A 55,257-nucleotide genomic window follows, 5' to 3' on the forward strand; every position below is an offset into this window, starting at 1 on the left:
GTGTTTCCGGCGCTGGGCAAGGTTGCCATGGCCGAGACCTTCGGCGGTGCGCTCGGTCAGACCGTGCATGGCATGCCGCAGATCGGGCAACTCCGTCAGGGACTGTGGGTCGCCAGCGGGTTCAGCCATCGTGGCCTCAATACCACCGCCATGGCAGGCCGGCTGATTGCAGGGGGCATGCTGGCTTACGATGATCGCTTCAAGCTGTTTGCGCCGTTCGAACTGGTTTGGGCCGGCGGCAGGACCGGGCGGGCCGTTGGCCACGCGGTCGGGCTATGGGAGCGGCAGAGTTCGGCGCTGGCCGGCACGCTGGCCCGGTATCGCGAACGGGCGCGGGAGCGAGAGCGGATCCGCGAGGCGCGGCTGGCCGAGGCCAATCTGCGCGCGGGAACACGTGGCCCGCGGCCAGGCTAGGCCGGCCCGCCGGGCTTCCGGCGCGCAACAAAACGTGAGTAATATTTCTGAACCGGCGTGTAACTTCCGCCCCGTCCGCCCGTATTTCAGGCGAACGAGATGATCGTCTCGATTGTCAGGGAGACCAACCATGATCGACCGCCGCTTTCTTTTGACGACCGCTGCTGGCCTGGGCGGATTGCTGTCGCTGAAATGGCTGACGGCTTCGCCGGCGCGGGCTGCCTCGGACGAGAAGTTCGAGGTCATGAAGACCGATGAGGAATGGCGCAAGCAGCTGACGCCACAGCAATACGAGATCCTGCGCAAGGAAGGCACCGAGCGGCCGTATTCGAGCCCGCTGAACAAGGAAAAGCGCAAGGGCACCTTTGCCTGCGCCGGCTGCGACAATCCACTGTTCTCGTCGGAGACCAAGTTCGAGAGCGGCACCGGCTGGCCGAGCTTCTGGAAGCCGCTCGACAACGCGGTCGGCGAGCGCAAGGACACGACGTTCGGCATGGTCCGCACCGAGATCCATTGCCGTCGCTGCGGCGGCCATCTTGGTCACGTCTTCGATGACGGCCCGAAGCCGACTGGCTTGCGCTACTGCATGGATGGCTTCGCGATGATCTTCAAACCGGCCGCGCCGTCGGCGACCTGAGCAACTGCGCAGACCCCGGCGAAATCAGGCGCCGATCCGGCAATTATTACCCTGCTAGGCAAATGTGCCCCGGTCCATGGACCGGGGTTCTTTGTTTAGTACGTTGAATTCGTTGAATTTATCCCCTTGGCACGGCGCTTGCGACATCTCCTCCGACAGCGGCTGCGAATTTGGCACCATCCGGCGGGCCGCCCGGATCGAAGTTGGAGACGATGTAATGGGTATCTTCGGCGCTCTCACCACGTCCGTTGCGGGCCTGCGGGCGAACTCCTATGCGCTGGAAAACATTTCCGGCAACATCGCGAACTCGCAGACCACCGCCTTCAAGCGGATCGATACCAGCTTCCTCGACCTCATTCCCGATGCCGGCACATCCGCACAGGTGGCGGGCAGCGTGACGGCGCAATCGCGCAGTACCAACACCATCGCGGGTTCGGTGCAGTCGTCTTCGGTCGCGACTTACATGGCGATCAACGGCGACGGCTTCTTTGCGGTGCAGAAGCCCGGCAACGTCTCCGATTCCACGCCGATCTTTGACGGCGTCAACAAATACACCCGTCGCGGCGACTTCTCGCTCGACAAGAACGGCTATCTCGTCAACGGCGCCGGTTACTATTTGCAGGGCGTCAAGATCGATCCCTCGACCGGCAACCCGGCCGGCAGTACGCCGGAAGTGCTGCGCTTCCAGAATGACTTCCTGCCCTCGCAGGCCACCACCAAGATCGACTACCGCGCCAACCTCGCCAGCTATCCGCTGACCACCAAGCATCAGACGTCGGTGCCCGGTTCCGAATTGCTGCGATCGGCCGACTTCGTATCGAACCCGCGCGTGCTGGGCACCGCGGCAACGCCTTTCGGCAATACAGGGGTTCCCGGAAACGCGCGCAACAATTTCGCGACGACGCCGGCGCCGATCTCGGCGGCTACCAAACTCGCGCCCGTATCTGGCAGCGATACGCTGCCGGTCGGCTTCGCGAACGGCGATACGCTCGTCCTGAAGACCACAAGTGCCGGCGTCACCACGACCAAGACGCTGTCGTTCTACACGGGCGGCGTTGCTCCCGCGCCCGTGCCAGGCACGACCTTCATCCCGATCGATACGGCCACTGTCGGCGACGTGCTCACCGCCATCGACACCGCGACCGGCAACACGTCGCCGCTATCGAGCGTGTCTCCCACCGGTGTGATCACGTTGAACTCCGGTACGGCGAACGACTTCACGCTGGCGGCAGGGTCGACGACCACGGCGGTCGCTGCATTCCAGGCCCTGGGTTTCACCGGCACCGTCACTGGCCTTCGTTCAGGCGGCGGTACGGCGGGCACCGGCATCGTGATCGGCAGTGACGCTCAGACCTTCCTCGATGAATCGATCAGCGGTGGGGCCAAGACCGTCTATGACGGCAACGGTGCGCCGGTCAGCCTGCAATTCAGGTGGGCGAAGGTCGAGTCCGCCACGCAGGGCGGAACGGATACCTGGAACCTGTTCTACCAGACCGACCCCGCGGCCACGGGCGCGACCGCTGCCTGGCAGAATGTCGGCACCGACTTCAAGTTCGGGCCGAACGGCCAGATGCAGCCGGTTGTTGGTCAGATCACGCTGACCGGCCTGACCGTCAGCGGCAAGAGCCTTGGCAATGTCACCATGGCATTCGGCACGGGCGGTCTCACGCAATTCGCCGACACCAACGGCAACGTCCAGGTCAATCAGCTCGAGCAGGACGGCTACGCTGCGGGTCAGCTCCAGAGCGTGTCGGTCAGCAATGAAGGACGTGTGGTCGGCAGCTACTCCAACGGCCGCAACATCGATCTTGCCGAAGTCAGTATTGCCACCTTCAACGGCGCCAACTTCCTCAAGCGCATCGACGGCGGCGCGTTCGAGACGACCAACGAATCCGGCGAAGCGCTGTACGGCAAGGGTGGCAGCATTTCCGGCTCGTCGCTGGAGTCGTCCAACACCGATATCGCCGACGAATTCACCAAGCTCATCGTCACCCAGCAGGCTTATTCGGCCAATACCAAGGTGATCACGACCACCAACACCATGGTTCAGGATCTGCTGAACGTGATGCGTTAACCGGAAGGCCGCGGCTGCGGCCTTCTTCCCGCGTCAACCTTGAGAGCGACAGTTAGTTATGAGTCTGAACGACGCACTCTCCATCGCCATGTCCGGCCTGCGCGCCAATCAGGCCGCGATGTCGCTGGTCTCCTCGAATGTGGCCAATGCGGAAACGCCCGGCTACATTCGCAAGTCGACAGATCAGGTCGCGGTCAATTCCGGCAATGGCAGCAGCGTCCGCACCGTCGGCGTCAATCGCGAACTCGATCAGTACATCCAGGCGCAGCTCCGCACCGAAACGTCGGGCGCGGGCTACGCCTCGCTCCGTTCGACCTTCCTGCAGCAGATGCAGAGCCTCTATGGCGATCCTGGTTCAGTCGGCTCGCTCGAATATTCCTTCAACGCCCTGACGACGGCAGTGCAGGCGCTGTCTACGAGTGCGGACAGTCAGTCGGCACGGATCGGCGTGCTCAATGCCGCGCAAACACTTGCGCAACAATTGAATTCGATGACGCAGGGCATTCAGAACCTGCGCGGCGCGGCGGAAAACGGCATCAAGGATTCCGTGACGACCGCCAATACACTGATGAAGCAGATTGCCACGATCAACAATCAGTTGACGGCCAATCCGCAAGGCGGGACATCGACGGATTCCAACACCGCTGCGCTGCTCGATCAGCGCGATCAATATGTCACGCAGCTCTCGCAGCTGATGGATATCCGCGTCACCACCAATGGCGCCAATCAGGTTACCATCTTCACCGGCTCCGGCGTGCAGCTGGTGGGCAACGAAGCGGCGACACTGGCGTTCAATGCCCAGGGCACAGTATCGGCCGGCACGATGTGGAGCGCGGATCCCAGCAAGAGCAATCTCGGCTCGGTGGTGATCGAATTTCCGAATGGTGGATCGATCGACCTGACTGCCACAGGCGCGATCAAGTCAGGCACGATCGCCGCATATACCGAACTTCGCGACAAGACGCTTGTCGAGGCGCAGAACCAGCTCGATCAGTTCGCGGCGTCGATCTCGAGCGCGCTCTCGGACAAGACGACAGCTGGAAGCGTCTTTCCCGTGCCGACGGTGCCGCCGACGGCGCTGCCTCCGGGGACGCCGACCGGCTTTACGCTCGATGTCTCGCAGATGAAGCCGGGCAATGTCATTCACTTCACGTATACGGATACGGCGACCAATACGCAGCGCGAAATTTCGTTCATGCGGGTCGATGATCCCAGCGTGCTGCCGCTGCCGAACACGGCAACAACCAATCCGAATGATACCGTCATCGGCCTCGATTTTTCTTCGGGCTTCGGCTCGGTTCTGAATCAGTTGAACGCGGCGCTTGGCGGGCAGGCTACGTTCTCCGGCACGGCCGGCGCGCTCACCGTCGTCAACAATCCCGCATTCGCCAACATCAACGCGGCGTCGGTGACGGTCACGCAAGGTCCCAACGATCTGAGCAACGGCAGCCCGGAGCTGGCGTTGTTCACCGATAACGGCGCCGCATATAGCGGTGGCATCAGCAAGAACGGTTCGCAGATGACCGGCCTCGCGGGCCGGCTGACGATCAACAATGGGATCGTCGCCGATCCGTCCAAGCTGGTGGTTTACAGCGGATCGACGGCAGCAGGCGACACGACGCGGTCGGCCCTCCTGCTCAACCAGTTGAACAATGCCAGTTTCACTTATTCGCCGGCGACGGGAACGGGCAGCGCTACGACGCCGTTCAAGGGGACACTGCTGAGCTATATGCGCCAGTTCGTCGGGCAACAGGGCGCTGCTGCAGATTCCGCCAAGCAACTGGCGGATGGCCAGAACGTTGTTCTCAACACACTCGACAAGAAAATGGCAGACGCGTCCGGCGTGAATATGGATGACGAGATGGCGCATCTGCTGTTGCTGCAGAACGCCTATTCGGCCAATGCGCGCGTGATGTCGACGGTCAACGAATTGTACAAAACCCTGATGCAGGCATTCTGAGGTAATCATGACAATCAGCGGTGTCAGCGGACGTACATCCTATATCGGATCCGGAATTACCAGTCTGCGCGATCAGCTCGATACGCTGACGCAGCAGCTGTCGAGCGGCAAGGTCTCGAACACCTATGCAGGGCAGGGCAGCGGTCGCAGTCTCGCGATCGCGTTGCGCGCGCAGATCAGCAATGTGGCCGCCTATGCCGATACCGCGGTCAATCTGAACACGCGCATCGGCGTGGCAAATCTGTCGCTGCAGCGGCTCGTTGCGATCGGATCGGACGTCAAAGGCGCCGCCGTCAGCGCCGGCAGCAATTTCGACAATACCGGTCAGACGCCGGGGCAGAAGACGGCTTCGCTCGGCTTCTTCGATTCCGTCGATATGCTGAATGCACGGTCGGGCGATCGCTATCTGTTTTCCGGCCGCGCAACCGATACGGCGCCTGTCGCTCCCGCCGATCAGATCATGAATGGCAATGGCGCGCTCGTCGCTGGCCTCAAGCAGGTGATCGCCGAGCGCAAGACGGCCGACCTGGGCGTCAACGCAAACGGGCGCGTGGGCAGTGCGGTCGGAACCCCGGTGACCTCGGTGGTGATTTCCGAAGAGGACGCGACCCCGGCGCCGCCGGCTGCGGCGCAGCCGTTCGGCATGAAGGTCACAGGTGTGTCCACCACGATTGTCGGTGCTACCGTCACCCAGCCGGTTGACCTGCCAGCGACCATCCCGCCTGCGCTGCCGGCGACGCCCGCGCAGAAATCGATGTCGGTCGATCTCGGGGCGACCAACCCAAATGTCGGCGATCAGGTGAAGTTCACTTTCAAGATGCCCGACGGGACCACGGAAGACATCGTGCTGACGGCGTCGGACCAGACGCCGCTGCCAGCGGGTAGTTTTGCGATTGGCGCCGACAGCACCGCGACGGCGGCCAATCTCAACACCGCGCTGGGCAGCGCGATGAAGGATCTCGCCAATGGGCCGATGGTAGCGGCATCTGCGATCGAGGCTGGCGACAATTTCTTCGACCAGCCGCCGCTGCGCGTCGGCTCGACGCCGCTCGGTTCGGCGACCACGCTCGTTGCCGGCACGGCCGACAATACCGTGATCTGGTATCAGGGCGAGCAGAACACGGCCGCCAACGGTTCGGCCCGCGGATCGGCAGTCTCCCAGATCGATACATCGATCCAGGTGCAATATGGCGCGCGCGCCGACGAGCAGGCCCTGCGCGCGCAACTGCAGACCGTCGCGGTGTTCGCGGCCGTGGCCGTCGATCCGGCACAACTCAGCAATGCGAGCTATGCAAAGAACGCCAATGCACAGATCGCGGCGCTGAACCAGCGCGTGGCGCAGAACCTGGCGGCTGTCCCTGGCCAGCAGACGATCCAGGACGTCCAGGCCGACTTTGCCGGCGCGCAGGCATCGATCAAGTCGACCACGGATCGCCAGGTGCAGACCAAGGCGATGGCCCAGACGATGCTCGACTCCATCGAGGGCATCAATAATGACGAAGTCGCGACCAAAATTCTGGCGCTGCAGACCGCGTTACAGGCCTCGTATCAGACAACGTCAAATCTTTATCAGATGAGCTTGGTTAAGTTTCTTTAACGGGTTGCCTCGTGTTTACAACTTCGCCGGGTTTTGGCTTCTTCGCCAAAGTCCGGGAAGCCAACCTCCCAGTTTCACAAAAGCACTGATAACAAACGACAAAGCCCGACTCTCACGAGTCGGGCTTTGTCGTTTCCGGGGCGAGTGCAGGTAGCTAAATACACGCGCAGGGAGCGTTAAATCTGCACAGTTCCCTTTACGCAATTTTAGAACCTGCGGTTCATCTTCCCTCTGTCGACCAAGAAGGTCGCTCGTTGTGTCTACCAGGAAGGTAACCAAACATGTCCGGCATTACACTCTCGGCTTCCGTCCGTCAGAACCTGCTCTCGCTGCAGTCGACCGCGGACCTCCTCTCCACCACCCAGAACCGCCTCGCGACCGGCAACAAGGTCAACTCGGCGCTCGACAATCCCACCAACTTCTTCACCGCGCAGGGCCTCAACAACCGCGCTGGCGACATCAACAACCTGCTCGATGGTATCGGCAACGGCGTGCAGATCCTGCAGGCTGCCAACACCGGCATCACCTCGCTGCAGAAGCTCGTTGACTCCGCCAAGTCGATCGCCAACCAGGCGCTGCAGGCAACTTCGGGCTATTCGACGAAGTCGCAGTTCTCCACGACGATCACTGGCGCTACCGCTTCCAACCTGCTCGCCCCCGATACCGCTGCCACGCTCACCGGCGCCGCCACCGGTACGATCGCTGCATCAGCAGCTCTGACCGGCGCAACCGGCGGCAGCTTCGCTGCTGGCGACACGATCATCGTCAATGGTACGACGATCAAGGTCACGGCTGCAGGTGCTGGTACCGCTACGACCACGACCGACCCAGACGGCACCATCAACCTGAACACCACCGCGACCACTGCAGCGACCACGGACGATTTGACCACTGCGATCAAGACGGCTCTTGGTGGCGGCTCCGCTGCCGCGGCGATCGCCGGCAACAAGCTCACGCTCACGAACAGCAACACCTCCGGCAGCATCGTCCTGGGTGGTACTGCGCTTGCCAAGGTGGGCCTCACGGCTGGCACCACGGCAGCGACGAGCTCGTTCGCTGGCCAGGCGCTGACGATCGGTGCGATCGACGGTAGCGCTGCCCAGACGATCACCTTCGGCAAGGGCGCCAATCAGGTCAACACGCTCGACGACCTGAACAAGAAGCTGGCCACCAGCAATCTGCAGGCGACGCTCGATACGACCGGCAAGCTGACCATCCAGACCACGAACGATGAAGCCTCGTTCGATCTGACGGCCAGCGGCATCATCAGTGGCACGGCGACCGGTGCGGGTAAGCTGTTCGGCGCGCTGAACACCTCCGCTCCGGTGGCTGACGTCAACGCGCAGAACACCCGCGCTGGCCTGGTCGCGCAGTACAACACGGTGATCGACCAGATCAAGACGACCGCGGCTGATGCCTCCTTCAACGGCGTCAACCTGCTCAACGGCGACACGCTGGCTCTGACCTTTAACGAGACCGGCAAGTCCAAGCTGAGCATCACGGGCGTCACCTTCGATCCGGCTGGCCTCGGTCTGAAATCGCTGACCAAGGGCACCGACTTCCTCGACAACGCCGGTACCAACAAGCTGCTGGCCGGTTTGAACACCGCCAGTTCGACGCTGCGTTCGCAGGCTTCAGCCTTCGGTTCGAACCTGTCGGTCGTACAGATGCGTCAGGACTTCTCGAAGCAGATGATCAACGTCCTGCAGACCGGCGCGTCGAGCCTCACGCTCGCCGACACCAACGAGGAAGCTGCCAACAGCCAGGCGCTGTCGACCCGCCAGTCGATCGCCGTCTCGGCGCTGTCGCTGGCCAACCAGTCGCAGCAGGGCGTTCTCCAGCTGCTCCGCTAAACGTCAGCGGACTAGTCGAAACAGAAGGCGGCGGGGCAGAAAGCCCCGCCGTTTTTCGTTGTCCGATCGTCGCATAAGGCCCGGAAAGCTCAAGCTTTCCGGGCCTTTGCCGTTTTGGGACAGTTTTACGAAAGCCTTAATCCGCTGTTAACCATATCTTAAATGGTCGTCGGTCATATTCGGCCTGAGTAGGAAGAAGGTAGGCCGAGAATCGGCCGCGTTAATCCGGACATCGCCGCAAGGCGGACCGAGATTCCTCTTCCAGAAGGGCGTCAAATTTAACCGGCAGCGTCGCGGCGAGATGGGTCTCGTCAGATGCACCATGCGCTTGTGCGACCTGAAGGTCGACCGCGCTGGGAACAGGAAGGTTTCCATATGTCAGGCATCGTTCTTTCGGCTTCGGTTCGCCAGAACCTGCTGTCGTTGCAGTCGACGGCGGACCTCTTGTCCACGACGCAGAATCGTCTTGCGACCGGCAAGAAGGTCAACACCGCGCTCGACAACCCCACCAACTTCTTCACGGCAGCAGGGCTCGATAGCCGCGCCGGCGACATCAACAGCCTGCTCGACGGCATCGGTAACGGCGTGCAGGTGCTGCAGGCAGCCAATACCGGCATCACCTCCTTACAGAAGCTGGTCGATACCGCGAAATCGATCGCCAATCAGGCGCTGCAGATACCTGTCGGCTATAACGCCAAGTCGTCGATCACGACGCCGATCAATCCGGGCGCGACCGCGGACAATCTGTTGGGTACATCCGCGAAGACCGACAACACCTTCGTTGGTACCATCGCGAATAACAAGAATGCGGCTGCCATTACGGGCGCCACGTTGCTGTCGGGCGGTGCCGCGACCGATTCGATCGCCACCAGTTTCGCGGTGAACGACACCATCACCGTCAATGGTCAGAGCCTGACCTTCAGGGCGTCGGGCGCTTCGGGCGCCAACGAGATCAACATCACGGACAGCGTCACCACGCTACTGAGCAAGATCGATGCGCTGTCGGGTGGTGCCGGCTCGGCAGTCAACACGGCAGCGCCCATCGGAGCGATTACGCTGCACACGGGTACTGCTTCCGATCTGTCGATCACGAGCTCGAACACCGCCGCGCTCGCCGGGCTCGGACTGGGTACGTCGGTGACCCAGGCGCGAACTTCAGGTCCGACGGCGCTGGGTGGTCCGCCTGCGCTGACGCTGACGATCGCAGCAACCAATCCATCGAGCACCGCGACGAACATCACCTTCGGCACTGCGAGCGGTCAGGTCTCGACACTGGCGCAGCTTAACGCGGCGCTGGCACCGAACAATCTGCAGGCGGTGATCGATCCCGCCGGCTTCATGACCATCACGACCTCTAACGATGCTGCGTCGTCGACGATCGGCGCCATTGGCGGCACAGCCGCGGGTGTCGGCAAGCTGTTCAACGGTCTGGTGCCGAGCACTCCGGTTCAAGACTTCGCGTCGCAGACCTCGCGCGCCAATCTCGTCGCGCAGTACAACAACATCATCGACCAGATCACGACCACGTCGCAGGATGCCTCCTTCAACGGCATTAACCTGCTGGGTGGCGACCAGCTCAAGCTGGTGTTCAACGAGACCGGCAAGTCCACGCTCAACATCGCCGGCACGACGCTGACGCCGGCAGGTCTGGGCCTCAGCAAGCTCGCCAAGGGCGCGGACTTCCTCGACAACACATCGGCGAACAACACGCTGGCTGCGCTTAATATCTCCAGCTCGGTTCTCCGCGCGCAGGCCTCGGCGCTCGGCTCCAACCTGTCGATCGTGCAGATCCGTCAGGAATTTGCCAAGAACCTGATCAATGTGCTGCAGACCGGTTCGTCCAACCTGACGCTGGCAGACACGAACGAGGAGGCTGCCAACAGTCAGGCGCTGTCGACCCGGCAGTCGATCGCGGTGTCCGCGCTCGCGCTGGCTAACCAGTCGCAGCAGAGCGTGCTCAAGCTGCTCCAGTAAGTCTGACAGCCGCACTGGGATTATCGGACGGCGGGGAAACCCGCCGTTTTTCGTTAGTAGCGCATCATAAGCGGCGCTTTGTCGGGGCTGGAGCTTTCCCGGGCCTGAAGATGTACGCCGCTGAACGCTGGTATTATTCATATCGCAAGCGTATTTTCCGGGTTCCTGGATAGTGCATGCCCGCCCGAAGCGCGGCACCAGATACCGCCGGCTTTTGCATGCGGTCTCTGGGGAGCCGGTGAGGGAAAAGGAGAGCTGAATGCCTTTGCGAGTCGAACTGAAGCCGGGTGAGCGAATCATCATCGGTCAGAGCGTGATCACTAATTCCGATACGCGTACGGCGTTCCTGATTGATGGCGATGCGCCGATCATGCGCGAAAAGGACATCCTCACGGCGGAGACTGCTACGACGCCGGTCAAGCGCGTCTATCTCTGCGTGCAGATGATGTATCTGGAAAATGATATCCCGGCGTATCAGGAGCTGTATCTCGGTTTCATCAAGGAATTGATTGAAGCGGTTCCGAGTTTTCGCGAGACGATTGAGGAAGTCAGTAAGCTTATTTTAAGCGGCGCTCTTTACAAAGCACTCAAGGAATTGCGTCCGCTAATCAAGCGGGAAGAAGAGTTTTTGAGGTAGCGAATGTCGATCGGTGCTCAAGCCTACGCCCGTACCGCCCAGACGACAGCAGCGCCCCGAGATATCGAAGCACAAGCTCTTCTCAAGGCGGCACGCAAGCTGCAGGACGTGGTGACGAATTGGGCTCACACCGATGCTGGCCTTGATGAGGCTCTTCTCTTCAACCGTAAGCTCTGGTCCATCTTCGTCGGCGATGCCATGAATGATCAGAATCCGGAATCGATCGAGATCCGGCAGAACATCGCCAATATCGGCATTTTCGTTCTGACGCAGTGCACCGCGCTTCAGCAGATCCGCCAGGTTGAACATCTGCAGGCGCTCATCGATATCAACCGCAATATTGCGGCGGGACTATCCGGTCGCCCGTGAGCCTGAGTGGCTCCGTAACGATAGCTTAACGGTCTGAACGGCCTAATCGCCGGCAGAGATGCGCGGTGATTCGGACTGCGCGCTACGAGGCAGCAATGGCAGACGCTCTCAGCATCCTGGCGACAGCCTACAAGACCACGACGCCGGTGACCCCCGGCAAGTATGTGGCGGTGGATCCCGAGGCCTATAAGGGCAGCTGGGAAGGCAAATACGCCAACGGCAAGAAGTTCGAGATCGCGATTTCGCAAGTCGAAGGCTTCCGCGCGCAGGTGAAGTATCAGAGCGAGGGGACCGTTAAGTATCAGCAGGTCCTGATCAAGGATAACTCGTTTCGCGTGGGCGACACCAAGTTTCAGATGACGGCCAACAACAAGGCGACGATCAAGAACGTCGTGACCGACGCCGCCACCGGCGGTACGTATCTTGATACGGCTTACGCAACGCGCAACGTGTGATCAGCAGCATTAGATGCTGCGGTCTGTCTCCATGCGTCGATTCTGCTGCTTCGCGTCCTGCTTGAGCGTGTCCATGGCGCGCAGATAGGCCCGGGAACGCAGTCGCGATTCCTCGGGGTACTGATCGATCACCTGGTTGGACTTCTTGTCCACGGACACGAAGACGATTGCGCCTGCACCCTTGTCGATGATGACTTCCTTCGAGATACGGTCGCTATCCATCTGCTGATAGTTCGCCGCAGAGATATTAGGCTGCAGCACGCGGGGCGCTGCCGACACAGTCTTGTCGGGTGGCAGTTGCGTAGGCACGGCTTCACGCACCGCTTCTGGTGCGGGTCTGATGACAGTTGCGGCAACCGGTGCCCCCACCGGTTTGATATTGAAGTCGGCACCCATGGCAGCCCTCCTGGCTCCATTAGATAAATCCCGACCCGTTCCCAAACGACATTATGCACCGAACGGCTGAATCCGGTGCTTACTTGCGCGTTGCAATTTAATTCAAAAGACAGCAATGCCGCGGCGCGTCTAACGCGCCCACAGTCGTATGACCAACTATGCGATCAAAGTGACCGGCTGACGACAATGGGCGTCATGTTGGCTCGACCGGGCTGAGCCTGTCGGCCGGCCGCCGTATAGGTCTGAGGGATATTACGCTTTTGAACCTCGGCATTGACGCCGCGGACAATGCCTTCCGACACCGCATGCGCGGTGGCGAGCACGGTCAGATTGACCTGTAGCATCGCACGGAACACGTCATGGTGCTTGCGCAAGGCCGAGAGCAGGTCTGGCGTCGTCTGCGCGAGATATGTCTGGCTGATCTTGAGCAGCGAGATCATCGCGATGTAACGACGCGAAATATCCGCTTTCGGAGCTTCGAGCTTGATAGCCTCGCGGATATGGCCGTTGCGGACCAGCGTCGTCTCCCGCTCGATGATAGCGAGCAGTTCGTTCATCACCTTCATCAGCTCGTCGGCGAGCTGGCGGGCTTCCATCAGCGTCGCGACCGAACGCGGTGCGACGATCGGGGCGGCTTGCTGGCGTTGCGCGTTGTTCATGGCGGTGTCCTCTGCGATCAGCTGGCGCGGTTGGCCTGCTGGATGATGAGCGAACGAAAGACTTCGTTGGAGATGCCGACGCCGCCAGCCTTGGCGAACGACTTCGAATATTCGTCTGTCAGCATCGAGCGCCATGCGCCGGTGCCGGTGGTGTCGCCGAACGGGCCTTCGCCCTTGATGCCCGATGTCATCTGCGAGAACATCGTGTTGATGAACATCGCCTCGAAGTCTTCGGACTGCTTGCGCGTCTTGGCCTGAGCTTGCGGCGACACTTTCTGCAGGGCATCGATCAGCGTCTGATCGGGGCGGCCGTTGATCGTCGGGTGCTTGGCCTGATAGGCGGCGACGGCGGTGTTGACGTTCATCACATCACCTCGATGTCGGCCTGGATGGCGCCCGCGGCCTTGATGGCCTGCAGGATGCCGATCAGGTCGCGCGGGCCGATGCCCAGACCGTTGAGACCATCGACGAGCTGCTGCAGCGAGACGCCGTCCTTCACCAAAGCGAACTTCTTGCCGTCCTCGGTCACGCCGACGCGCGTGCTCGGCGTGGCGACAGTGCGGCCATTGGAGAATGCATTGGGCTGGCTGACATTGGCGCTCTCCGAAATCGTCACGGTGAGATTGCCTTGCGCCACGGCGACGGTAGCGACGCGGACGTCGCGGCCCATCACGATGATGCCGGAGCGTTCGTCGATGATGATCTTGGCGGCCAGATCCGGTTCGACCTGCAGCTGCTCGATCTCGGTGAGCAGCGCAACGACGTTGCCCTTGAACTCCGGCGGGATCGACATCTGCACGGTGGAAGGATCGATCGGCTCGGCGGTCTTGGATCCCAGGAAATCGTTAACGGCGGCCGCAATGCGCTTGGCCGTGGTGAAGTCAGGGTTGCGCAAAGCGAGGCGCACATTGGGCAGGCGGTTCAGCGCGAACTCGATCTCGCGCTCGATAATGGCGCCATTGGCGATGCGACCAACAGTCGGCACGCCGCGGGTGATACTGGCGGCGGCGCCTTCGGCGGCAAAGCCGTTGATGGCGAGGGAGCCCTGGGCGACGGCATAGACGTTGCCGTCGGCGCCGAGCAGGGGGGTGACCAGCAGGGTGCCGCCGGTCAGGTTCTTGGCATCGCCGAGCGCCGAGACGGTGACGTCCATGCGGGTGCCCTGAGTGCCGAAGGCGGGCAGGTTACCGGTGACCATCACGGCGGCCACGTTGCCGGTGCGCAGCGTCTGGCCGCGGATATTGACGCCCATGCGTTCCAGCATCGCCTGCAGCGATTGCCGGGTAAACGGGATGTTGTTGAGGGTATCGCCGGTGCCGTTGAGGCCGACCACGAGGCCGTAGCCGATCAGCTGGTTCTGCCGGACGCCCTCGATATTGGCGAGATCCTTGATCCGCGACGTCGCATGTGCCGACACCGCCTGCACGAGCAGCACGAGCAGCACCGCACAGGCCGTCTGACAGAATCGGATCGAAGGTAGGCTCGGCATCCTCTGCTCCCCGCTGAGGTCTTCACTGGACCGCTCGCCACTCCCATGACGACGATCCAGCCTTCCCTATGCGAGTGCCGTGCCAGTGATTTTCCGAGGCTTAAGGTATTGAATTTTATGTTGAATTACGAATTTCGCTGGAGCGCGTGCCTGCCTTGGCCCCGGCGAAAGTGCCGCCCGCGGCAGATTTTGCCGGGCTGTTTACGATTGATTAACCATAAAAGACGACCTTTCCGGATGGAGGCCCGTTTACGCTCGCGATGGTACTGAGCGAACGGCAAGCCGCCGTGGGCCGGGATCGGCCATCACCCTCGCTGGACACGCCGATGCGCATTTACGGACCGAACGGCACCACATTCGGAGCTCCGTCGTCAGGAGCGAAGAAAACCAGTTCGAGCGGGTTCTCGCTGCCGGATACGACACCGACCTCCGAGACCCGACCGACGGTAGCGCCCCGGGCGGCCAACAGTATCGATGCGCTTCTGGCCATGCAGAGCGTCGAAGATCCCATGGAGCGCCGCAAGCGCTCGGTGAAGCGCGGCCGCGGTGCGCTCGATGTCCTCGACGAACTCAAGATCGGTCTGCTCACGGGCTCGATCAATCCGGCCATGGTGGCGCGGCTGCGCAGTGCGGCAGCCAACCTCAAGGAATCATCCGGCGAGCCCGGTCTGGACGCAGTGCTGTCCGAAATCGAACTGCGGGTCGAAGTCGAGCTGGCCAAGGCTGGCCAGGTTTAGGTCGTCCCGAGCCTCCCGAAGCCGCGTTCGAACCCCCGCAAATACTGCTCATACCCCCTGAACAGGTCCGTCACCAAGGCCCGGCTCCGGAGCTTCTAACCGCTGCAGCGGCGGAGTTCCCGGGGTGAAACCTCACGGTGGATGGCCATTCCGGAGGTATCCGGACGTTATTGTCTGTCACATGGCGTAGCTATATAAGCTGCGGCGCGGCCGGTCATTTCCGGCGCCTTGCACGCATAGATGGATTGGCCTTGGACAAGTTGAAAAGCTATCGCCCCTCCGAAAAAGAGCCTTTCATGAACGACCGGCAGCGCGACTATTTCCGCGCGAAATTGCTGGCCTGGAAGGAAGAAATCCTCCGTGAATCGAAGCTCACCCTGCAGGCCCTGCAGGAGGAGAACGTCAATCACCCCGACCTCGCCGACCGGGCGTCGTCGGAAACCGACCGCGCTATCGAACTGCGGGCGCGCGACCGGCAGCGCAAGCTGATCTCCAAGATCGACGCCGCGCTGCTACGCATCGAGGACAACACCTACGGCTATTGCGAGGAGACCGGGGAGCCGATTTCGCTGAAGCGGCTTGAAGCCCGCCCGATCGCTACACTCTCCGTGGAAGCCCAGGAGCGCCACGAGAAGCGCGAAAAGGTCTATCGCGACGAATAGTCTTTCAGATGCCAAACGGCCGCCCATCGGGCGGCCGTTTTCATTTCGAAATTCCGAATTGTGCGCCATTGCGCAAGCAGTGCATTGCAACATGTTGCGATCACTGCACTGCAGCACGATGCCATTCCAAAACACGCGAATATGAACGTCATCATTCCCCAATAGGACGTAGGCTGGATCCAGAAAAAAGGGAGGATGAACTATGGCTGCGCCTGCCTCTTATGATCCCGATACGATCGCGTTGATGCGCAATGTACTCCAGAAGGTGGTCGCGAAGGTGCCTGAGCAGCACCGCACATCCTGCAATCAGGCTGCCATCGCGTCGCGCATCCTGGCGACTGCAGCGCAGGGCCGGCGTTCCGAAGATGTCCTGACTACGGAAGCTCTGGCCGAGGTGAAGGAAATCTTCACCGGGCCCGCGGGGATGCGTCGGCTTCATGAAGACCTGACCAAGGTCTTCGGTTGAGCTTCAAGATCTTGATGGGCGCCGCATAGATATCGTGTCGATATCATTCATCGACGTCGCGTCAGGTTGCAAAGCCTGATGGCGATCGGTACCCGTTCTGCCTGTGTCTCGGCATTAGCCGTCCGACAGGCGAAGGGACCTCCAATGGACAAAGCTCTGGCGATTGCGGAGATTCTTGCTTACGCACGCCGCAACCGCTCGCCGTTGTCGGTATTGCCGCCAGAAGCGGTCTTACGTGACGAAACCGAGGGGTATTGGGTACAGGACGCATTGCATGATTTGCTGGCGCCGGATTTCGGCACGCAGGTCGGTCACAAGATCGGCTGCACGAGCCCGGTGATGCAGCAATATCTCGGCATCCCGCATCCCTGCGCGGGCGGCCTATATATGAGCGGCGTGCATGCCACCGGAGCATCTCTCCGCTATGGCAACTATGTCCATGTCGGCGTCGAGTGCGAAATTGCAGTCCGCCTTGGACGTGACGCTGTGCCATCCGATGAACCGTTCACTGCGGAGACGATCGCATCCTCGATCGAGGCGTACTATCCCGCCATCGAGCTTGTCGATGATCGTTATGCAGACTGGCGCAGTATGGATGCGCCGACACTGATCGCGGATGATTTCTTTGCAGCAGGATGTGTTCTAGGTGCGCCTGTTACACGCGGCAAGGCGCCTGACCTTCTGTCGGTGATTGGCCGCGCTGTCATCAACGGCGTCGAAGTGGGGCGCGGCACTGGCGCCGATGTACTCGGCCATCCGCATCACGCACTGGCATGGTTGGCCAACCATCTCGCAGCCAGCGGCAAGGTGTTGCTGGCCGGAGAATTCGTCCTCACCGGCAGCCTCGTGCAGACGGCGTGGCTCAATGCCGGAGATCACGTCCGGATGGAATTGCTCGGCCTCGGCAGCGTCGAGGTGGATTTCAAAAGCTGACGTTCAGCGCTTCGCCTGGCCGCGTTTCGATTCTGCCCGGAACGACGACGGCCTTCCGTCAGGGGAGCTGACGGAAGGCCGCGCGTGAACATCTCATCGCGTGGGAGCACGATGAGATGTGGGAGTTCGTAACGTTAGAAGGGCAGCAACACGTCCATCACTTGCTGGCCGTAGCGCGGTTGCTGGACGTCCGAAATCTGCCCGCGGCCGCCATACGCGATGCGGGCCTGCGCGATCTTCGCGCTGTCGATGGTGTTGTCGCTCTGAATGTCTTCAGGACGCACGATACCTGCGACGATCAGTTCGCGGATTTCGTAGTTGACTCGGATTTCCTGCTTGCCCTCGACCACCAGATTGCCGTTCGGCAGCAATTGCGTGACGACAGCGGCGACGCTGGTCTGTAAGGCTTCCTGCCGTGCCACCGATCCCTTGCCGTCGCTCGACGACGATCCATCAGCCGTCAGCAGGCGACCGGGCAGGACCGAGGCGGCCGAACCTGTCAGCAGCTTGCTGCCCGCAAAGTCGGTGATGCCCGAGTTTTCCGTATTGGTACGGCTGCGCTGTGTCTCGTTGGCGATATTGGCCTTGTCGGTGAAGTTCACGGTGACCGTCAGAATGTCGCCGATCTGGCGCGCACGCTGATCCTTGAAAAACGCGCGCGATCCGCTGCGCCACAGGGAGTTGGCGTTGTAGGATGCGACCTCCGGCTTTGGCATTGGCATCTGCACCGGCTTGTAGCCGGGCTGTGTCGTCGGGTTTTCAATCGCTGTGAGCGCAGGCTTCTCGCCGATGGAGGCGAGGCGGTCGATCGATGAACAGCCGCTGGCAGCAAGGCCGACCGTAAGAAGCGCAGCGCCGGTGGCGAAGGGACGATGGAACTGGAACATCAACTTTACTCAGCTTTTCGAGAGACAGGCGCGTGGTCGTTGGCAGCGAGAGCGACGGGAGAGGTGGCAGCGGGAGAGCTGGCCAGGGGAGGTTTGGCCTGGGAGATTTTTTCGGACGGGAGAGACTCGCGGGAAGGTGTAGGAGCGGGAGCAGGTGTTTCGACTTGCGCGGGGAGACGCGGGGACGGAGCGGAGACGGCGACCTGGCCGCGACCAACCACGACGCCGGAGACGGTGCGCTTGGACTGCAGGTTGATCACGTTGACGACGTCGCCTTCGGTGCCGCCTTCGATGGCCTTGCCGCGCAGCGTGAGATAAAGCCCGGCAGTTTCGTAGATCAGCGTCACCGCCTGATCGCGGGTGACGAGGTCAGGCTTGGCGAGGTCGGCATTGCGGATTGCCTGACCGGCGCGCAATTGGCGGCGGCTCTGCATGCCCACGGCGCGGTCGCGCGTTACCCCATCGTTACCGACTTCGGCTTTCGGGCGACGCTCGATGACAACATCGGAAGATTTCAGCACTTCGTTGCGTTCGACGCCGCGGACCAGCACCGCCGCTTCCACGGTCTCGACAGCGCTGCCGGTGAAGCGCAGCTTGGTGGCAGACACGTTGGAGTCATTGCCGATCGCAAAGGTGACGTCGAAACGGCCGCTGCGCGCGTCGAACCGAACTGCGATGGGCTGCAACGCGCCGGTATTGCTGGCGTCGAGCTGCAGGCCCTGGACTTCGCGGTCGAAAGTGAGGCTGAGATTGGCGGCGGCACCAAGGCCGTGGCGGTTCTCCAGCGCCTGCGCGACCTGGTTCTCGATATCCTTGCTGTCGATGCTGCGCGACAGCCGCGTCACGGTGATGGACTTGAGTTCGCGCGTATCGACGCCGATCACCTGATGCTGCCGCAGCGCTGCAATCACCTGCGCGGTCGACAGCGTGCCGACGGTGCCGAGGTCGGGCGCCCGATAGATCGCGATCTGCGCGGTGGGGCCGGCATTGTCGATAACGTCGCCAATCCGCACCACGTCGCTGGACACCGTGACATTGGCGCGCAGCATCGGCGATGCGATGACCTCGTCGCGCTGTGCCTGGCCGAGCGCAGCGGTGGCCGCTGCAGCGAGCAGGGCGGTGGCGAGGAGAAGCGAGCGCATGGCTGATGTCATGATCATTCTCCTCAGCGGAACATGCCGGCGGTGGATTGCAGCATCTGATCCGCCGCGCTGATGACCTTGGCGTTCATCTCATAGGCGCGCTGTGCGGCGATCAGGTCCGAGATTTCAGTGACGACTTCGACATTGGCCATTTCGAGGTTGCGCTGCTGCATGTCGCCGAAGCCGTCGGCATTGGCGACGCCGTCCTGCGGCGGGCCGGAGGCCGGTGTTTCGGTGAACAGGTTGTCGCCGATCGAATTGAGGCCGGCCTTGTTGATGAAGCGGGTGAGGCTGATCTGGCCGAGCACGGTCGGGGTCGTTGAACCCGGCACGATCACCGAGACCTGGCCCTGCGCATTGATCGAGAGTTGCGACGACGCCTGGGGAATCGAGATCGTTGGCTGCAGCAGGTTGCCCTGCGCGTTGACGATGCGGCCCTGCTGGTCCGTGGAAAACGTACCGTCGCGGGTATAGGCGAAGGTGCCATCGGTGAGCTGGATCTTGAAGAAGCCTTCGCCGCGGACGGCGATATCGAGGTCGCCGCCGGTTGCCGACAGCGTGCCCTGGGTCATCATGCGCGGAGTACCGACGGTCTTCACGCCGCCGCCGATATCGACGCCGACCGGAATGACCGTGCCCTGATCCGATGCCTGCGCGCCGACGCGGCGGACGTGATCGTAGATGAGGTCCTGGAACGCCGCCCGCTGCTTCTTGAAGCCGGTCGTGCGCATGTTGGCGATATTGTTCGAGATGACCTGGACGTTAAGTTCCTGGGCCGCCATCCCGGTCGCTGCAGTGTAAAGAGCGCGCATGGGTCAGATTCCTTAAGCCGGAACGTCGGCAAGTTTTTCGATGGCGGTGCGCCGCGCGTCGCCCTGCGACTGCAGCATGTTGGACAGCTCGGTATAGGCGCGGGTGACGTCGATCATCCGGGTCATTTCGACAACCGAGTTGACGTTGGACTTTTCGATAAAGCCCTGATTGAGCTTCGACGTGGTGGACGGCTGCGGATTGGCGCCGGGACCGGCCGAGAACAGGTTGGAGCCTTCCTTCACCAGTTGCTGGGGCTGCGCGAAGTTGACCATGCGAATCTTGCCGCGCACGGAGTCGATGCGGTTGATGCCTTCGAGCACCGTGACCGTTCCGTCCTGCGAGATGTTGATGTCGTGGTCGGTCTGCTGGAATACGATCGGGCCGTTGGCACCGAGCACCGGTGCGCCCGCCGCTGTCACGAGCTGGCCCTGCGAATTGATCTGCAGGCCGCCGTCGCGGGTATAGCGCTCGCCGTTCGGGGTCTGCACCGCCAGGAAAGCGTTGCCGTCGATGGCGACATCCAGCGGATTCTTGGTCTGTTCGAGGGCGCCACCGGCGAAATCATGCATGGTGGCGCGGTCCTGTACGAAGGACACGCGGCGATCGCGGCCGACGAAATTGTCTTCGCGCGCGCCCGGGCTCAGATACTCCTCGAACATCGTCCGCTCGGCCTTGAAGCCCGAGGTGTTGATATTCGCAATGTTGTTCGCCACGACGTCCATCTGACGCTGGAGCGTCATCTGCCGCGACAGTCCGACGAGAAGCATATTCTCCATCGGTGGTTCTCCCCTAAGTTCCCGCGGTTCGCTCTCCCAAGCTCGCCGTGGATCCCGTAAACCGCACAGCTCTCCCAAGCCGCGGTTCGCAGACTTAGTAGCGAAAGTCGTGCCAAGCCAAAAAGGTGATATCTTTCAATTTGTTGGTAGTTTTTGAGGCGCGAAAACGGCCGGCAGAAAGGTCTTGTTGACCATATTTGCCGGCAGAATTTTCCTAGTTGAGCGTCAAAAGAAAGATTCCGTTAACCATTGCGACCTAGCGTCACGATCACACAGGGCCTTGGGCGCTGGCAGCATTTGTATCGCGTCTTTAAAGCCTGCTTTGCAGCATCGAGCTCATCCCAACCCCGGACGGGCAGGCGATGGCGGATACGGAAACTTCAGAAAACACCCCGGCCGGGGACGAGGCGGCAGCTCCCAAGAGCAAATTCAAGCTGATCGCAATCGTCGTAGGCGTGCTGGTGCTTGCAGCGGGCAGTGGCGGCTGGTTCTTCCTGAAGGGGCACCCCAAGGAAGAGAAGAAAGAGGCGGCGCCGGCTGCGAAGCCGCTCGCCTTCATCGATGTGCCGGAGATTCTGGTGAACCTTGCCGGTCAGCCCGGCGAGCGCGTGCAATATCTCAAGGCCAAGATCGTGCTCGAGGTCAAGGAAGCGCCGTTGGTGGCGCAGATCACGCCGTCGATGCCGCGCATCACCGACATGTTCCAGGTTTATCTCCGCGAACTCCGCACCACCGATCTGAACGGCTCCGTTGGCATGTTTCGGCTGAAGGAAGAGCTGACGCGGCGCGTCAATGCCGCGATCTCTCCTCATCACGTGAACGCTGTGCTGTTCAAGGAAATCCTCATTCAGTGAGGAATTGGATTTAGGCTGATGTCTACCGAACAGGTCGATCAGGACGCAATTGCCGCCGAATGGGAAGCTTCTCTGGATTCAGAGGATCCCGTTGAGGCGGCGAAAGCGGCTGCCGAAAACGAGCTCACCGGCACCATGGCGGAGCAATGGGCCGCCATGGTCGAGGACGGCGGCCGCGATATCGGCGGCGGCAAGAGCGGCGGCGAGCGCGTTCTCTCGCAGGAAGAAATCGACAACCTCCTCGGTTTCAGCGTCAACGAGGTCCATCTCGACGAGAATTCCGGCATTCGCGCCATCATCGATTCCTCGATGGTGTCGTATGAGCGTCTGCCGATGCTCGAAATCGTGTTCGACCGTCTGGTGCGGTTGATGACCACGAGCCTGCGCAATTTCACCTCCGACAACGTCGAGGTCTCGCTCGATCGCATCACGTCGGTGCGCTTCGGCGACTATATGAACTCGATTCCGCTGCCTGCCGTGCTGTGCGTGTTCAAGGCAGAGGAGTGGGAAAACTTCGGCCTGGCCACCGTCGATTCCAGCCTGATCTATTCGATGATCGACGTGTTGCTCGGCGGTCGTCGTGGTCAGGCCTCGCTGCGCATCGAGGGCCGTCCCTATACCACCATCGAAACCAATCTGGTGAAGCGCCTGATCGAAGTCGTGCTGGCCGATGCCGAGCAGGCGTTCCGGCCACTGTCGCCCGTGGCCTTCACCATCGACCGGCTTGAGACCAATCCGCGTTTCGCCGCCATCAGCCGTCCGGCCAACGCCGCCATCCTGGTGCGCCTGCATATCGATATGGAAGACCGCGGCGGCAATATCGAATTGCTGCTGCCCTATGCGACGATCGAACCGATCCGCGCCGTGCTCATGCAGATGTTCATGGGCGAAAAATTCGGCCGTGATCCGATCTGGGAAAGCCATCTCGCCACTGAAATTGCTCAGGCCGAGATCGCCGTCGACGCCGTGCTGTATGAGGCGGAGATCCCGTTGAAGCAGCTGATGCTTCTCAAGGTGGGCGATACGCTGCCGCTGGAGATGCGGGCGGATGCCCTTGTTGCCGTACGATGTGGATCTGTGACCTTGACTGAAGGTCGCATGGGCCGCGTCGGCGACCGCGTTGCCATTCGAGTCACGAAACAATTGCGCAAGCCTAACACGACCTTCGCCATGTTTGAGAAGGCCGATGAGCAAACCAAATTGATGGAGGCACAATGAGTCATTCATTAGGAATTGTGATCGAGGGCCTGGTTGCGGTGCTTCTGATGCTGACCATCGCCTATTGCATGTTGCTCAATAAACGCCTGAAGCGCCTCAAGGCGGACGAACAATCGCTGAAGGCGACGATCGGCGAGCTCATCACCGTGACCGAGATCGCCGAGCGTGCGATCGGCGGCCTCAAGCATACCGTGCGCGACGTCAATGAGAATCTCGGCAGCCAGATTTCGGCCGCAACCGCGCTGGCCGATCAACTGAAAGCCCAGCTCGCCGAGGGCGACGCTGTCGTGCGCCGGCTGTCGAAGATAGCGGTGGCGGCACGGCCGCTCACCGAAACCGACCCAGATGCACCGCGGGTGTCCGCGGCGCGGGCCAATGCCGCGGCAGCGCAGGCGTTCGCCGAGCGCAGGAGGCCTGACGGCATCGCTGCATGAAAGCTTTTCGGGACGTTCGTATTCTTCCTGTCGTGTTGGTGGCAGTTTTCGGGCTGGCGATTCTCAAGATCGCCGGCCTGGTGATCGATGGCGGCTACGTGTTCAACTACGATCCGCAGCCGCAGCCTGCGAAAGGATCGTGGGCGCAGGAGATGTTCAACTTCCCGGGCGGCAAGCCGGCAGACGGCGACATTACCGGCTCGGTGTCAGCCAAGAAGGAAGAGCCGAAGCCCGCGGTGGCAGCGCCTGCAGCGATCGAACCGACCAGCAACCCGCCTGTCGAACTGTCTCCTCAGGTCTCGCCCGCCGAACGCGCGATCCTCGAACGGCTGCAAGCGCGCCGTCAGGAGCTGGAAGCGCGTGCCCGCGAGATCGACATTCGCGAGAGCCTGCTGAAGGCCGCCGAGAAACGCATCGAAACCCGCGTCGATGAATTGAAGGGCGTCGAAGCCGGTATCAAGACGGCGAATGACCAGAAAAGTGAAGTCGACGCCGCCCGCTTCAAAGGCATCGTCACCATGTATGAAAGCATGAAGCCGAAGGACGCCGCGAAGATCTTCGACCGGCTGGAAATGCCGGTGCTGTTCGAGATCGCCTCGCAGATAGCGCCGCGAAAAATGTCGGACATTCTCGGTCTGATGCAGCCGGAGGCCGCTGAACGCCTCACCGTCGAACTGGCGCGCCGCGCATCGGGCGGCGAACGATCTGCCGCGGCGGTGGAATTGCCCAAGATCGAAGGCAGGCCGATCCAGCAGGGCCGGAATTAAAGAAATTAATTAACAAATCCTTAGAGCGCGGAATCTAGATTCGACACAGGGCGGACGACCGTCCTTCGAGCATCGGGCTGAGAGACACTTCTGAATGGCACGGACGGCTGCCGTTGCATGTTGGACGCAAGCTCGCGCATGGACGCGGGCCGTTCGGCGTTGTGCGGTCGTCGCGGGCATTGTCTGTCTTGCGCTGTCGTTCCCGGATGCCGCATCTGCGCAAGCGGTAAGGGGCACTGCCAGCATGGGTACGTCGGGCGGCTATGCCCGCATCGTACTGAAGCTCGCCGAGGACGTGGAGTCCGAGGTGACGCAGGCCGGCACCATTCTCGTCGTCCGCTTCAAGCGGCCGGTCGATATTCCCGTCGAGATTCTCGGCGACGCCGCTCCCGACTATATCGGCTCCGCACGCCGCGATCCCGATGGCACGGCAATCCGTCTCGCACTATCACGCAGGGTGACCGTCAATTCGATGACGGCGGGCGAGCGCATCTTCATCGATCTGTTGCCCGATACCTGGAAGGGCATGCCGCCCGGTTTGCCGCAGGATGTGGTCAAGGAATTGTCGGAGCGTGCGCGCGCGGCAGAGCGCGCCTTGCGCCAGCAACGCGCTGTCGCGGAAAGTCAGAAGAAGCCGCCGATCCGCGTGCGGGCATCCGTGCAGCCGACCTTCGTGCGCTTCGTGTTCGAGACCGGCGGCGTCGGCGTGTCGTCGGTATTGAACGAGAGGACGCTGACGTTGACCTTCAACGCCGGTCTGGTGTTCGATCTCGCCGATGCCAAACTGTCCGCCCCCGCCAATGTTGCGTCGATCGGTCAGGCGATGGACGGTAATCGGACCGCGGTCGAGATCAGCTTGATCGGCGACGTCGATGTGAAGTCGTTCCGCGAGGACAAGAGTTACGTCGTCGATATCGGCTTTCAGCAGAACGAGAAGCCGTCGCCGCTGGCCAAGCTGCCGGTGGCCGTTCCCGCGGACGAGAAGCCGCCGGTCGCGGCGAAGCCTCCCGAGGTCGAGAAACCCGCCAGCATTCCGGCACAGCGCTCTGGCGAGATCGTGCCGCCGACCTCCCAGATGATCGCGAAAGAGATCGTTCCGGAGAAGAAAGTCGAGGTTGCGGCGGCCGCGCCGGCAGCGCCCGTCGCAACAGCGAAGCCGGAAGAGTCAAAGCCCGAGGCGGCCAAGGTCGCTGAATCACCCAGGCCTGCGCCGGCAGCTGAGTCTGTCGTCGTAGTTCCTGCGAAAGAAACACCGCCGCCTTCGCCCGTCGTTGTGGCGGCCCCTGTTGCTGCACCCGTTGCTGCTATATCGGCTCAACCGGCGGGCATGCCGGTTGAGGTCAAGCGCAGCAGCGATGGCGTGCGCATGGCCTTTGCCTTTCCGTCGCCAACGCCAGTCGCCCTGTTCCGCCGCGGCGATATCCTGTGGCTGGTGGCAGATTCGACGCGGCCCATCGATACCGCGCCGATCCGCCGCGATAGCGGATCGATCATTGCCGATGTGAGCACGATCCCGCTGGAGAAGGGACAGGCGATCCGCATCCGCCTTAATCGCCCACAATTGGCCTCGCTCACGACCGACGACCCCGCCGGCGCGGGACAGGCCTGGTCGCTGATGCTGGCCGATACACGTCAGACGCCGTCGCTGCCGCTTTCTGCTGTGCGAAACATCGCCGATCCTTCGCGCGCCAGCGTGCAGGTGCCATTGGCCAAGCCCGGCATCAAGCATCGTTTGGTCGATCCGGATGCCGGCGATACGCTCAACATCATCACCGCGTTGCCGCCATCGCGCGGGTTCATCCGCCGGCAGGACTTCGTCGAATTCTCGTTGCTGGAATCGATCCACGGCGTTGTGGTTCAGGTGAACTCCGACGACGTGTCGGTTGAGGCCAATATCGACAAGGTGATCCTTACAAAGCCTGGTGGCCTGACGCTGTCCGCCGCCGACGCAGCGCCGCAACGCGCCTCGACGGTCGCCCGGCCGATCTTCGATGTCGGCCAGTGGCGCAAGGATCAGGAAGGCCCATTCAACGCACGCTTCGACGAGTTGATCAACGCGATGACCTCAGCCGAGGCCAGTTCGCTGCTGCAGGCGCGGATGGATCTGGCCAAGTTCTACATGGCGCGCGGCATGTATCACGAGGCCAAGGGCGTCGCCGATCTCGCTATCTCGGACACCAAGGTCGGCGAGGAAAGCCCGGTTGCGTTGGTCGTTCATGCGGTCGCGAGTGCGATGATGGGGCGTCCCGAACAGACCTTGAAGGATATCGCCAATCCGGTGCTCGGGCCGGGTTACGATGGTGAATTGTGGAAGGCGCTCGCTTACGCCAAACAGGAAAAATGGGTCGAGGCGCGGGAGCGTTTCAAGAATGCCGAGTTCATGCTCGCCGCGCTCCCGGCCGATCTGCAACGTGCGGCCTTGATGCTGGCGCTGCGCGCCTCGCTTGAAGTGAAGGACTATGCCGGCGCGTCGTCGCGCGGCAGCGAACTTGAAGTGGTGGGGGTCACGCCGGAGATCAAGCCGGCGGCCATGCTGCTCAGCGGCTGGCTCGACGAGGCGCTCGGCCGGGAGAAGGATGCGCTGTCGAAGTATCAGGACGTCACCGGTTCGGTGGATCGTCAGTCCGCAGCGGAAGCCAAGCTGCGCGAAGTCAATTTGCGCCAGAAGCGCAACGAGATCAGTGGCGAGGATGCGCTGCATGATCTCGAAGTGCTGGCAGTGACCTGGCGGGGCGATGGCACGGAAGTGCAGGTGCTGCAGATCCTGTCGCGCATGTATGCCGAACTCGGCCGCTACAATGACTCGCTGCTGGCCGCCCGCACGGCCACCGAACGCCAGGCCAACAGCGAAGCTGCGCGCCAGGTGCAGGACGAGGCGCAGGCGCTGTTCTCGCAGATTTATCTGTCGCCAAAGGGCGACAGCCTGCCCCCCGTCGATGCGCTGGCGATGTTCTACGAGTTTCGCGAGCTGACCCCGATCGGCCGCCGCGGCGACGAGATGATCCGTCGTCTTGCGGATCGTCTCGTGGCCGTCGATCTGCTCGATCAGGCGGCTGAACTTCTGCAATACCAGGTTGATCACCGTCTCGAAGGGGCAGCGCGCTCGCAGGTCGCTGCACGTTTGTCGATGGTCTATCTGATGGCCCGCAAGCCTGATCGCGCCATCGCTGCGCTACGCACCACACGGATCGCCGATCTCAATGGCGAACTGCGCCAGCAGCGGCTGCTGCTCGAAGCGCGTGCACAAAGCGATATCGGCCGTCGTGAGCTGGCGCTGGACATCATCTCTCATGTGAGCGGGCGCGAAGCGATCCGGCTCCGCTCGGATATCTACTGGTCGTCGCGGCGTTGGCGCGAAGCCTCCGAACAGATCGAACTCTATTACGGCGACCGCTGGCGGGATTTCTCGCCGCTGACGCCAAGCGAAAAGAGCGACATCATCCGTGCTGTCGTGGGTTATGCGCTGGCGGAAGACGCCCTCGGTCTCGCGCGCTTCCGCGAAAAATATGCGCCGCTGATGAATGTCGGTGCCGACAAGATCGCCTTCGATACCGCGAGCAAGCCGACTTCGACCAACTCATCGGAATTCGCGGCCATCGCCAAGATGGCCGCCTCCGTCGATACGCTCGACGGCTTCCTGCGCGAGATGAAGACGCGCTTCCCGGAAAGCAGCGCCAAGGCGATCCTGCCAGGTGCCAGCGCCGATCCGATGCCGACCGGCTCGCTGAAGCCGCAGCCGGTGGTCAATGTCCGCAAGATCGAGATGACGCGGTAGGCGAGAACTTCGCTACTGCCCGTAACTTTGCACCAGACTGCCGGCGACCAGCGACCAGCCATCCACCAGCACGAAGAAGATCAGCTTGAACGGCAGTGACACCACCGCTGGTGGCAGCATCATCATGCCCATCGCCATCAAGACCGAGGCGACAACGAGGTCGATGATGAGGAATGGCAGGAACAGCAGGAATCCGATCTCGAAAGCGCGCTTCAACTCCGAGATCATGAAGGCCGGCACGAGGATCCGCAGCGACATGTCCTCGGGTGTCGCGGGGACCGGTTCGCCCGACAGATCCATGAACAGTTTGAGGTCCTTCTCGCGCACGTTCTTCTGCATGAAGCCGCGGAGCGGAATGGATGCGCGCACCAGGGCCTGTTCGACGGTGATGTCGTTGGAGATCAGCGGCTTGATACCGTCGTCATAGGAACGTTGCAGCACCGGCCCCATCACGAAAGCCGTGAGGAACATCGCCAGCGCGATGATCACCGAGTTCGGCGGAGCGGTCGCTGTACCCAAAGCGGTTCGCAGCAGCGACAGCACGACCACGATGCGTGTGAACGATGTCATCATGATCAGGATCGACGGTGCGATCGACAGCACCGTCAACAACGCGATCATCTGCACGGCACGCTCGGTGACGCCGCCGCCACCGCCGCCGAGATTGATGCTGATGTCCTGCGCCATCGCGGGACCCGTGAGGGTCCCGGCGGCGATCAGAACTGAAAGGAAAAATACTCTACGCGGGAGGTTCGTCGAACTCACGAACTGGACTTCGGCCGTCCCAGCAGGGAGGCCATCTCGTCTTCGAGATTCTCAAAACCCGATTTGACCGGCGGGGCAACTGGCGGCGCCTCTGCACGGGCAGGGCTCGCGATCGAGACGTCCGGCGACCGCGAGGCTGGACGGATCGAGGGTGCCTCAGGCGCCACTGACGGAGCGCCGATACGAGGCTCCGGAGCCTCCGGACGGGCCTCGCCCGAAGGGCGGCGCAAGGCTGCTTCGAGGCGCTGCGCCATGTCGGCGAGATTCTGATCGGCCGACGACACGGCGGCTGCCGGAGCGGTCGCGGGTGGTGCGACGACGGGGGCGGGTGCCGGGGCGGCGACAACCGGAGCAGGCGGTGTCGGTGTGGCAACAGCACGGTCCGGTGTGCGGGGGGGCGGCATGGTGCGGATCGGCGGATCTGCACGCATCGGGCGCGGCATCATTGGCTCGCTACGCGGCGTCTCGCTACGCGGTATCTCGGCACGTGGCATTTCACTTCGCGGAACCGGCCGCTGCGGAAAAAGGTCGCTGCGTGGCGCGGGTTCGGGGCGCGGTGCAGGTTGCGGCGTGAGGCTGGCGACCGGATCGGGACGACGCTCCGGCAAAGGCGCAACGGGACGGCGCGGCTCTTCGATAAAGGAGGGGCGCGCAGGACGCGGCGCCGGCTCCGGCACATGCGGTTCGGAATCAAAGCCGGAGTCGTTGCTCTCCGCCCAGCTCGGGGCGTCAGGCAACGACGGGCCACGGCTTGCCACATCGGCGGCGAGGCCACCGCGCTGCGGCGCCTGCTCGCGGCCGGGCATGGCGCGGACGATATTGGGCTCGACGACGATGTCCGACGGGCCACCGATCATGAGCAGGTGTTCGACATTGTCGCGGCGGACAAGCACCAGGCGGCGGCGGCCGTCCACGGCGGCGGCGTCGATCACCGCGAGCCGCGGCAAGCGCCCGCGGCTGGCGTTGTTGCCCAGCCGGTTGCCGCCGAATCGGCGCACCAGCCAGGCGGTAAGCCCGATCAGCGCCAGCACGACGACGAAGGCCAAGATAAATTGCACCGATGATTGCATCATAAAGTCCCCAGCCAGACAGGGTGGCTGCAACGTCCACGTCCAGAGCTGCAGGTGTAATAACCCTGCACGCGCCGCACGCAGCGTGAATCACGCCCCATCTGTTAACGCCCCACGGCAGAACCTGCCGTTGGTTAATAATAAACTATGAATCGCTGCAGCCAAAACGACTTCTGCCGCCCCGTCGCATGGCTGATGGGGATGGTTAATCGGCCAATTCGGGCGAAAAAGCGTTGGCATTTGCGAAAAACGCCGATTTTGCAGCATTCATTTACGATTCGGTAACAGGTGCCACCGGAAATTAACTTCGTATTAACCATGCAGGCGGCAAATTCTGCCTAGCTCAGGACGCTCCGTCCGGGCGGGCGGAGAAGGCCGATGGCGATCAGCGACATGCCGATGTTGTCGGCGCTGCGCACCAAAATGCAGTGGCATCAGGAACGCCAGCGCGTGCTGGCCGAAAACATCTCCAATTCGGACACTCCGAATTTCCGCCCCCGCGATCTCGTGGAACCGAAATTCGACAAGGCCGGGAACACGTCCGTCACTGCCGGCGGCATGGGGTCGCTGCCGATGATGCGGGCGTCCGGCACCAATATCCTGCCGACCGGGGGCTCGGCCTCCTTCAACCAGAACGGCCGGGTCGGCTACGAGACCCGCCCCGCCGGCAACGCCGTGAATCTGGAAGACGAGATGCTCAAGGTCTCGGCCAACCAGATGGACTATGCCGCTGCGACCTCGCTCTACACCCGCAGCCTCGGTCTGTTGAAGACCGCTATTGGCAAGCGCTGACGCCGCGGCGCGCATTTAAAGGGAGCTCATCATGGCAGACGATATCAGCGACTTCTCGCGCTCCATGGGCATCGCGACCTCCGGTCTGCGCGCCCAGGCGGGCCGCATGCGGGTGATTTCGGAAAACATCGCCAACGCGCAGTCTACAGCGCAGACTTCGGGCGGCGATCCCTATCGTCGCAAGGTGCCGACTTTCAAATCCGAACTCGACCGCTCGCTGGATGCCCGCATCGTCGGCCTCGGCCGCATCAGGCCGGATCAATCTGCGTTTCCTACGCGCTACGAGCCCGGCAATCCCGCGGCAGATGCTGCCGGCAACGTCAAATACCCCAACGTGAACTCGCTGGTGGAAATGACGGACATGAAGGAAGCCCAGCGCTCCTACGAAGCCAATCTCAACATCATCAGCGCCACGCGTCGGATGATCCAACGCACGCTCGACATCCTCAAGGCCTGAACAGGACAGCTGAACCATGGCAACTCCCTCTGTCGCCGCCAATGCTTACTCGGCTCTCTCGCGCATCATGGACGCCGGCGGTGGCGGTCTCAACAAGGCGGCGGATGCTGGTGGCGGTCAGTCGTTCGGCGCGGTCCTCAAGGACGCGCTCGGCAGCGTGCTCGATTCCGGCCGCAAGTCGGATGCGCAGACCATCGCAATGGCCAATGGCAAGGCCAATGTGATGGACGTGGTCACGGCCGTTGCGGAAACCGACGTCGCCGTGTCGACGCTGGTCTCGGTGCGTGATCGCGTCATCCAGTCCTACGAAGACATCATGAAGATGCCGATCTGATCCTCCTCGCCACGAACAACGCGTAACACAAGGACTACTGCAATGACCGGCCCCGAAACTCTCGACGTTGCCCGCGATGCGATCTGGACGATTGTGATCGTGTCCGGTCCGCTGATGGTTGTGGGCCTCCTGGTCGGTGTCGTGGTATCGCTGGTGCAGGCGCTGACCCAGATCCAGGAACAGTCGCTGGTCTTCGTGCCGAAGATTCTCGCGGTCTTTGCCACCATGATGCTCGCGTTACCATTCATGGGGGACGCATTGTCGAGCTATATGCTTCGGATATCGTCGCGAATCATCGGGGGGTGATGCACAATCCCGTATGCGCATCGATGTCTCGCTTCTGCCCGCTCTCGCCGCTGCCTTCATGCTGGCCTTCGCCCGCATCGGCACGATGGTGATGTTGATGCCGGGGTTCGGCGAGAGCAACATTCCCGCGCGGGCCAAGCTCTCGATCGCGTTGGGGTTGACCCTCCTCATGCTGCCGGCGCATCGCGGTGCCTACAACGTCGATATGGGATCGATCGTGCCGATGCTGGTGCTGATGGTGCATGAGATCATCATCGGCGTCGTGCTCGGCGCCACCGCGCGCGTCACGCTGTCGGCGTTGCAGGTCGCCGGATCGATCATCGCGCAGCAACTCGGTCTCGGCTTCGTCACCTCCGTGGATCCGACCCAGGGTCAGCAGGGCGTGCTGATCGGCAATTTTCTCACGATGCTCGGCATTACGCTGCTGTTCGCCACTGACACGCATCACCTCGTGATCGCCGCCATCAATGACAGCTACAAGATCTTTGCGCCGGGCGAATTCATGTCGTCGGGCGATGTGGCCAAGCTCGCGACCAATGCATTCGCGGCGGCGTTCAAGATCGGCATGCAGCTTGCTGCGCCTTTCCTGGTGTTCGGCCTCGTCTTCAATATGGGGCTTGGCGTGCTGGCACGGCTGATGCCGCAGATGCAGGTCTACTTCGTCGGCGTGCCGCTTTCGATCATGATCGGCTTCCTGATCTTCGCCGTGGTGCTCACCACCATGATGGGCACCTATCTCGAATACGTCACCGGCGTCATGCAGCAGATGATGTCGCGGATATAGGGGCGCGCGGATGGCCGACGACGACTCAGAAAAGACACATGACCCCACGCAAAAAAAGCTCGACGACGCACACGAACGCGGCGACGTAGCCAAAAGCCAGGAGGTCAACACCTGGTTCCTGCTGGCTGGCGCCACGCTGGTATTGTCGACCTTCAACGGCTCGGTCGGCGGCGGGCTGCAAGCGCCGCTTAAAAACCTTCTGCAAAATTCCTGGATGATACGGACCGACGGGCCCGGACTATTGCTGCTGGCCAAGAGTCTCTGCGTGTCCATCCTGTCCACCATGGGCATGCCGATCCTGTTTCTTGTGCTCGCGGCGCTCGCCGGCAACCTCATCCAGCACCGGCTGGTGTTCTCCACCGAAGGGCTGGTGCCGAAGTTCAGCAAGCTGTCGCCGATGGAAGGCGCCAAGCGCGTCTTCGGCAAGCAGGCGCTGGCCAATTTCCTGAAGGGCCTGTTCAAGCTCGTCCTGCTCGGCGCCGTGATGTGCGCGGTGCTGTGGCCGGAGCGGTTTCGTCTCGATGCGCTGGTTCATATCGATCCGTCGGCGATCCTCGGCATCACGACATCGCTGACACTGCAGCTGATGGCCTCGGTGGTGGCGATGCTCGCTTTCGTCGCAATCGCCGACTTCTTCTTCCAGTACCGCACCTGGTACGAGAAGCTGAAGATGTCGCTGCAGGAAGTGAAGGAAGAATACAAGCAGTCCGAGGGCGACCCCCACATCAAGGGCAAGATCAAGCAGCTGCGTCAGCAGAACATGAAGAAGCGCATGATGGCAGCGGTGCCGAAGGCCTCCGTGATCATCACCAACCCGACGCACTACGCCGTGGCGCTGTCCTATGAGCGCGGCATGACCGCGCCGATCTGCGTCGCCAAAGGCGTCGACAACATCGCGCTGAAGATCAGGGAAGTCGCAGGCAAGCACGATATTCCGATCGTCGAAAACGTGCCGCTGGCGCGTGCGCTTTACGCCACCGTCGAGATCGATGAGGAAATTCCGGGCGAACACTACCATGCGGTGGCCGAAGTCATCGGCTACGTCATGGGCCTGAAGCGCGGCCTGTCCGGACGCCCGTCATGATTCGGGAAAGCGCCTGGCAAAGGGCCGGGCAGGGGGCCGGGAACGTGTTGCGAATCGGCGGATTGGAAGCGAATAGGCCGACGCAGCGCTTGCGCAAGGCCGGCCGATTGATGCACTCAGGAGGCGCGCAAACCCGCGCTGCCGCAACTGCCAACAGGCGACGAACCGTCCGATGACCGCCGAGACCGACCACGATCGCCCATCGATGACGGCGCAGAATCCGGTTCTGCACGAGCCGGCCCGGCGCAGCGGCAGCATCGTGCTGGTGCTGCTGATCGCCGCAGCGATCATCGCCTGCGCGGTGGCATTCATGACTCTCGGCCGCGCCCAGGCGCAGCCTTATATCCTTGGCCTGCTGGCGCTGCTGGCGATGGTCGGCCTGTTCGTGTTGTTTGCCTTTGCCGCCGGTATCATCCGCTTTGCCGATCGCACCTCCGACGATCCGATCATGCGTGCAGTGGCGGATCACGCCTTCGACGGTATCGCCGTCACCGATGCGCGGGGCCATGTGGTCTATGCGAATGCGGCCTATCTCTCATTGACCGGCGCGGCCTCCGCGCAGGACGCGCGTCCGGTCGAGCGGGTCTTCATCGGTAATCCCGACGTCTCCGAAGCCGTATTCCGGCTGCTCAAGGCTGCGCGCGAGGGCAAGCGCCAGCAGGAGGAGGTCCGTGTTGCTGCTGCTGACGGCAGCCATGGCCGCTGGCTGCGCATGCGCGTGCGTCCATTGGGCGAAGGCAAGCGCGAAGCCAAATCCACGGTGTGGTCGGTGGCCGATATTTCGCGCGATCGGCAACGTCAGGAAGACGTATTCCAGGAATTGCAGCACGCCATCGAATATCTCGATCATGCGCCCTGCGGTTTCTTCTCGGTCAATCCAAAGGGCGAGCTGGTCTACGTCAACGCCACATTGGCGAACTGGCTCGATCATGATCTCGCCGAGATCGGCTCCGGCGGGCTGAAGCTCACAGACATCGTTTCCGGGGACGGTGCGTCATTGCTGACGTCCATCGTGCCGATGCCCGGCGAGGTCAAAACCGAAGTCTTCGATATCGACCTGCGGATGCGCAACGGCAAGACCATGCCGGTGCGGCTCTATCACAAGCTCGCTTTCGGCGCCGATGGTGTGCCCGGTGCGTCGCGCACCCTTGTCATCAGCCGCGCCCGCGACGAGCGCTCCGATCCGCAGCGCGCCGCCGAAGTGCGCTTCATGCGCTTCTTCGACCACACGCCGATGGCGATTGCGACGGTGGACCGCGATGGCCGCGTGGTGCGCGGCAATGCCCGCTTCGCCAAGCTGGCGCAGAGCCTCAACACGTCCGGCGCGGTGAACAAGTCGATCCTCGCGGCCGTCAGCGATCGCGACCGCAATCAGCTGGTCGCCGCCATCGGCCATGCCGCCCAGGGGCAGGGCGATATCCCGCCGGTAGAAGCGCTGCTGGAAGGCGCCAAGGAACGCTGGGGACAGTTCTTCGTCACCGCTGTGGAGGAGAACGAGCGCGAGACCGAAGCCGCTATCGTCTACATGCTGGAGACCACCGAGCGCCGCACGCTCGAAAACCAGGTCAACCAGGCGCAGAAGATGGATACCATCGGCCAATTGGCCGGCGGCATCGCGCATGACTTCAACAACGTGCTCTCCGCCATCATGATGGCCAATGACTTCCTGCTGAACGCGCACAAGCCGACCGACCCATCGTTCCAGGACATCATGCAGATCAAGCAGAACGCGACGCGCGCGGCGACGCTGGTGCGCCAGTTGCTCGCGTTCTCGCGTCGGCAGACGCTGCGCCCGACTGTGCTCAATCTCGGCGATGCGCTCTCGGATATCGATCTGCTGTTGAAGCGCCTGATCGGTGAGAAGGTCAAACTCGAAGTGGTGCATGGCCGCGATCTGTGGCCTGTGAAGGTCGACATCTCGCAATTCGAGCAGGTGATCGTGAATCTCGCAGTCAATGCGCGCGACGCGATGCCGGATGGCGGCGCGCTGACCGTGCGCACCGTCAATGTCTCGGCCGAAGAAGCCGGGCGACTGTCCTACAAGGGCATGCCGCCATCGGACTATGTGCGTATCGATGTCAGCGATACCGGCACCGGCATTCCCGCCGATATCGTCGAGAAGATCTTTGAGCCGTTCTTCTCCACCAAGGATGTCGGCAAGGGCACCGGCCTTGGCCTCTCCACGGTCTATGGCATCGTCAAGCAGACCGGCGGTTTCGTCTATGTCGATTCCGAGCCGGGCAAAGGCACCACGTTCCGGATCTTCCTGCCGCGCCATCATCAGGAAAAGGAAGTTGCTCCCGATCCGGCGATCGCAGCCGCCGTTGCTGCCAAGGAAGCCGCTGCCGACGCCAAGCCGCGTGCGGATCTGACCGGCCAGGGTACGATCCTGCTGGTCGAGGACGAGGAAGGCCTGCGCGCGCTGAACGCCCGTGGTCTCCGCTCGCGCGGTTACACGGTGGTGGAAGCCGGCAACGGCGTCGAGGCGATGGAGCTGTTCGACGAGCATAACGGCGCCATCGATCTCGTGGTCTCCGACGTGGTCATGCCGGAGATGGACGGGCCGACGCTGCTCAAGGAGATGCGTGCACGCAATGCGGATATCCGCATCATCTTCGTGTCAGGCTATGCCGAAGAAGCTTTCGAAAAGAGCCTGCCGGAAAACCAGCAATTCGCCTTCCTGGCCAAGCCGTTCGCGCTCAGTGCGCTGATCGCCAAGGTCAAGGAGACCATGGCGCCGCCGTGAACCGCCATTGGGTGAAAGTGTCGGATGGGTAGAGCGAAGGCGCGCAAGCGCCGACGCGAAACCCATCGAGCTGGCGGTTAAAATGATGGGTTTCGCTCCGCTCTACCCATCCTGCGGCCAGTCGCCAAAACGCCTTGGTTCGACCATGCACCAAACTTCGCAATGCAGCATAAGTATTTGAAAGCAAGGTGACTCCTGCGCCAAAGGTTCAATGATGAGCCGCGACCGAGGGCCGCAGCGTTTACCATCGAACGGTGCTTCCATTTTAGGCTGGGGTAGCCATGTTAGGGGTGTTTTCCCCCTGCCGGGGATTGAGGGAATGACCATGACTTTCACGTTCAGCATGCGCGGCGTCGTCAAGACGATGGCCGTTGTTCTTTCGCTGGCGATGCCGCTCACGATTGCAATCTCCTCTGCCGACGCCCGCGTTGGCGGCGGCGGCAGCTCGGGCTCGCGCGGTAACCGCACGTTCTCGGCCCCGCCGAGCACGTCGACGGCGCCTAACGCGGCTCAGCCGTTCAACCGCACCATGCAGCAGCCGGGTTCGCCGGGCATGAACGGCGCGACCACGGGCGCAGCCAGCAAGGGCGGTTTCTTCAACCGTCCGGGCATGGGCATGCTCGGCGGCCTCGCAGCCGGCTTCCTCGGCGCTGGCCTGCTCGGCATGCTGTTCGGCGGCGGTCTGTTCAGCGGTCTCGGCGGCATCTCGTCGATCATCGGCCTGCTGCTGCAGGTCGGCCTGATCTTCATCGTTGTCCGCCTCGCGATGTCCTGGTGGCAGCGTCGCAACCAGACAGCGTCGGCATATGCCGGTCCGGCCAGCTCGGCCTATACGGGTCCGGGTAATGCTCCCGACCAGAACCAGGCGCACATGAACCAGGCGCAGCAGGGTTATGGCGCACAGCCGACCCAGCGCAGTGGTCTCGGTGGCTTCGGTTTCGGCGGCTCGAACAATGACAAGCCGATCGAGATCGTGCCGCAGGACTATGAAGCTTTCGAGAAGCTGCTCAGCGACGTGCAGGCCGCCTGGTCGAACGAAGATGTGGAGAAGCTCGGCAAGCTGTCGACGCCGGAAATGGTGTCGTACTTCGCCAAGGACCTCGCCGAGAACAAGGCCCGCAACGACATCAACAAGGTGTCGGATGTGAAGCTGCTGCAGGGCGACCTCGCGGAAGCCTGGCGCGAAGGCGACACCGACTATGCGAGCGTCGCGATGCGCTTCTCGCTGGTCGACAAGACGCTGGAGCGCGGCACCAATCGTCTGGTGGCCGGCAGCGAAACGCCGATCGAGGCGACCGAGATCTGGACCTTTGTGCGCCCGCGCGGCGCCGATTGGGAACTGTCGGCGATCCAGCAGGCGTAAGCCTTGCGTCACAGAAATCAGACAAGCGCCGCGGATCATTCCGCGGCGCTTTTTTGTTGCCTTCATGCGTGTGCATTGCCAGGCGATGATCTCAGTAAGAGAGCGGGAATAATCCGCCGGATGACGTGTTGGTCAGTTGCGTTCCATCGCGACTGGCGTTGCGTGGCTACAAAAACAAATTGGAGGAATCGATGCCCACTCTTCTCTCGACCATGACGCGTCTCGGTATCTGTGCCGGTGCTGTCGCCGTCTCGCTTGCAGCAACGTCGCCATCATTCGCGCAGGGCGCGGATATGAGCTTCTTCGTGACCAGCAATGGCATCGGTAATGGCGGCAATCTCGGTGGCCTCGCCGGCGCCGACAATCACTGCCAGACGCTGGCGCAGGCTGCGGGGGCAGGTGCCAAGACCTGGCACGCTTATCTCTCGACGCAGACCGCCGACGGCAAGCCCGCCATCAACGCGAAGGACCGCATCGGCAACGGCCCATGGAAGAATGCCAAGGGCGTCGTTGTCGCCAAGGATGTCGCCGATCTGCATAGTGCGAGCAACAACCTCTCCAAGCAGACCTCGCTCAGCGAGAAGGGCGAGGTCATCAATGGCCGCGGCGATACGCCGAATCGCCATGACGTGCTGACCGGCTCGCAGGCCGACGGCACAGCCTTCGCCGCCGGCGAGGACCGCACCTGCAAGAACTGGACAAGCAGCACCCAGGGCGCCGCCATGGTCGGTCATATCGACCGTACGGGGTTGAATGAAGAGCCGCCGGCGAAATCGTGGAACACCTCGCACCCGTCGCGCGGTCCTGATGGTGGCTGCTCGCAGAACGACCTGAAGAGCACCGGCGGCGACGGGCTGCTGTACTGCTTCGCGACGAATTGAGTTCCATTGCGGTAGACGAGCGGCAATGCATTCGCCATGGCCGGGCCTGTCCCGGCCATGGCGAGGTCTGCGGCGATAGCTGGACACGGTACCTGTGATTCACAGAGGGGATCTCGCTAGGCGAGCCGGCGAACGAATTCTGCGGTGAGCCGTTACCTTGACTGCCCCTGACGCGACATTTGGCGAGGTTCCGCATGCGATATGAGTTGTATTATTGGCCGACGATCCAGGGGCGCGGCGAATTCGTGCGCCTTGCGCTGGAAGATGCCGGTGCGGATTACCGTGACATGGCGCGCGGTCAGGGCGGCATGGCCGCGATGACCAGGATGCTCGACAGCAAGAAGGGAATTCCGCCCTTTGCGCCGCCATTCCTCAAGGCCGGCAATATGGTGATCGGCCAGACCGCCAACATCCTGTTCTATCTCGGCGTGCGTCATGGCTTGGCGCCGAAGTCGGAAGCGGCGCGCCTGCAGCTGCATGAGCTGCAACTGACCATCACCGATTTCGTCGCCGAGGTGCATGACACCCATCACCCGATCGGTGTGTCGCTCTATTACGAGGATCAGAAAGGCCCCGCCAAAAAGCGCAGCGCCGAATTCCTGAAAGAGCGCGTTCCGAAATATCTCGGCTATTTCGAGCGGATATTGAAGGCCAGCGACGGCGCCTATGTGACGGGCCGCAAGGCGACCTATGTCGATCTGTCACTGTTCCAGATCGTTGAAGGACTGCGTTACGCATTTCCGAAACGCATGAAAAAATTCGAGCGGGAGATCCCACGCCTGATCGATTTGCACGACCGCGTGGCGGTCCGGCCGAACATCAAGGCCTATCTCGACAGCGACCGCCGCATTGCCTTCAACAAGGACGGCATCTTCCGGCACTACAAGGCACTGGATAAATAGTGCCGCGCAGCTCGCGCGGCGGGGTTACCAGAGCCATGGACACAGACGATAGCGGACGTGCGTCGTATAGTCGGCGTAGCCGGGGAGACCGTCCCGCAAGATACGCTCTTCGGCCGTCGTGCGCCATGCGAGCAGCACGGTCATGATCAGCGTCAGCGCAGCACTCCACCAAGAGCCAAGCCAGAGAGATGTGCCGAGAAAAAACAGGATGGCGCCGCTATACATGGGATGACGCACGAAATGATAGGGGCCGGTATCGACGACGTGCTGGCCGCGGTCGCGTTGAAGCTTGATGACCGGTGCGGCGAAACTATTTTCGCGCAGTACCCAGAACGAGATGGCGATTCCCGTGAATGCGAGTGCCGCGCCCGCGATCTGGACGCCAGCCGTCATCTGCGAAAGGCCGAAGCGCTGATCCAGTCCTGCGACGATCAGCCAAGCCAGTGCCACGGTAAAGAACGCCACCATGAAGACACGGTCTGCTGAGGGTTGTCCCGGCTGTATCACCGGCCTCATGCGTTCTTCAAACAGTGCGGGATCGATCTGGATCAGCCACAGGCCGCCGCCAAGGCCAAGCAGGATCATGAAGAGCAGAAACGACCACGCCGCCGGCCATTGCCAGGTCCCGGCGGCAGCGAACAAAACCACGCCAATCACGCCGAACCAGACCAGCGTCCGTATCACGAGGCGAACGATCATGCCGAACCCCTAGGCCAGGCATCCGATACCAGCTTCGCGGCAGCGGTATGGCAGGCAGAGCGTCAGCCCGATCGGTGGCTGATCTGTCCCGCGATGTCGATTCAGGCGAGCTGATCGATCCGGGTGCCCTGGCCGGGCGGCAGCGCTGCGCGCGGCGGGGGCGGCGCGGTGCGGCTATCGTTGTCGTCGTTCTTCTTCGGCTCCGGCGGCTTCGCCTCGATCGGTGTCACCTGTGCGACCGGCGACGCGCTGCTTACGCTTGAAACACTCATCTCAAATTCCCTGTGTCCAACACTTGCAGTCGGACCATGGGCGCGTGCCAACAAGGAGTGGTGAATCAGGCGCTGCAATTTGCAGCAATCGGGCTGGACCGCCGGCTGTGGTGAATGTCGTATGTGCGACTTCGCTACAATTGGAACGAAGTGTTCATTCGTCCTTGCCGCGCGAGATCGTGATATTCGCGGAGGTCTTGCTGCGGGTGCAGCGCAGATCGAGCCGGCGATAGCGCAGCTTCACGTCATCGCCGCGGAAAATCCCCATGCGGCCGAGACATCGCGTGGTGCCCTTTACCGTATCCGGCTTGGGGATCGTGAAGATGACGGCTGCCGCGCTGGCGACGAGATCAGTGAAAGCCGGCGCCGGCTTGCGGGTCGCGGACGCCGCATAGAGCTCGTTGCTGAAATTACGGCTGGCGCAGCCAAGCCGCAGCTGCTTGGCCGCTGGATGCGACAGGTAGATCACATTGGCCGCCGTTCGCCCGACGCTGAGCCCGTCGATCTGACTCTTGAGCTGACGCGCGAGATCGTCGCAGCGGTCGGCGCGGGCAGGTGAAGCGACAAGGGTCACGGTGGCGAGAAGGGCCATAGCCGAAAAAATACCGCGCAGACGGTCGAAAGACATTCCAGAATTCTCCTCAATCCCCGGCCGTACTGAAACGCGGGACGCCATTTTATGCAAGGCGTGGCGGATGCCGTTGATCTTGGCGGGAGGAGGGCACTCATCCCCGGGATTGCGGGCCTGTCCCCCTGTTTTGAACCCTTCAAAACAGTCCGGAAACCGCCTACAAGGGCCTCAAATTCCCCTCCCTTTTTGAGGCCCCATCCATGAACGCCCCCACCGCTTTCCCCGATCCGAAGCCCGTACCGCCCTACAAGCACACCCCGCTGTTCCCGCTGGGCGCGGACACCACGCCCTACAAGAAGGTCACCACCGAGGGCGTGCGGGTCGAGAAGGTGCTTGGCCGGGACATGCTCGTGGTCTCGCGCGACGCGCTGAAGGCGCTCTCTGAGGCCGCGTTCGGCGACATCAACCACTATTTGCGCCCCGGCCATCTGCAGCAGCTGCGCAATATCCTGGATGACAGCGAAGCCAGCCCGAACGACAAGTTCGTCGCCTTCGACTTCCTCAAGAACGCGAACATCGCCGCCGGCGGCGTGCTGCCGATGTGCCAGGACACCGGCACCGCGATCATCATGGGCAAGAAGGGCTGCAACGTCATTACCGATGGCGACGACGAGGCAGCACTCAGCGAAGGCGCGCGCGACGCCTATCTGCGCCGCAACCTGCGCTATTCGCAGGTCGCTCCGCTGACCATGTATGAAGAGAAGAACACCGCCAACAACATGCCGGCACAGTGCGAGATCTATGCCGAGGGCGATGACGCCTACAAGTTCATGTTCATGGCCAAGGGCGGCGGCTCCGCCAACAAGAGCTTCCTGTTCCAGGCCACGCCGTCGGTGCTGACCAAGGATCGCCTGCTGGCCTTCCTGAAGGAAAAGATCATGACGCTGGGCACCGCCGCGTGCCCGCCCTACCATCTCGCCATCGTTATCGGCGGCACCTCGGCCGAGCTCTGCATGAAGACGGTGAAGCTCGCGTCGGCCCGCTATCTCGACGCGCTGCCCACGCAAGGCTCGCCGGACGGCAACGCGTTCCGCGATCTCGAGATGGAGCAGGAAATCCTCAAGATGACGCAGTCGTCCGGCGTCGGAGCGCAGTTCGGCGGCAAGTATTTCTGCCACGACGTTCGCGTCATTCGCCTTCCGCGCCACGGCGCGTCGCTTCCCATCGGCCTCGGCGTGTCGTGTTCGGCGGATCGTCAGGTGCTCGGCAAGATCACCAAGGATGGCGTCTATCTCGAAGAGCTCGAGCATAACCCCGCACAGTATCTGCCGCAGGTCGAGCAGTCGCTCGGCGGCGAGGTGGTGAAGATCGATCTCAACCAGCCGATGAAGGACGTGCTTGCGACGCTGTCGAAGTACCCAACCAAGACTCGCCTGTCGCTCACCGGCACCATGATCGTCGCGCGCGACAGTGCGCATGCCAAGCTGCGCGATCGGCTGGAGAAGGGCGAGCCGCTGCCGGATTACTTCAAGAACCATCCGGTCTATTACGCAGGCCCTGCCAAGACTCCTGAAGGCTACGCCTCCGGCGCATTCGGCCCGACCACGGCCGGCCGCATGGATTCCTTCGTCGACCAATTCCAGGCGGCGGGCGGCTCCATGGTGATGGTCGCCAAGGGCAACCGCGCGGTCGCGGTGCGCGAGGCCTGCAAGAAGCATGGCGGCTTCTATCTTGGCTCGATCGGCGGTTCGGCAGCAAACCTTGCCGAACACTGCATCAAGAAGGTCGAGGTCGTGGAATATCCCGAACTCGGCATGGAAGCGATCTGGCGCATCGAAGTTGTCGACTTCCCGGCCTTCATCATCATCGATGACAAGGGCAACGACTTCTTCAAGGAGCTGAACCTCGGCTAATACCGAGGCGCGCCCGATGATCGCCATCGGGCTCGATGGTTTCAATCAAGGCTGGGTCGCCGTCACCCTCGACGGCGACCGGCCGTCCATCGATTTCATCAGCGACATCTCCTGGCTCGCGGCGCAGCGCTTTACCCGTGCGGCCATCGATATTCCCATCGGTCTCGGTGATGACGGTGTGCGGAGCTGCGATCAGCTTGCACGCAAGAAGCTCAGCCCGCATGGCTCGCGCGTATTCTCCGGTGGCCGTCGCTGGCTGTGGCAGGACTTCACCGATCCCGATCTCGCCAACGCCGAAGCTGAGAGGCGCGAGCAGAAGAAAGTCTCGCGCCAGCTCTGGCATCTCGGGCTGAAGATCATGGAGATCGATGGCTTCGTGCGGTCACATCGCGATCTGGATATTCGCGAAGCCCATCCCGAACTTGTTTTCCTCCGCCTGAACGGCAATGCGCCGCTGCCGTCCAAACATACGGAGGAGGGGCTTGCCCTGCGCCGTCACCTGTTGCTGGCGAACGGCTTCAGCGAGATCGACGACTGGCTCACTGCAAGGCGCATACGCACCGGCGCAAAGCGGGATGACGTGCTCGATGCCTGTGCCGTGGCGCTGGCGGCGCGCGATTGCGCGGGCTGTGTGCCTGAAGGCGAAGCACCGCGCGATGCGCAGGGGCTGTCGATGCAGATCTGGTTCTAGCTCAACTGCAATTCGTGACCTGGCTTGAACACAGCCGGCGCCACCAGCCGCGGACGCCGTCGTGGCTTTCCACCAGCGCCCAGAAACCGCTGCAGGCGAGAATGCGTTTAGGGCCGCCGTCGGCGCTGATCTCGCTGCCGCCTTCGCCCTTGGCCGGTGTCCATTGCGCGTCCACATGGGGCGCCTGAAACAGCCCGCCCATCCGGATATCGCCATTGGCATATTGTGCGCCGACCTTGTTCGCTGCGACCCAGCCACGGCCGCTATAGGGTTTCGGGTGGTTGCGCGGATAGACGCTCTCGTCTTCGTATTCCTTGCCTGGCGGCTTCGCGCCGTCGATCAGGAACCAGCCATCCTTGAAGCCGATGATGGAAAATTCCGTCAGCCAGCCGCCTTCCGGAACATTGTCGCCCTTGCTCTTGAATTTGTATGGCGCGGGCAATGTGCCAAGTATCTTTGCCTTCGCCGATGGCTCGGCACGCACGTTCAATCCGTTCGGGTCGCGGTCCTCCGACCAGCCGTGGATATCGCAAGGCATCGTGCCATTGGGAAGCTTGTCGCGTGTCTTCAGCAATTCGGCATGCAAGCCCCGATACTCGTCGTCGTCACGTGCGGCGCTGAGCACGCGCGGGATGTTGCTGTTCAATGTGACGTCGCGCGGGCGCAACTCGGCTGACTGGGTGGTCAGCTTGCCTTCGCTGCGCGCCAGTTGCGCGACCAGCATCTCGCCGGCATCGAACGCGCTCGCCGTCGTCTTCGGATCATTGGCGTCGGCCGGATAGACCGCAATATAGCCGGTCGGCGCTTGCGGATCGGTGGTGTCCACATGAAACGCCTGACCCGCCACGCGATCCGGCGGCACGAAAGCACGTGCGCTCGCAAACCACTCGGGCATTTCGGGCGGGGGTGTCACGGACTGGGCAAATGCGGTGCTGGCGGTGATGAGGCCGGCGATCAGGATGGCGATTCGGGTCATGGTTTTGTGTCGCGGCATCAGCGATTTGGTTCGACAAAACGCGACTCAGGCTTGCAGCAGATCGGCCGAATTCTGGCCTCTGCGCAGGACTCGATTCTCCGGTGACCCGCAAGGATGTGAACGAAAAAGAAAAGCGGTGACGACTCAGGCGGCGCTGTTCCAATAGCGGTCAGACCGCAGAACTCGAGGCCGCACCATGTTGGATGCCCTGAAGCTGAATGTGACGGTGGTGACGTTGCTGGCCGCGGCCAGTGCGGTCAACGGAATCATATTTTATCAGTATCTGTGACGAATTGTTCGGATCGGCATGGGGCCTCTCCACGTCCTGCTTTTGTGTTGAACCTTTTCGCCGGCCGCACGCCTCACCTCCGGGGCGGCTAACCGGAGTGTAACAGGTGAATAACTTTCATCTGGTCGTTGTCGCTGCATGTATGCTGGCAAGTCCGACCGCAGTCCGCGCCCAATCCATCATCCACTCCGAACTGACCCGCACCACGCTGGCGTCATCGATCGATGCGAGCGGCCGTACGACGCTCACGGCCTCCGTGACGAGCGAGGGCGGTGGCGGCGTTCCCGGCGGCATTGTCCGCTTTGTCGATGAGACGACGCTCACCGTGCTTGGCTGGGTCGATGTGGCCCATCCCTGGCTGGTGGTGGAGCGACTGCCCCCGGGTCCACATCGCTTCCGCGCGGACTATATGGGGACGTCGGATTATCTCCCTGTCGTGGTGCAGCCGAGCCAGTCGGCGGTGGTGGTCGAGATCATACGGGTCATGCCGGCCGTAGCAGTGTCGTCTTCGGACAATCCCTGCGCACCCGGCGCGGTCGTGACGCTGACCGCCGCGATTGCCAGCCGTGACGGCGTGCCGAAAGGTGCGGTGACGTTTCGCGATGGTGAGCAGGTTCTCGCGGCTCATGTCGGGCTCGATCGCGCCGGCATGGCGTCATTCACCACCTCGGCGCTGTCGGATGGCGCGCGCTGGATCACCGCCGAATACGAGGGCGACACGATTCATGCGCCGATCACATCGTCAAGGTTCACGCTGGATGTCGGCGTCGCGCATCTGCGAAGCTCGCAACTACGCGCCAGCGACTAGGCATCACATCTGCGGTGCGGCGGCGGCTGCGCGAAGCTTGCGGGCGATGATCACCCGCAGCACGACATACTGGATCGCGAAAGCCAGCACCTTGGCGCCAATAGCCACGACCGACACATAGAATGCCCACAGCTTCATATCGCCTGTCATGGCCACTGCAATGACGCCGGCGCCAAGCGCGAACATCAGCGCAGCCCAAGCATAGCCCGCGGCGATCACATATTCAGGAACCGTGTCGCTGACGATCGAGGGGATGTAGCGCAGCATCCAGCCCTTGCGCAGCATGATGGCGCCGATGGCGAAATGCCCAATGCTGGGCTTTGCCAGCACGAAGCGCGGATCCTTGGTCAGCAGCGTCGCGCTGCCGAGGACCACCACCAGCGCGAGACTGGCATAGGTCATCATATCGAGTGTCTGGCCTTTGATGCGCGCATAAACAAACTGCGCGATGGCGCCCGCAATCGCCACGCAGGTTGCCAGCACGACGTCACCAGTGACGAGATAGAGCACGAGGAAGACGATGGTGGAGAAGAAATCCTGGCCGAGTTTGGCGAATACGTCCTTCATCGCAGTGCTCCAAATTCAATCGAGATGTGATGGCACAAAATTGCAATCGAGAAAGAGATCGGGCTTCCGGAATCAGGGCTTCAGCGGCTCTGAGGGCTTCGCGGCACCGTACCTGGCACGGCGATATTGCGGATACCATTTGGTGAAGGCAACGGCGGAATTGCGGGCGGCGAAGGCTACCGCAAAGCCGATCCACAGCGGCAGAGAAGGCATGTAGATGATCAGCATGTCCGCCACCAGCATCAGCACGAAGGCGCCGGTCCAGGCCCAGGTGATGATGTAGTTCGCTCTCTTGAAACCGGGCAGTTTCACGGTCTCTGCATCGACGCTCTCGCGGGCATATTGCAGGGTGAAGGGCAGGCGGATCGCCAGCGAGAGCAGCGCAATCGCCAGCACGCTGCCATCGACGGCGAGGCGTACAGCGACCGGGGTCCAGTTGCCGTCGACCAGTGTGATGTAGCAGCCCAGCGCACTGAAGATCAGCACCGAGCCTCCCGCCAGCATCTTCAGCGAGCCGCCGCGGATCACGTCCCAGACCACGATGCCGAACGACAGTGCCGCTGCGGCGAACAGGCTGACCGTAACGGACGTCACCATCATCAGCATGGCAAAAGCACCGAACGGGGCAATGATGAGAAAGGACGCCATGGCGTTTCCAGTCAAAGTTATCTTTACGCTGTCAAGATGGCTTCTATGCTTCGCCGGCAAGCTCGTCAACAAAAATCTTTACACTGTCAAAATTGTATCGTTTCGACATGTAGCCTGCGCTTCGACGGTAGGGCACGAACGCGACGCTCGATGTCCGGTAGCCTGGGTGCACGGTTTGCGAATGGCGGCAGGATCGCTTCGGGGGTGAACTCGGTGGCATCGACAGCGACGTGCGGATCGGGACCTCCCGAGGCCGCGCGCCGTGCCGTTCTGATGCGCTGCTGCCGCTGAGGCGGGGGTCAAAGCGTCGCAACGCATCTCGCAGCGATCATATGGCTCGCTGCGAGAGCGGGCAGACATTGCTGACCGGCGTGAGATCGTGATGGGACGCCGAAGCCGCCGCGTCGGGTATGTCGACGCCTGCGAGCGAGGTTCCGGTCATGACCAGCAGAAGGGCCAGGCTGGCCCAGCTTGCCGTCCGGGTCATCACGTCCGGCTTGCCATACGCGATCCTTGTGAGAACGAACTGCGCGCCGGCACCTGCGATGGCAACAAGAGCGGCGATCAGTACATCTCCGGCAATCATGAACATCGCGAAGAAGGCGATGGTGGAAAGAAAGCCGATAGCCAGTTTGCGGAGGAGTTTGATCATGGGGCGGTTCCGCGCGCTTGTTGTCGGGAGCGCGCATTTGTCATGGTGTTTCAGGAGGCCTGGGCAACCGGGGCGCTGATGGGAAACGGCGCCTCAATGCTTTCGCTCAAGGCATCTTTACGATGTCAAGATATCTTCTAGACTTCGCGAACAGGCTCGTCAATAAAAATCTTTACACTGTCACAATTATAAGGGCCTGGATCGATAAACGTCACTAAAGCAGATGTTTATGATGCATCGACCCAGTTGCCATGGAAGCCTGCCGGTACCCGGTGACCGAGCTGGACGAGAGCGATCGGCCCCGCCGCCACGTCGGCAGCACTGAATACGGCCAGATCGCTGCGGTTCTGCCGGGCACGCCAGACCACAGCGAGTAGCCAGCCATCACCCTCGGTAGCATCCTTGCCGCGCGCGACAAAGACCGGCTCGGAAATATTGTCGCCGAGCGGCAGCATGTATTGCGCCAGCCGCGCGCCACCGCGTCCAACATGAACGAGGCCCGAAAATGCGCTGCTGGCTCCCGGCGCCGGGTTATCGCAGGCGTACCAGCCTTGCGTACTCACAAGACCCGAGCGCCGTTCGTCGATGCGTGGGAATTCGCCGGTCATATCGTCGAGATAGGTGCGGGTGAAGCGATCGGTATTGGCTGCCAGATCGAAGGTCCATCGACAAAGCCGGGCATTGGATTTCGCGGGATCAGTCGGCGAGCCGTCGGGATGCCTGAACAGTGGCGCCTCTTCGGACTGCATCACATCAGCGACGATGCAGTCGCCTTCTTCCCACGCATTCATCACATGAAAGACGTAGCAGGCCTCGGCACGAAACCACCTGATATCATCGGCACTGCCGCCGCGCTTCATCACGCCGACATATGAGCCTTTGTCCGGCTCCCACGCATAGGGCGGGCGGCCTGACCGCGCACGATCCAGACTGCCCGTGATCGGCAGGATCGGAAACAGCAGGTAGTTCTCCGTGACAATGAAGTCATGCACCATGCTGGCATAGGGCGCGTCGAAACGTTCGAAGCGCGTCACGATGCCCGATGAATCGATCGCGCCGAACGAGATCGTCGGACTGAAGATGCCGCGGGCATTATAGCCGAAGAAACTCATCTCGCCGGTGACAGGGTCGATCTTGGGGTGCGCGGTGAATGGCCCGCCGATGCGGCCGCGATAGTTCTGATAGCCGAGCGTCTTCAGCGTGCCCGGTTCGATCTCGGTTGGCGCGTGGCCTTCTTCGAGCGCCAGCAGGCGACCGGCATGGAAGATGATGTTGGTATTGGCCGCGCCTGAGTCATTGCCGAGTGAAGCGGGCGCATCCGGCAGCTTCTGGCCGAAGCCGCGATAGAGCGCGCGGCCAGCATCGTGCTCGGCCAAAAATTTCGGCGTGCGGACCCAGCGATTGCGATAGCTCGCGCGGCCGTTCTCGATGTGAAAGGCGTGCAGCATGCCGTCACCGACGAACCAGTGCGAGCCTTTGGTTTCGAATTGAGGATTGGGGCCGTTGCGATAGAGCGTGCCGTTGAGTTCGCACGGCAGCTCGCCGACGACTGTCAGGAACGGCGCGTCGCACTCCATCGGGATCGGCGCGAGATTGTCATCAGCAGCCTCGATCGGGTCCAGCAGCGCCATCGTCGTCTCCCATGCTGTTATCTTTACGTTGTCTAGATGGGTAGGTCCCGAAGGACGTGCCCGTCAAGCGGAATCTTTACAGTGTCAAAATGACGAGGTATAATATCGATATGACGAAGCAGACCAAGACCGTGAAGCCGCGCGCCGTGCCGCAAGACCGCCGCAAGAAGGCAGCAAGAAGTTCGCTAGCCAAGGCCGCGGCCAAGAAAAACGCCGGCGTTGAATCTCCCTATCATCACGGGGACTTGCACGGTGCGCTGCTGAAGGCCGCGGAAATCGTGCTGGAGCGCGATGGACTATCTGGCCTGACGCTGCGCGCCGTTGCCCGCGAAGCCGGCGTATCGCATGCCGCTCCGACGCACCACTTCGGCGATCTCACGGGCCTCGTCAGCGAACTCGCGGCCATCGGCTTTCGCAACTTCAACGCCGCAATGACTGCGGCTGGTGCGAGCGGCGCCACGCCTCTCGAAAGCGTGCTCGCCCGCGCCAAGGCCTATCTCGCTTATGCCCGTGCGCAGCCTGGCATGTATCAGCTGATGTTTCGTACCGAGCGGCTCGACATGACCCTGCCCAGTTTGCGCGAGGCAGCCAATGCTTCCTTCGCCGGTCTTGCCAGTGTGGTCGGTGCGAACCATCCGGGCAATGTCGCCACCGATGCGCTGACCATCGAGCAGGCTGCGCAGATCGCGCGGACATGGTCGCTGGTGCATGGTTTCACCATGCTGACTCTCGATGGCCGTCTCACCGACATCCTGCGCCGCCTGCCTGACGGCACCGACGCGGAGAAGCTGTTCGTCGAGATGCTGAAGATCACCGTCGCCAGGGCGATGGAGACGCCGAAGTAACAAAACGCTTCGCCCACAGCCAGCCGATGCGGCAGTAGCATCGCAAAATCAGCAAGACCACCTAGCGTGATGCCATCGCGAGTGCCGTGGCCCGGCCGCCGGTGCCGGCCACGCTGACCTTGTCGTTCTTGCAATCGAAGCCGCGGGCGAGTTCATCGGCTGCCTTGCGCGCGATCTCATTCGCGTCGGGATTGGCTGCCACGTCGATATAAGCGACATGGCACCCGGCGGCAGGCGTGTCACCACCAGCATCTGTTTCGTCCTGGGCCGTCCATCCTTGTCGGGATCGTCGTTGTCGGCGATGTGCCAGCGCTGGATCATGGAGAATGGTGCCGGCGATGGTGCGCCATTCGATGGTATTGGTCGTCGAATTGAACGGGCCGAAGCCCTGCGACGCTGCGGGCTCGCTGTTGGCGGCCGCAGCCGTGGTGCCGGCCGAAATGGTTTCGCGGAGATCATCTTCGTTCTTGAACACGACGAGGCCTGCGGGGCCCTTGCAGACCTGTTCTCGCGCATAGTCGTCGCCATCGATCTTGAAGTTGGAGACGCCGCGGCAATCCCTGTCGGCCACGGAGCTGTAGACGCTGCCGATATTGTCGGCCGCAGCGAGTGAGGTGGCGCCGAGCAGGATCGTCAGGGCGGCAGCGAGGGCGGGCAGGCGGGGCATTCAAGGGCATCCAGCACGGGAAAGGTGCTGGTTTGACGCTCACAAGCTGGGGAAGGTTCAACGGAAGCGGCTGACAGGGCTGGTTGAATCACGCTAGACAGCTTGGTCAGCCGTCATTTTGTCTCCAGCAGCGTCAGTTCCTCATCCCATGCCCGCCTCGACTTCCGCCAAGCCATATCGCATCGGCCGTTCCAAAACCGGTCTCGGTCTTTTCGCCACCCAGCCGATCAAGAAGGGCGTCAAGATCATCCAATACTTCGGGCCCCTGCTGGATTCGAAGAACGAGAAGCACGACGCGATCGAGAACAAGTATCTGTTCCAGATCAGCAAGCGCTGGACCGTCGACGGTTCGATCCGCAAGAATATTGCGCGCTATATCAACCACGCCTGCAAGCCGAACGCCGAGTCCGACGTCAATGCGGCCAAGAAGAAGATCACTATCCGCTCGATCAAGAAGATCGAGCCGGGCGAAGAGATCAACTACGATTACGGCACGGAGTATTTCAAGGAATACCTGAAGCCGATCGGCTGCAAATGCGATTCCTGCGAGAAGAAGCGGAAGAAGAAGCGCGCCGAGGCCCGTGCCGAGAAGCTGAAGGCCAAGGAGAAGGCGGAGCGCAAGGCGCTGAAGAAGGAAGAAAAGGCGAAGGCCAAGAGGGCCAAAGATAAGGCCAGGAAGGCCGGGTCTTCCGGCAAGGGTGCTTCGGGCAAAGCCGAGACGACCAAGGCCGCCGCGAAGAAAAGCCCCGCAGCGACCAAGGCCAAGTCCGTTAAAGCCAAGTCGAGCAAAGCCAAGTCGAGCAAAGCCAAGGCTAGCAAGGCAAAGGCCGGCAAGGCCAAGAGCAAGGCGGCTTAGGCCGCCTGCGCCGCTGCGCTCCGGCGCAGCCCGATATATTGCAGCTCTGCGAACACGCCGACTGCGATCGCCTGTGCGGCCACGAAGATCTGGCCGAGCAGGTTCGGCGTCACCGCGCCCGAGAACAGCAGGCCGATGCTGCCCAGCGTCCACAGCGCATTGCCGATGATGATGACCAGCACCAGCAGTTTCGGCATGGTCGCGCGGGTGCCGAGCCAGCCGACCAGCGCCGCATAGGCGATCAGGAACAGGCCGGATTCTAGCAGCAGCGCTTCAGGCAGATGCAGCAGCGGTGCCAGCACCGCCGCGGCAAAGGTCAGCAGCAGCGCCATGGCGCCGCTGACGACGGCGTCGATCTGGATGGCGCGGCGGAGCAGGAGAGAGGGATTGATCATGGTCGTCATCCTTCAGTTGGTCGTTGGGAATGTCCCGACCATGACGGCGCCCCGAAGCCAAATCGATTACCTGTGAGGTCATGGAAGCTGCGAAATTCGCGTGTTAGCTTTTTGCCATGAACACACAGCTTGCAGCGTCCTCCGCAACATCCCGGCCCGCCGGGATCGGCCACCATCTGCGCGAATGGCGGCAGCGCCGCCGCCTGAGCCAGCTTGATCTGGCCGGCGATGCCGAGATTTCCACGCGTCATCTGAGCTTCCTCGAGACCGGCCGCGCCGCGCCCTCGCGCGAGATGGTGTTGCGGCTGGCCGAGCGGCTCGACGTGCCGCTGCGTGAGCGCAATGTCTTGCTGGTGGCCGCAGGCTTCGCGCCGGCCTTTCCGCAGCGGGCGCTGGACGATCCCGCGCTGACCTCGGCGCGACAAGCCATCGACCTCGTGCTGAAGGCCCATGAGCCCAATCCGGCGCTGGCAGTCGATCGGCACTGGAATCTGGTTGCCGCCAACCGCATGGTGATGCCGCTGCTGGAAGGCATCGCGCCGCGCTTGCTCGCGCCGCCGCTGAACGTGCTGCGGTTGAGTTTTCATCCGCAGGGACTGGCCTCGCGCACCGTCAATCTCGGCGAATGGTGCGCGCATCTCCTGGAGCGCCTGCACCGGCAATGCGAGGCGACCGCCGATCCCGAATTGCTCAAACTGTATCAGGAGTTGAAGACCTATCCAGTGCCGGCGCGGTCGGCGCCGATCGCGACCGATAGCGTCGTGGTGCCATTCCGCATGAAGCTCGGCGACAGCGTGCTGAGCTTCATGTCGACGACCATGACCTTCGGTACCCCGCTGGATATTACCCTGTCGGAAATCGCCATCGAGACGTTCTTTCCGGCAGATGAAGCGACCTCGGCGAGGCTGCGGGAGATCGCTGGGAGCGGGAACTAGCGGCCTTGCCCGGGACGCCCGCGGAGCCTATCTCTGGGCGGAACACATGCACGGAGCACGCCCATATGAGCACTTTGAAGCCGCTTCAGATCGACATCGTCTCCGATGTCGTGTGTCCGTGGTGCTATATCGGCAAGCGCCGGATCGAGAATGCGCTGGCGCTGGTCCCCGACGTGCCGGTGCATGTCAATTGGCGGCCATTCTTCCTCAATCCGTGGATCCCGCGCGAGGGCATCGATCGCTCGACCTATCTGGAGACCAAGTTCGGATCGGTCGACGCCTATAAAGGCATCGCCGGCCGTGTCGTCGATGCGGCCGAGCAGGAAGGGCTGACCTATCGGCCGGACAGCGTGAAGCGCCAGCCGAACACTATCGATTGCCACCGGCTGATCCATTGGGCGGAAGCATCCGGAAAGTCGGCCGAGGTCAAGCAGCGGCTGATGGAATTGTATTTCCGTGATGGTGGCGATCTTACCCAGAGCGAGACGCTGGTGCAGGCGGCAGCCGATGTCGGGCTCGATGCGGATGAGATCCGCAAGCGCCTTGCCACCGACGAGGATGTCGCGCTGATTTCCGGCAATGCCAAGGAAGCCGCCGACAAGGGCATCTCCGGCGTGCCGACCTTCGTGTTCGCCGGCAAATATGCCGTGTCCGGCGCCCAGGATGCCGAGAAGCTCGCGCGTGCGATCCGTCAGGTGTCGGCGGAAGTGAACGCCGAGGCGACGGAGTAGGGCGCGCGCTTACGCGCCCTTCAGATAATAATTGGCCTTTTTGCCGAGCGCGATGCGACGCAGCACCTTGCGCATCGCCAGCGAGCCGCGCAGCGGTTTGATCGCTGTGGTTACGGTCCGGTAGAAGGCGAGCTTCAGCATATCCAGTACCGGCTGCTGCCCGGGCGGCTTCTGCGGGAAGCCGATGCCACGCAGCATCGAGTTGAAGAAGTGCAGGTCGTTGACGCGGCGCACTTCCTTGGTCTTCCAGGTGATGGCCATCGAGATCGAGAAGGACTCGGCAGTGCGCACCCAGTGCGGCCACTGATAGGGCACGTAGCAGCCGTCGCCATCGAACATGTGAAACTCGACCGCGCGCGGCGCGAAACTGTCGTCAAATTTGAGATTACGATGCCTGGTCATCGAGCGCTCGATCTCGTCGTCGGGGACGATGGCGCGGTCGTTGTTGTCGTAGATCGTGAAGAACTTCTCGCCGTGGATCTGGACGAAGAAATTATCCTCGCTGTCGAGATGGAACGGCGTGGTCGAATTCGGCGAGGAGACGAACAGGAAGCCTTCGAGCTGTTCGAAGCCGGCATCGAGCAGGCTGTTGAAGCCGCGGGCACGGGCCACCGACAGCAGCGTGTCCTCGAGCAATTGGCGATATTCCGGCGCGTTTTCGATCCGCTTCAGCACCATCCACGCGCCGGCGGTCTCGATGCGCCTGACCACCTCGACCGGGTCGAGATCGACCGACGGGATCGCATCGGGGTCCTGGCTGATCGCGACCTTGCCCGAATTGTATTCGATGAGATCGCGCGGCAACTCGGATGCGAGCTGCGCGATGCGCTGCAGCGTCAACAGGGGATGTCCGGCGAGCTTATGCCTGATCGCGAACGGCTTCAGCGGAAAATCGTTCTTGAGCGATTGATTGGCAGCCGAGATCACCGGTGCGACGTCAGTTGCAGCGTTCATGATTGACCCCCTGGATATCTAGCGGAGACGGTTTCGGATCGAGCGGGCGACGCGTCGCAACGGCTCGCGGATCGCGCGACGCAAGGTGAGTGCACCGTGGATCAGAGAGACCAGCGGGTCGTGCTTGCGCAGCGGAATCAGCACGTCGCCGATCGCAAGGCGGCCGCGCCAGATCGGGTCGATCATCGGGTGGCCGGCATTGGCGGTCGAGTCGGCGCAGGTGATCGCGGAATCGGCGCAGAGATGCCGCGTCACGTCGAGTGTGAGTTGCACGCCGGGGGACAGTTTGGCGAAGCGCTCGTCGACACCGAGCTTGAAGTAGAACGCACGATCGAGATGCCTGAGCAGTACGCCGGAGGCGACCGGCGTGTCGCCCGCGCGCAGCGTGACGATCTCGCATTGGCCGTGTTCGGCAAGCGCCCTGGTGGCGCTGCGGATGAAGGCACTGTCGCCGGCATCCTGCATCAGGGCGGTGCCGCGCTTGCCCTTCCATCCGCTGGCCTCGAGCGTCAGGAACGTGTCGATGGTCGCAGCGATTTCCGCCGGTGTGTGTGCGATGTGGAAAGTCACATCGCCGTGTTCCGCGAGGCGATTGCGCTGGCGGCGCAGTTCTTTCAGCTTCTTTGCGCCGAGCGCATCGCGCAGCAGGTCGTCGGCATCACGCGTGGCGTCGAGGCAGGCGCGGGCGTGGGATT

At 62.2% G+C, this 55,257-nt stretch carries 58 protein-coding genes (2 of these 58 running past the window's edge); 36 read left to right on the plus strand and 22 right to left on the minus strand.

The features are described from left to right. From AC1RLZ_RS08790 to AC1RLZ_RS08835, 10 genes are all read left to right on the plus strand, one after another. Positions 1–414, plus strand: the final stretch of a protein-coding gene (locus tag AC1RLZ_RS08790) for an NAD(P)/FAD-dependent oxidoreductase (protein WP_493188338.1). It extends 960 nt beyond the left edge of the window; 414 of the gene's 1,374 nt are visible here — the last part of the coding sequence; its start codon lies off the left edge, out of view; its stop codon occupies positions 412–414. Between the two features lie 130 nt (positions 415–544). Continuing rightward, the gene (msrB, locus tag AC1RLZ_RS08795) at positions 545–1,051 is read left to right on the plus strand and encodes a peptide-methionine (R)-S-oxide reductase MsrB (protein ID WP_493188339.1); all 507 of its coding nucleotides are present in this window, start codon (positions 545–547) and stop codon (positions 1,049–1,051) included. A 217-nt stretch (positions 1,052–1,268) separates the two neighbouring features. Continuing rightward, complete coding sequence (locus AC1RLZ_RS08800) at positions 1,269–3,125, plus strand: flagellar hook-basal body complex protein (protein WP_493188340.1); 1,857 nt, start codon at positions 1,269–1,271, stop codon at positions 3,123–3,125. A gap of 58 nt (positions 3,126–3,183) precedes the next feature. Next, on the plus strand, positions 3,184–5,085 hold the full coding sequence (flgK, locus tag AC1RLZ_RS08805) for a flagellar hook-associated protein FlgK (RefSeq protein ID WP_493188341.1): 1,902 nt from the start codon (positions 3,184–3,186) through the stop codon (positions 5,083–5,085). A gap of 7 nt (positions 5,086–5,092) precedes the next feature. After that, positions 5,093–6,682, plus strand: a complete 1,590-nt coding sequence (locus AC1RLZ_RS08810) for a flagellin (RefSeq protein ID WP_493188342.1) — start codon at positions 5,093–5,095, stop codon at positions 6,680–6,682. Between the two features lie 281 nt (positions 6,683–6,963). Beyond that, positions 6,964–8,535, plus strand: coding sequence for a flagellin N-terminal helical domain-containing protein (locus AC1RLZ_RS08815; protein ID WP_493188343.1), 1,572 nt, complete (start codon positions 6,964–6,966; stop codon positions 8,533–8,535). Positions 8,536–8,910: 375 nt separating this feature from the next. Further along, positions 8,911–10,509 (plus strand): flagellin N-terminal helical domain-containing protein, encoded by a 1,599-nt coding sequence (locus AC1RLZ_RS08820; protein WP_493188344.1) that lies wholly within the window; start codon positions 8,911–8,913, stop codon positions 10,507–10,509. 259 nt (positions 10,510–10,768) lie between these two features. Continuing rightward, positions 10,769–11,146: a flagellar biosynthesis repressor FlbT gene (gene flbT / locus AC1RLZ_RS08825; RefSeq protein WP_093756623.1), complete on the plus strand. Its 378-nt coding sequence runs from the start codon at positions 10,769–10,771 to the stop codon at positions 11,144–11,146. Between the two features lie 3 nt (positions 11,147–11,149). Next, positions 11,150–11,515: a flagellar biosynthesis regulator FlaF gene (gene flaF, locus AC1RLZ_RS08830; protein ID WP_493188345.1), complete on the plus strand. Its 366-nt coding sequence runs from the start codon at positions 11,150–11,152 to the stop codon at positions 11,513–11,515. Between the two features lie 95 nt (positions 11,516–11,610). After that, a complete protein-coding gene (locus AC1RLZ_RS08835; RefSeq protein WP_371422091.1) occupies positions 11,611–11,970 on the plus strand; it encodes a hypothetical protein in 360 nt (119 codons plus the stop codon). A gap of 9 nt (positions 11,971–11,979) precedes the next feature. Here the strand turns inward: AC1RLZ_RS08835 and AC1RLZ_RS08840 are convergent, their stop codons facing one another. The 4 genes from AC1RLZ_RS08840 to AC1RLZ_RS08855 form a co-directional block, all read right to left on the minus strand. Further along, complete coding sequence (locus AC1RLZ_RS08840; protein WP_493188346.1) at positions 11,980–12,366, minus strand: hypothetical protein; 387 nt, start codon at positions 12,364–12,366, stop codon at positions 11,980–11,982. Between the two features lie 164 nt (positions 12,367–12,530). Beyond that, entirely contained in the window at positions 12,531–13,025 is a 495-nt protein-coding gene (locus AC1RLZ_RS08845; protein ID WP_493188347.1) for a hypothetical protein, read from the minus strand. A gap of 17 nt (positions 13,026–13,042) precedes the next feature. Continuing rightward, positions 13,043–13,390 (minus strand): flagellar assembly peptidoglycan hydrolase FlgJ, encoded by a 348-nt coding sequence (flgJ, locus tag AC1RLZ_RS08850; RefSeq protein WP_439092130.1) that lies wholly within the window; start codon positions 13,388–13,390, stop codon positions 13,043–13,045. After that, a complete protein-coding gene (locus AC1RLZ_RS08855) occupies positions 13,390–14,514 on the minus strand; it encodes a flagellar basal body P-ring protein FlgI (RefSeq protein WP_092146408.1) in 1,125 nt (374 codons plus the stop codon). The genes flgJ and AC1RLZ_RS08855 overlap by 1 nt, the downstream gene beginning before the upstream one ends. Before the next feature lie 326 nt (positions 14,515–14,840). Here AC1RLZ_RS08855 and AC1RLZ_RS08860 point away from each other — a divergent pair, with 326 nt between their 5' ends. The 4 genes from AC1RLZ_RS08860 (at position 14,841) to AC1RLZ_RS08875 (ending at position 17,312) form a co-directional block, all read left to right on the plus strand. Then, positions 14,841–15,251 carry a flagellar assembly protein FliX gene (locus AC1RLZ_RS08860; RefSeq protein WP_493188348.1) on the plus strand — a complete coding sequence of 137 codons (411 nt, stop codon included), beginning with the start codon at positions 14,841–14,843 and terminating at the stop codon, positions 15,249–15,251. Between the two features lie 251 nt (positions 15,252–15,502). Beyond that, positions 15,503–15,913: an RNA polymerase-binding protein DksA gene (dksA, locus tag AC1RLZ_RS08865; RefSeq protein ID WP_068735634.1), complete on the plus strand. Its 411-nt coding sequence runs from the start codon at positions 15,503–15,505 to the stop codon at positions 15,911–15,913. Between the two features lie 202 nt (positions 15,914–16,115). Beyond that, entirely contained in the window at positions 16,116–16,379 is a 264-nt protein-coding gene (locus AC1RLZ_RS08870) for a hypothetical protein (protein WP_158005716.1), read from the plus strand. 144 nt (positions 16,380–16,523) lie between these two features. Further along, positions 16,524–17,312 (plus strand): 2-keto-4-pentenoate hydratase, encoded by a 789-nt coding sequence (locus AC1RLZ_RS08875; RefSeq protein WP_493188349.1) that lies wholly within the window; start codon positions 16,524–16,526, stop codon positions 17,310–17,312. Positions 17,313–17,446: 134 nt separating this feature from the next. Here AC1RLZ_RS08875 and flgH read toward each other — a convergent pair whose 3' ends face one another. From flgH to flgF, 4 genes are read right to left on the minus strand one after another with little or no spacing between them, the layout of a single operon-like run. Then, positions 17,447–18,199, minus strand: a complete 753-nt coding sequence (gene flgH / locus AC1RLZ_RS08880) for a flagellar basal body L-ring protein FlgH (protein ID WP_068736258.1) — start codon at positions 18,197–18,199, stop codon at positions 17,447–17,449. Positions 18,200–18,204: 5 nt separating this feature from the next. Further along, the gene (gene flgA, locus AC1RLZ_RS08885; RefSeq protein ID WP_371423814.1) at positions 18,205–19,353 is read right to left on the minus strand and encodes a flagellar basal body P-ring formation chaperone FlgA; all 1,149 of its coding nucleotides are present in this window, start codon (positions 19,351–19,353) and stop codon (positions 18,205–18,207) included. Positions 19,354–19,364: 11 nt separating this feature from the next. Then, positions 19,365–20,153, minus strand: coding sequence for a flagellar basal-body rod protein FlgG (gene flgG / locus AC1RLZ_RS08890; RefSeq protein ID WP_116662906.1), 789 nt, complete (start codon positions 20,151–20,153; stop codon positions 19,365–19,367). Positions 20,154–20,165: 12 nt separating this feature from the next. Beyond that, entirely contained in the window at positions 20,166–20,930 is a 765-nt protein-coding gene (flgF, locus tag AC1RLZ_RS08895; protein ID WP_493188350.1) for a flagellar basal-body rod protein FlgF, read from the minus strand. 362 nt (positions 20,931–21,292) lie between these two features. Here flgF and fliL point away from each other — a divergent pair, with 362 nt between their 5' ends. From fliL to AC1RLZ_RS08920, 5 genes are all read left to right on the plus strand, one after another. After that, a complete protein-coding gene (gene fliL, locus AC1RLZ_RS08900) occupies positions 21,293–21,784 on the plus strand; it encodes a flagellar basal body-associated protein FliL (RefSeq protein WP_493188351.1) in 492 nt (163 codons plus the stop codon). 18 nt (positions 21,785–21,802) lie between these two features. Next, positions 21,803–23,002: a flagellar motor switch protein FliM gene (fliM, locus tag AC1RLZ_RS08905; protein WP_493188352.1), complete on the plus strand. Its 1,200-nt coding sequence runs from the start codon at positions 21,803–21,805 to the stop codon at positions 23,000–23,002. Continuing rightward, positions 22,999–23,436 carry a DUF6468 domain-containing protein gene (locus AC1RLZ_RS08910; protein ID WP_493188353.1) on the plus strand — a complete coding sequence of 146 codons (438 nt, stop codon included), beginning with the start codon at positions 22,999–23,001 and terminating at the stop codon, positions 23,434–23,436. The genes fliM and AC1RLZ_RS08910 overlap by 4 nt, the downstream gene beginning before the upstream one ends. Then, positions 23,433–24,203, plus strand: coding sequence for a MotE family protein (locus tag AC1RLZ_RS08915; RefSeq protein WP_493188354.1), 771 nt, complete (start codon positions 23,433–23,435; stop codon positions 24,201–24,203). Before AC1RLZ_RS08910 ends, AC1RLZ_RS08915 begins: the two co-directional genes overlap by 4 nt. Before the next feature lie 244 nt (positions 24,204–24,447). Continuing rightward, positions 24,448–27,978, plus strand: a complete 3,531-nt coding sequence (locus tag AC1RLZ_RS08920; RefSeq protein WP_493188355.1) for a tetratricopeptide repeat protein — start codon at positions 24,448–24,450, stop codon at positions 27,976–27,978. Positions 27,979–27,990: 12 nt separating this feature from the next. Here the strand turns inward: AC1RLZ_RS08920 and fliP are convergent, their stop codons facing one another. Both fliP and AC1RLZ_RS08930 read right to left on the minus strand, forming a co-directional pair. Further along, on the minus strand, positions 27,991–28,743 hold the full coding sequence (gene fliP / locus AC1RLZ_RS08925; RefSeq protein WP_371423821.1) for a flagellar type III secretion system pore protein FliP: 753 nt from the start codon (positions 28,741–28,743) through the stop codon (positions 27,991–27,993). Further along, positions 28,740–29,816, minus strand: a complete 1,077-nt coding sequence (locus tag AC1RLZ_RS08930) for a flagellar biosynthetic protein FliO (protein ID WP_493188356.1) — start codon at positions 29,814–29,816, stop codon at positions 28,740–28,742. Before AC1RLZ_RS08930 ends, fliP begins: the two co-directional genes overlap by 4 nt. 375 nt (positions 29,817–30,191) lie before the next feature. Between AC1RLZ_RS08930 and flgB the strand changes: the two genes are divergently transcribed. From flgB to AC1RLZ_RS08980, 10 genes are all read left to right on the plus strand, one after another. Beyond that, on the plus strand, positions 30,192–30,605 hold the full coding sequence (gene flgB, locus AC1RLZ_RS08935) for a flagellar basal body rod protein FlgB (RefSeq protein WP_493188357.1): 414 nt from the start codon (positions 30,192–30,194) through the stop codon (positions 30,603–30,605). Between the two features lie 31 nt (positions 30,606–30,636). Further along, on the plus strand, positions 30,637–31,062 hold the full coding sequence (flgC, locus tag AC1RLZ_RS08940) for a flagellar basal body rod protein FlgC (protein ID WP_089265171.1): 426 nt from the start codon (positions 30,637–30,639) through the stop codon (positions 31,060–31,062). A 16-nt stretch (positions 31,063–31,078) separates the two neighbouring features. Further along, the gene (gene fliE, locus AC1RLZ_RS08945; protein ID WP_493188358.1) at positions 31,079–31,396 is read left to right on the plus strand and encodes a flagellar hook-basal body complex protein FliE; all 318 of its coding nucleotides are present in this window, start codon (positions 31,079–31,081) and stop codon (positions 31,394–31,396) included. A 42-nt stretch (positions 31,397–31,438) separates the two neighbouring features. Continuing rightward, positions 31,439–31,702 carry a flagellar biosynthesis protein FliQ gene (gene fliQ, locus AC1RLZ_RS08950; protein ID WP_092146438.1) on the plus strand — a complete coding sequence of 88 codons (264 nt, stop codon included), beginning with the start codon at positions 31,439–31,441 and terminating at the stop codon, positions 31,700–31,702. A 13-nt stretch (positions 31,703–31,715) separates the two neighbouring features. After that, on the plus strand, positions 31,716–32,486 hold the full coding sequence (gene fliR, locus AC1RLZ_RS08955) for a flagellar biosynthetic protein FliR (protein WP_493188359.1): 771 nt from the start codon (positions 31,716–31,718) through the stop codon (positions 32,484–32,486). 10 nt (positions 32,487–32,496) lie between these two features. Further along, positions 32,497–33,570, plus strand: coding sequence for a flagellar biosynthesis protein FlhB (gene flhB, locus AC1RLZ_RS08960; protein ID WP_493188360.1), 1,074 nt, complete (start codon positions 32,497–32,499; stop codon positions 33,568–33,570). Positions 33,571–33,742: 172 nt separating this feature from the next. Further along, positions 33,743–36,316 carry a cell cycle histidine kinase CckA gene (gene cckA / locus AC1RLZ_RS08965; RefSeq protein WP_493188361.1) on the plus strand — a complete coding sequence of 858 codons (2,574 nt, stop codon included), beginning with the start codon at positions 33,743–33,745 and terminating at the stop codon, positions 36,314–36,316. Positions 36,317–36,641: 325 nt separating this feature from the next. Continuing rightward, complete coding sequence (locus AC1RLZ_RS08970; protein ID WP_493188395.1) at positions 36,642–37,679, plus strand: Tim44 domain-containing protein; 1,038 nt, start codon at positions 36,642–36,644, stop codon at positions 37,677–37,679. 212 nt (positions 37,680–37,891) lie between these two features. Then, a complete protein-coding gene (locus AC1RLZ_RS08975) occupies positions 37,892–38,560 on the plus strand; it encodes a lectin (RefSeq protein WP_493188396.1) in 669 nt (222 codons plus the stop codon). A 194-nt stretch (positions 38,561–38,754) separates the two neighbouring features. After that, a complete protein-coding gene (locus AC1RLZ_RS08980; RefSeq protein ID WP_493188362.1) occupies positions 38,755–39,462 on the plus strand; it encodes a glutathione S-transferase in 708 nt (235 codons plus the stop codon). 24 nt (positions 39,463–39,486) lie between these two features. On the opposite strand, the gene AC1RLZ_RS08985 is transcribed toward AC1RLZ_RS08980, so the two are convergent. The 3 genes from AC1RLZ_RS08985 to AC1RLZ_RS08995 all read right to left on the minus strand — a co-directional run bounded on the left by AC1RLZ_RS08985 (position 39,487) and on the right by AC1RLZ_RS08995 (position 41,061). Beyond that, positions 39,487–40,161, minus strand: a complete 675-nt coding sequence (locus AC1RLZ_RS08985) for a methyltransferase family protein (RefSeq protein ID WP_493188363.1) — start codon at positions 40,159–40,161, stop codon at positions 39,487–39,489. 101 nt (positions 40,162–40,262) lie between these two features. Then, positions 40,263–40,433: a hypothetical protein gene (locus AC1RLZ_RS08990; RefSeq protein ID WP_493188364.1), complete on the minus strand. Its 171-nt coding sequence runs from the start codon at positions 40,431–40,433 to the stop codon at positions 40,263–40,265. A gap of 154 nt (positions 40,434–40,587) precedes the next feature. Beyond that, positions 40,588–41,061, minus strand: coding sequence for a hypothetical protein (locus tag AC1RLZ_RS08995; protein WP_493188365.1), 474 nt, complete (start codon positions 41,059–41,061; stop codon positions 40,588–40,590). Positions 41,062–41,264: 203 nt separating this feature from the next. Here AC1RLZ_RS08995 and AC1RLZ_RS09000 point away from each other — a divergent pair, with 203 nt between their 5' ends. Then, entirely contained in the window at positions 41,265–42,917 is a 1,653-nt protein-coding gene (locus tag AC1RLZ_RS09000; RefSeq protein WP_493188366.1) for a fumarate hydratase, read from the plus strand. A gap of 16 nt (positions 42,918–42,933) precedes the next feature. Beyond that, positions 42,934–43,608, plus strand: coding sequence for a DUF429 domain-containing protein (locus AC1RLZ_RS09005; RefSeq protein WP_493188367.1), 675 nt, complete (start codon positions 42,934–42,936; stop codon positions 43,606–43,608). Between the two features lies 1 nt (position 43,609). Here the strand turns inward: AC1RLZ_RS09005 and AC1RLZ_RS09010 are convergent, their stop codons facing one another. Beyond that, positions 43,610–44,584 (minus strand): SH3 domain-containing protein, encoded by a 975-nt coding sequence (locus tag AC1RLZ_RS09010; RefSeq protein WP_493188368.1) that lies wholly within the window; start codon positions 44,582–44,584, stop codon positions 43,610–43,612. Positions 44,585–44,979: 395 nt separating this feature from the next. Here AC1RLZ_RS09010 and AC1RLZ_RS09015 point away from each other — a divergent pair, with 395 nt between their 5' ends. Further along, positions 44,980–45,681, plus strand: coding sequence for an Ig-like domain-containing protein (locus AC1RLZ_RS09015; protein WP_493188369.1), 702 nt, complete (start codon positions 44,980–44,982; stop codon positions 45,679–45,681). 3 nt (positions 45,682–45,684) lie between these two features. On the opposite strand, the gene AC1RLZ_RS09020 is transcribed toward AC1RLZ_RS09015, so the two are convergent. The 4 genes from AC1RLZ_RS09020 to AC1RLZ_RS09035 all read right to left on the minus strand — a co-directional run bounded on the left by AC1RLZ_RS09020 (position 45,685) and on the right by AC1RLZ_RS09035 (position 49,179). Further along, positions 45,685–46,248, minus strand: a complete 564-nt coding sequence (locus AC1RLZ_RS09020; RefSeq protein WP_493188370.1) for an inner membrane-spanning protein YciB — start codon at positions 46,246–46,248, stop codon at positions 45,685–45,687. A 72-nt stretch (positions 46,249–46,320) separates the two neighbouring features. Beyond that, complete coding sequence (locus AC1RLZ_RS09025) at positions 46,321–46,896, minus strand: hypothetical protein (protein ID WP_493188371.1); 576 nt, start codon at positions 46,894–46,896, stop codon at positions 46,321–46,323. A gap of 328 nt (positions 46,897–47,224) precedes the next feature. Then, entirely contained in the window at positions 47,225–47,548 is a 324-nt protein-coding gene (locus AC1RLZ_RS09030; protein ID WP_493188372.1) for a hypothetical protein, read from the minus strand. A 227-nt stretch (positions 47,549–47,775) separates the two neighbouring features. Next, on the minus strand, positions 47,776–49,179 hold the full coding sequence (locus AC1RLZ_RS09035) for a carotenoid oxygenase family protein (RefSeq protein ID WP_493188373.1): 1,404 nt from the start codon (positions 49,177–49,179) through the stop codon (positions 47,776–47,778). A 110-nt stretch (positions 49,180–49,289) separates the two neighbouring features. Between AC1RLZ_RS09035 and AC1RLZ_RS09040 the strand changes: the two genes are divergently transcribed. After that, positions 49,290–50,024, plus strand: coding sequence for a TetR/AcrR family transcriptional regulator (locus AC1RLZ_RS09040; RefSeq protein WP_493188374.1), 735 nt, complete (start codon positions 49,290–49,292; stop codon positions 50,022–50,024). A gap of 61 nt (positions 50,025–50,085) precedes the next feature. Here the strand turns inward: AC1RLZ_RS09040 and AC1RLZ_RS09045 are convergent, their stop codons facing one another. Next, positions 50,086–50,691: a hypothetical protein gene (locus AC1RLZ_RS09045; RefSeq protein ID WP_493188375.1), complete on the minus strand. Its 606-nt coding sequence runs from the start codon at positions 50,689–50,691 to the stop codon at positions 50,086–50,088. Between the two features lie 148 nt (positions 50,692–50,839). Between AC1RLZ_RS09045 and AC1RLZ_RS09050 the strand changes: the two genes are divergently transcribed. Then, positions 50,840–51,547, plus strand: a complete 708-nt coding sequence (locus tag AC1RLZ_RS09050; protein ID WP_493188376.1) for an SET domain-containing protein — start codon at positions 50,840–50,842, stop codon at positions 51,545–51,547. On the opposite strand, the gene AC1RLZ_RS09055 is transcribed toward AC1RLZ_RS09050, so the two are convergent. Beyond that, complete coding sequence (locus AC1RLZ_RS09055) at positions 51,544–51,942, minus strand: hypothetical protein (RefSeq protein ID WP_371423848.1); 399 nt, start codon at positions 51,940–51,942, stop codon at positions 51,544–51,546. The two genes, AC1RLZ_RS09050 and AC1RLZ_RS09055, sit on opposite strands and share 4 nt — an antisense overlap. Positions 51,943–52,058: 116 nt before the next feature. On the opposite strand from AC1RLZ_RS09055, the gene AC1RLZ_RS09060 reads away from it, so the two are divergent. Both AC1RLZ_RS09060 and AC1RLZ_RS09065 read left to right on the plus strand, forming a co-directional pair. Further along, on the plus strand, positions 52,059–52,877 hold the full coding sequence (locus AC1RLZ_RS09060; RefSeq protein ID WP_493188377.1) for a helix-turn-helix domain-containing protein: 819 nt from the start codon (positions 52,059–52,061) through the stop codon (positions 52,875–52,877). Between the two features lie 65 nt (positions 52,878–52,942). Continuing rightward, complete coding sequence (locus tag AC1RLZ_RS09065) at positions 52,943–53,608, plus strand: DsbA family oxidoreductase (RefSeq protein ID WP_493188378.1); 666 nt, start codon at positions 52,943–52,945, stop codon at positions 53,606–53,608. A 9-nt stretch (positions 53,609–53,617) separates the two neighbouring features. Here AC1RLZ_RS09065 and AC1RLZ_RS09070 read toward each other — a convergent pair whose 3' ends face one another. Both AC1RLZ_RS09070 and AC1RLZ_RS09075 read right to left on the minus strand, forming a co-directional pair. Next, on the minus strand, positions 53,618–54,562 hold the full coding sequence (locus AC1RLZ_RS09070) for a JmjC domain-containing protein (protein WP_493188379.1): 945 nt from the start codon (positions 54,560–54,562) through the stop codon (positions 53,618–53,620). A gap of 18 nt (positions 54,563–54,580) precedes the next feature. Continuing rightward, on the minus strand, positions 54,581–55,257 hold the 3' portion of the coding sequence (locus AC1RLZ_RS09075) for a GNAT family N-acetyltransferase (RefSeq protein ID WP_493188380.1). 535 nt of this gene lie beyond the right edge of the window; only the last 677 of its 1,212 coding nucleotides appear in the window; its start codon lies beyond the right edge, outside the window; it ends in the stop codon at positions 54,581–54,583.

Source organism: Tardiphaga sp. GW822-FHT04G09 (genome assembly GCF_058800725.1).

Bases quoted from the DNA above. Each gene is read 5' to 3' on its own strand.
- AC1RLZ_RS09055 (WP_371423848.1), bottom strand. From the start codon at position 51,942: ATGATCAATCCCTCTCTCCTGCTCCGCCGCGCCATCCAGATCGACGCC.
- AC1RLZ_RS09010 (WP_493188368.1), bottom strand. From the start codon at position 44,584: ATGACCCGAATCGCCATCCTGATCGCCGGCCTCATCACCGCCAGCACC.
- AC1RLZ_RS08815 (WP_493188343.1), top strand. From the start codon at position 6,964: ATGTCCGGCATTACACTCTCGGCTTCCGTCCGTCAGAACCTGCTCTCG.
- cckA (WP_493188361.1), top strand. From the start codon at position 33,743: ATGACCGCCGAGACCGACCACGATCGCCCATCGATGACGGCGCAGAAT.
- flgK (WP_493188341.1), top strand. From the start codon at position 3,184: ATGAGTCTGAACGACGCACTCTCCATCGCCATGTCCGGCCTGCGCGCC.
- flgG (WP_116662906.1), bottom strand. From the start codon at position 20,153: ATGCGCGCTCTTTACACTGCAGCGACCGGGATGGCGGCCCAGGAACTT.
- AC1RLZ_RS08990 (WP_493188364.1), bottom strand. From the start codon at position 40,433: ATGAGTGTTTCAAGCGTAAGCAGCGCGTCGCCGGTCGCACAGGTGACA.
- AC1RLZ_RS09045 (WP_493188375.1), bottom strand. From the start codon at position 50,691: ATGCCCCGCCTGCCCGCCCTCGCTGCCGCCCTGACGATCCTGCTCGGC.
- AC1RLZ_RS09050 (WP_493188376.1), top strand. From the start codon at position 50,840: ATGCCCGCCTCGACTTCCGCCAAGCCATATCGCATCGGCCGTTCCAAA.
- AC1RLZ_RS08870 (WP_158005716.1), top strand. From the start codon at position 16,116: ATGGCTGCGCCTGCCTCTTATGATCCCGATACGATCGCGTTGATGCGC.
- fliL (WP_493188351.1), top strand. From the start codon at position 21,293: ATGGCGGATACGGAAACTTCAGAAAACACCCCGGCCGGGGACGAGGCG.
- flgH (WP_068736258.1), bottom strand. From the start codon at position 18,199: ATGTTCCAGTTCCATCGTCCCTTCGCCACCGGCGCTGCGCTTCTTACG.
- AC1RLZ_RS09005 (WP_493188367.1), top strand. From the start codon at position 42,934: ATGATCGCCATCGGGCTCGATGGTTTCAATCAAGGCTGGGTCGCCGTC.
- flgC (WP_089265171.1), top strand. From the start codon at position 30,637: ATGGCAGACGATATCAGCGACTTCTCGCGCTCCATGGGCATCGCGACC.
- fliE (WP_493188358.1), top strand. From the start codon at position 31,079: ATGGCAACTCCCTCTGTCGCCGCCAATGCTTACTCGGCTCTCTCGCGC.
- AC1RLZ_RS09065 (WP_493188378.1), top strand. From the start codon at position 52,943: ATGAGCACTTTGAAGCCGCTTCAGATCGACATCGTCTCCGATGTCGTG.
- AC1RLZ_RS09000 (WP_493188366.1), top strand. From the start codon at position 41,265: ATGAACGCCCCCACCGCTTTCCCCGATCCGAAGCCCGTACCGCCCTAC.
- AC1RLZ_RS08810 (WP_493188342.1), top strand. From the start codon at position 5,093: ATGACAATCAGCGGTGTCAGCGGACGTACATCCTATATCGGATCCGGA.
- flgA (WP_371423814.1), bottom strand. From the start codon at position 19,353: ATGACATCAGCCATGCGCTCGCTTCTCCTCGCCACCGCCCTGCTCGCT.
- AC1RLZ_RS09035 (WP_493188373.1), bottom strand. From the start codon at position 49,179: ATGGCGCTGCTGGACCCGATCGAGGCTGCTGATGACAATCTCGCGCCG.
- msrB (WP_493188339.1), top strand. From the start codon at position 545: ATGATCGACCGCCGCTTTCTTTTGACGACCGCTGCTGGCCTGGGCGGA.
- AC1RLZ_RS08855 (WP_092146408.1), bottom strand. From the start codon at position 14,514: ATGCCGAGCCTACCTTCGATCCGATTCTGTCAGACGGCCTGTGCGGTG.
- AC1RLZ_RS08860 (WP_493188348.1), top strand. From the start codon at position 14,841: ATGCGCATTTACGGACCGAACGGCACCACATTCGGAGCTCCGTCGTCA.
- flgJ (WP_439092130.1), bottom strand. From the start codon at position 13,390: ATGAACGTCAACACCGCCGTCGCCGCCTATCAGGCCAAGCACCCGACG.
- AC1RLZ_RS09025 (WP_493188371.1), bottom strand. From the start codon at position 46,896: ATGGCGTCCTTTCTCATCATTGCCCCGTTCGGTGCTTTTGCCATGCTG.
- AC1RLZ_RS09030 (WP_493188372.1), bottom strand. From the start codon at position 47,548: ATGATCAAACTCCTCCGCAAACTGGCTATCGGCTTTCTTTCCACCATC.
- AC1RLZ_RS08915 (WP_493188354.1), top strand. From the start codon at position 23,433: ATGAAAGCTTTTCGGGACGTTCGTATTCTTCCTGTCGTGTTGGTGGCA.
- AC1RLZ_RS08800 (WP_493188340.1), top strand. From the start codon at position 1,269: ATGGGTATCTTCGGCGCTCTCACCACGTCCGTTGCGGGCCTGCGGGCG.
- AC1RLZ_RS08875 (WP_493188349.1), top strand. From the start codon at position 16,524: ATGGACAAAGCTCTGGCGATTGCGGAGATTCTTGCTTACGCACGCCGC.
- AC1RLZ_RS08845 (WP_493188347.1), bottom strand. From the start codon at position 13,025: ATGAACAACGCGCAACGCCAGCAAGCCGCCCCGATCGTCGCACCGCGT.
- AC1RLZ_RS08975 (WP_493188396.1), top strand. From the start codon at position 37,892: ATGACGCGTCTCGGTATCTGTGCCGGTGCTGTCGCCGTCTCGCTTGCA.
- AC1RLZ_RS08820 (WP_493188344.1), top strand. From the start codon at position 8,911: ATGTCAGGCATCGTTCTTTCGGCTTCGGTTCGCCAGAACCTGCTGTCG.
- AC1RLZ_RS08985 (WP_493188363.1), bottom strand. From the start codon at position 40,161: ATGATCGTTCGCCTCGTGATACGGACGCTGGTCTGGTTCGGCGTGATT.
- AC1RLZ_RS08840 (WP_493188346.1), bottom strand. From the start codon at position 12,366: ATGGGTGCCGACTTCAATATCAAACCGGTGGGGGCACCGGTTGCCGCA.
- flgF (WP_493188350.1), bottom strand. From the start codon at position 20,930: ATGGAGAATATGCTTCTCGTCGGACTGTCGCGGCAGATGACGCTCCAG.
- AC1RLZ_RS08980 (WP_493188362.1), top strand. From the start codon at position 38,755: ATGCGATATGAGTTGTATTATTGGCCGACGATCCAGGGGCGCGGCGAA.
- AC1RLZ_RS08910 (WP_493188353.1), top strand. From the start codon at position 22,999: ATGAGTCATTCATTAGGAATTGTGATCGAGGGCCTGGTTGCGGTGCTT.
- AC1RLZ_RS09070 (WP_493188379.1), bottom strand. From the start codon at position 54,562: ATGAACGCTGCAACTGACGTCGCACCGGTGATCTCGGCTGCCAATCAA.
- fliM (WP_493188352.1), top strand. From the start codon at position 21,803: ATGTCTACCGAACAGGTCGATCAGGACGCAATTGCCGCCGAATGGGAA.
- flaF (WP_493188345.1), top strand. From the start codon at position 11,150: ATGTCGATCGGTGCTCAAGCCTACGCCCGTACCGCCCAGACGACAGCA.
- AC1RLZ_RS08930 (WP_493188356.1), bottom strand. From the start codon at position 29,816: ATGATGCAATCATCGGTGCAATTTATCTTGGCCTTCGTCGTCGTGCTG.
- AC1RLZ_RS09020 (WP_493188370.1), bottom strand. From the start codon at position 46,248: ATGAAGGACGTATTCGCCAAACTCGGCCAGGATTTCTTCTCCACCATC.
- flbT (WP_093756623.1), top strand. From the start codon at position 10,769: ATGCCTTTGCGAGTCGAACTGAAGCCGGGTGAGCGAATCATCATCGGT.
- AC1RLZ_RS08920 (WP_493188355.1), top strand. From the start codon at position 24,448: ATGGGTACGTCGGGCGGCTATGCCCGCATCGTACTGAAGCTCGCCGAG.
- AC1RLZ_RS09060 (WP_493188377.1), top strand. From the start codon at position 52,059: ATGAACACACAGCTTGCAGCGTCCTCCGCAACATCCCGGCCCGCCGGG.
- fliR (WP_493188359.1), top strand. From the start codon at position 31,716: ATGCGCATCGATGTCTCGCTTCTGCCCGCTCTCGCCGCTGCCTTCATG.
- AC1RLZ_RS09040 (WP_493188374.1), top strand. From the start codon at position 49,290: ATGACGAAGCAGACCAAGACCGTGAAGCCGCGCGCCGTGCCGCAAGAC.
- AC1RLZ_RS08970 (WP_493188395.1), top strand. From the start codon at position 36,642: ATGACTTTCACGTTCAGCATGCGCGGCGTCGTCAAGACGATGGCCGTT.
- flgB (WP_493188357.1), top strand. From the start codon at position 30,192: ATGGCGATCAGCGACATGCCGATGTTGTCGGCGCTGCGCACCAAAATG.
- AC1RLZ_RS08995 (WP_493188365.1), bottom strand. From the start codon at position 41,061: ATGTCTTTCGACCGTCTGCGCGGTATTTTTTCGGCTATGGCCCTTCTC.
- flhB (WP_493188360.1), top strand. From the start codon at position 32,497: ATGGCCGACGACGACTCAGAAAAGACACATGACCCCACGCAAAAAAAG.
- fliQ (WP_092146438.1), top strand. From the start codon at position 31,439: ATGACCGGCCCCGAAACTCTCGACGTTGCCCGCGATGCGATCTGGACG.
- AC1RLZ_RS08835 (WP_371422091.1), top strand. From the start codon at position 11,611: ATGGCAGACGCTCTCAGCATCCTGGCGACAGCCTACAAGACCACGACG.